The 56012-nt window shown below is 62.4% G+C and carries 52 protein-coding genes and 1 tRNA gene (1 of these 53 running past the window's edge); 25 read left to right on the forward strand and 28 right to left on the reverse strand.

Going from position 1 to position 56012, the window contains the following annotated elements:
- Positions 1-100: 100 nt before the first annotated feature.
- Positions 101-177, reverse strand: a tRNA-Pro gene (locus NKJ04_RS28275).
- Between the two features lie 201 nt (positions 178-378).
- On the opposite strand from NKJ04_RS28275, the gene NKJ04_RS28280 reads away from it, so the two are divergent.
- Both NKJ04_RS28280 and NKJ04_RS28285 read left to right on the forward strand, forming a co-directional pair.
- Positions 379-1899, forward strand: coding sequence for a phosphomannomutase/phosphoglucomutase (locus NKJ04_RS28280; RefSeq protein ID WP_352550711.1), 1521 nt, complete (start codon positions 379-381; stop codon positions 1897-1899).
- An 11-nt stretch (positions 1900-1910) separates the two neighbouring features.
- A complete protein-coding gene (locus NKJ04_RS28285; RefSeq protein WP_352550709.1) occupies positions 1911-4148 on the forward strand; it encodes a mannose-1-phosphate guanylyltransferase/mannose-6-phosphate isomerase in 2238 nt (745 codons plus the stop codon).
- Between the two features lie 23 nt (positions 4149-4171).
- Here NKJ04_RS28285 and betB read toward each other — a convergent pair whose 3' ends face one another.
- The 5 genes from betB to betI are packed head-to-tail and all read right to left on the reverse strand — an operon-like array spanning position 4172 to position 10439.
- Complete coding sequence (betB, locus tag NKJ04_RS28290) at positions 4172-5635, reverse strand: betaine-aldehyde dehydrogenase (protein WP_352550707.1); 1464 nt, start codon at positions 5633-5635, stop codon at positions 4172-4174.
- A 45-nt stretch (positions 5636-5680) separates the two neighbouring features.
- Entirely contained in the window at positions 5681-7333 is a 1653-nt protein-coding gene (betA, locus tag NKJ04_RS28295) for a choline dehydrogenase (protein ID WP_352678608.1), read from the reverse strand.
- On the reverse strand, positions 7326-8327 hold the full coding sequence (locus NKJ04_RS28300) for a threonine/serine dehydratase family protein (protein WP_352441319.1): 1002 nt from the start codon (positions 8325-8327) through the stop codon (positions 7326-7328). The genes betA and NKJ04_RS28300 overlap by 8 nt, the downstream gene beginning before the upstream one ends.
- Positions 8327-9853: a choline-sulfatase gene (betC, locus tag NKJ04_RS28305; protein WP_352678611.1), complete on the reverse strand. Its 1527-nt coding sequence runs from the start codon at positions 9851-9853 to the stop codon at positions 8327-8329. The genes NKJ04_RS28300 and betC overlap by 1 nt, the downstream gene beginning before the upstream one ends.
- Entirely contained in the window at positions 9843-10439 is a 597-nt protein-coding gene (gene betI, locus NKJ04_RS28310) for a choline-binding transcriptional repressor BetI (protein WP_352441317.1), read from the reverse strand. Before betI ends, betC begins: the two co-directional genes overlap by 11 nt.
- A gap of 200 nt (positions 10440-10639) precedes the next feature.
- Here betI and NKJ04_RS28315 point away from each other — a divergent pair, with 200 nt between their 5' ends.
- Positions 10640-11806 (forward strand): acetyl-CoA acetyltransferase, encoded by a 1167-nt coding sequence (locus NKJ04_RS28315; protein WP_127397353.1) that lies wholly within the window; start codon positions 10640-10642, stop codon positions 11804-11806.
- A 25-nt stretch (positions 11807-11831) separates the two neighbouring features.
- A complete protein-coding gene (locus tag NKJ04_RS28320; RefSeq protein WP_352678615.1) occupies positions 11832-12836 on the forward strand; it encodes an asparaginase in 1005 nt (334 codons plus the stop codon).
- Here the strand turns inward: NKJ04_RS28320 and NKJ04_RS28325 are convergent.
- The gene (locus tag NKJ04_RS28325; protein ID WP_352678618.1) at positions 12829-14205 is read right to left on the reverse strand and encodes a TIGR03808 family TAT-translocated repetitive protein; all 1377 of its coding nucleotides are present in this window, start codon (positions 14203-14205) and stop codon (positions 12829-12831) included. The genes NKJ04_RS28320 and NKJ04_RS28325 overlap by 8 nt on opposite strands.
- Positions 14206-14326: 121 nt before the next feature.
- Here NKJ04_RS28325 and greA point away from each other — a divergent pair, with 121 nt between their 5' ends.
- A complete protein-coding gene (gene greA, locus NKJ04_RS28330; protein ID WP_023812770.1) occupies positions 14327-14800 on the forward strand; it encodes a transcription elongation factor GreA in 474 nt (157 codons plus the stop codon).
- Here greA and NKJ04_RS28335 read toward each other — a convergent pair.
- The 4 genes from NKJ04_RS28335 to NKJ04_RS28350 all read right to left on the reverse strand — a co-directional run bounded on the left by NKJ04_RS28335 (position 14797) and on the right by NKJ04_RS28350 (position 19095).
- Positions 14797-15183: a type II toxin-antitoxin system death-on-curing family toxin gene (locus NKJ04_RS28335; RefSeq protein ID WP_352678621.1), complete on the reverse strand. Its 387-nt coding sequence runs from the start codon at positions 15181-15183 to the stop codon at positions 14797-14799. The genes greA and NKJ04_RS28335 overlap by 4 nt on opposite strands.
- Positions 15180-15410, reverse strand: coding sequence for an AbrB/MazE/SpoVT family DNA-binding domain-containing protein (locus NKJ04_RS28340; protein WP_081734931.1), 231 nt, complete (start codon positions 15408-15410; stop codon positions 15180-15182). Before NKJ04_RS28340 ends, NKJ04_RS28335 begins: the two co-directional genes overlap by 4 nt.
- A 128-nt stretch (positions 15411-15538) precedes the next feature.
- Complete coding sequence (scpA, locus tag NKJ04_RS28345; protein WP_023812773.1) at positions 15539-17656, reverse strand: methylmalonyl-CoA mutase; 2118 nt, start codon at positions 17654-17656, stop codon at positions 15539-15541.
- Positions 17653-19095 (reverse strand): methylmalonyl-CoA mutase subunit beta, encoded by a 1443-nt coding sequence (locus NKJ04_RS28350; RefSeq protein ID WP_352678625.1) that lies wholly within the window; start codon positions 19093-19095, stop codon positions 17653-17655. Before NKJ04_RS28350 ends, scpA begins: the two co-directional genes overlap by 4 nt.
- A 329-nt stretch (positions 19096-19424) precedes the next feature.
- Here NKJ04_RS28350 and NKJ04_RS28355 point away from each other — a divergent pair, with 329 nt between their 5' ends.
- Positions 19425-20972 (forward strand): helicase HerA-like C-terminal domain-containing protein, encoded by a 1548-nt coding sequence (locus NKJ04_RS28355; RefSeq protein ID WP_023812775.1) that lies wholly within the window; start codon positions 19425-19427, stop codon positions 20970-20972.
- A 142-nt stretch (positions 20973-21114) separates the two neighbouring features.
- Here the strand turns inward: NKJ04_RS28355 and NKJ04_RS28360 are convergent, their stop codons facing one another.
- The 4 genes from NKJ04_RS28360 to NKJ04_RS28375 all read right to left on the reverse strand — a co-directional run bounded on the left by NKJ04_RS28360 (position 21115) and on the right by NKJ04_RS28375 (position 25185).
- Complete coding sequence (locus tag NKJ04_RS28360) at positions 21115-22164, reverse strand: class I SAM-dependent methyltransferase (protein ID WP_352678628.1); 1050 nt, start codon at positions 22162-22164, stop codon at positions 21115-21117.
- A 158-nt stretch (positions 22165-22322) separates the two neighbouring features.
- Positions 22323-23405 (reverse strand): alpha/beta fold hydrolase, encoded by a 1083-nt coding sequence (locus NKJ04_RS28365; protein ID WP_352441365.1) that lies wholly within the window; start codon positions 23403-23405, stop codon positions 22323-22325.
- Between the two features lie 121 nt (positions 23406-23526).
- Positions 23527-24351, reverse strand: coding sequence for a L,D-transpeptidase (locus NKJ04_RS28370; RefSeq protein WP_023812778.1), 825 nt, complete (start codon positions 24349-24351; stop codon positions 23527-23529).
- Positions 24352-24522: 171 nt separating this feature from the next.
- Complete coding sequence (locus tag NKJ04_RS28375) at positions 24523-25185, reverse strand: haloacid dehalogenase type II (RefSeq protein ID WP_352678631.1); 663 nt, start codon at positions 25183-25185, stop codon at positions 24523-24525.
- Between the two features lie 157 nt (positions 25186-25342).
- Here NKJ04_RS28375 and NKJ04_RS28380 point away from each other — a divergent pair, with 157 nt between their 5' ends.
- The 4 genes from NKJ04_RS28380 (at position 25343) to NKJ04_RS28395 (ending at position 28648) form a co-directional block, all read left to right on the forward strand.
- Positions 25343-26221 carry a branched-chain amino acid aminotransferase gene (locus NKJ04_RS28380; protein ID WP_127292503.1) on the forward strand — a complete coding sequence of 293 codons (879 nt, stop codon included), beginning with the start codon at positions 25343-25345 and terminating at the stop codon, positions 26219-26221.
- Between the two features lie 106 nt (positions 26222-26327).
- Positions 26328-26924 (forward strand): superoxide dismutase, encoded by a 597-nt coding sequence (locus tag NKJ04_RS28385; RefSeq protein ID WP_023812781.1) that lies wholly within the window; start codon positions 26328-26330, stop codon positions 26922-26924.
- A gap of 326 nt (positions 26925-27250) precedes the next feature.
- Positions 27251-27688 carry a c-type cytochrome gene (locus tag NKJ04_RS28390; RefSeq protein ID WP_352678635.1) on the forward strand — a complete coding sequence of 146 codons (438 nt, stop codon included), beginning with the start codon at positions 27251-27253 and terminating at the stop codon, positions 27686-27688.
- A gap of 9 nt (positions 27689-27697) precedes the next feature.
- Positions 27698-28648 (forward strand): cytochrome c, encoded by a 951-nt coding sequence (locus tag NKJ04_RS28395; protein ID WP_352678638.1) that lies wholly within the window; start codon positions 27698-27700, stop codon positions 28646-28648.
- Here the strand turns inward: NKJ04_RS28395 and NKJ04_RS28400 are convergent.
- The 3 genes from NKJ04_RS28400 to NKJ04_RS28410 form a co-directional block, all read right to left on the reverse strand.
- On the reverse strand, positions 28645-29052 hold the full coding sequence (locus NKJ04_RS28400) for an SET domain-containing protein (protein ID WP_023812784.1): 408 nt from the start codon (positions 29050-29052) through the stop codon (positions 28645-28647). The genes NKJ04_RS28395 and NKJ04_RS28400 overlap by 4 nt on opposite strands.
- A gap of 159 nt (positions 29053-29211) precedes the next feature.
- Positions 29212-29838 carry a LysE family translocator gene (locus NKJ04_RS28405; protein ID WP_023812785.1) on the reverse strand — a complete coding sequence of 209 codons (627 nt, stop codon included), beginning with the start codon at positions 29836-29838 and terminating at the stop codon, positions 29212-29214.
- Entirely contained in the window at positions 29835-31958 is a 2124-nt protein-coding gene (locus NKJ04_RS28410; RefSeq protein WP_352678641.1) for a S9 family peptidase, read from the reverse strand. Before NKJ04_RS28410 ends, NKJ04_RS28405 begins: the two co-directional genes overlap by 4 nt.
- Before the next feature lie 180 nt (positions 31959-32138).
- Between NKJ04_RS28410 and NKJ04_RS28415 the strand changes: the two genes are divergently transcribed.
- Positions 32139-32507: an SH3 domain-containing protein gene (locus tag NKJ04_RS28415; protein ID WP_128302982.1), complete on the forward strand. Its 369-nt coding sequence runs from the start codon at positions 32139-32141 to the stop codon at positions 32505-32507.
- Positions 32508-32947: 440 nt separating this feature from the next.
- On the forward strand, positions 32948-33373 hold the full coding sequence (locus NKJ04_RS28420; protein ID WP_013532660.1) for a Ros/MucR family transcriptional regulator: 426 nt from the start codon (positions 32948-32950) through the stop codon (positions 33371-33373).
- A gap of 171 nt (positions 33374-33544) precedes the next feature.
- Here NKJ04_RS28420 and NKJ04_RS28425 read toward each other — a convergent pair whose 3' ends face one another.
- Positions 33545-33973 carry a SufE family protein gene (locus NKJ04_RS28425; RefSeq protein ID WP_352550684.1) on the reverse strand — a complete coding sequence of 143 codons (429 nt, stop codon included), beginning with the start codon at positions 33971-33973 and terminating at the stop codon, positions 33545-33547.
- Positions 33974-34072: 99 nt separating this feature from the next.
- Positions 34073-34426, reverse strand: a complete 354-nt coding sequence (locus NKJ04_RS28430; protein ID WP_023812789.1) for a DUF5330 domain-containing protein — start codon at positions 34424-34426, stop codon at positions 34073-34075.
- A gap of 536 nt (positions 34427-34962) precedes the next feature.
- Here NKJ04_RS28430 and NKJ04_RS28435 point away from each other — a divergent pair.
- The 3 genes from NKJ04_RS28435 (at position 34963) to NKJ04_RS28445 (ending at position 38042) form a co-directional block, all read left to right on the forward strand.
- Positions 34963-36693, forward strand: coding sequence for a sensor histidine kinase (locus NKJ04_RS28435; RefSeq protein WP_352678645.1), 1731 nt, complete (start codon positions 34963-34965; stop codon positions 36691-36693).
- Positions 36668-37465 (forward strand): peptidoglycan-binding domain-containing protein, encoded by a 798-nt coding sequence (locus tag NKJ04_RS28440; protein ID WP_023812791.1) that lies wholly within the window; start codon positions 36668-36670, stop codon positions 37463-37465. The genes NKJ04_RS28435 and NKJ04_RS28440 overlap by 26 nt, the downstream gene beginning before the upstream one ends.
- Positions 37466-37694: 229 nt before the next feature.
- Positions 37695-38042, forward strand: a complete 348-nt coding sequence (locus NKJ04_RS28445) for a DUF1491 family protein (protein ID WP_128302985.1) — start codon at positions 37695-37697, stop codon at positions 38040-38042.
- On the opposite strand, the gene NKJ04_RS28450 is transcribed toward NKJ04_RS28445, so the two are convergent.
- Positions 38020-39057, reverse strand: coding sequence for a hypothetical protein (locus tag NKJ04_RS28450; protein ID WP_352678648.1), 1038 nt, complete (start codon positions 39055-39057; stop codon positions 38020-38022). The two genes, NKJ04_RS28445 and NKJ04_RS28450, sit on opposite strands and share 23 nt — an antisense overlap.
- A 275-nt stretch (positions 39058-39332) precedes the next feature.
- Here NKJ04_RS28450 and NKJ04_RS28455 point away from each other — a divergent pair, with 275 nt between their 5' ends.
- Complete coding sequence (locus tag NKJ04_RS28455; RefSeq protein WP_352678651.1) at positions 39333-39455, forward strand: hypothetical protein; 123 nt, start codon at positions 39333-39335, stop codon at positions 39453-39455.
- Positions 39456-39593: 138 nt separating this feature from the next.
- On the opposite strand, the gene NKJ04_RS28460 is transcribed toward NKJ04_RS28455, so the two are convergent.
- From NKJ04_RS28460 to NKJ04_RS28485, 6 genes are all read right to left on the reverse strand, one after another.
- Positions 39594-40163 (reverse strand): DUF1254 domain-containing protein, encoded by a 570-nt coding sequence (locus NKJ04_RS28460; RefSeq protein ID WP_128302988.1) that lies wholly within the window; start codon positions 40161-40163, stop codon positions 39594-39596.
- On the reverse strand, positions 40156-40740 hold the full coding sequence (locus tag NKJ04_RS28465; RefSeq protein WP_352678654.1) for a DUF1214 domain-containing protein: 585 nt from the start codon (positions 40738-40740) through the stop codon (positions 40156-40158). The genes NKJ04_RS28460 and NKJ04_RS28465 overlap by 8 nt, the downstream gene beginning before the upstream one ends.
- 119 nt (positions 40741-40859) lie before the next feature.
- Positions 40860-43013, reverse strand: coding sequence for a transglycosylase domain-containing protein (locus tag NKJ04_RS28470; protein WP_023812797.1), 2154 nt, complete (start codon positions 43011-43013; stop codon positions 40860-40862).
- Between the two features lie 242 nt (positions 43014-43255).
- The gene (locus NKJ04_RS28475; RefSeq protein ID WP_352678657.1) at positions 43256-44695 is read right to left on the reverse strand and encodes an FAD-binding oxidoreductase; all 1440 of its coding nucleotides are present in this window, start codon (positions 44693-44695) and stop codon (positions 43256-43258) included.
- 239 nt (positions 44696-44934) lie between these two features.
- Positions 44935-45867 (reverse strand): dimethylarginine dimethylaminohydrolase family protein, encoded by a 933-nt coding sequence (locus NKJ04_RS28480; protein WP_352609863.1) that lies wholly within the window; start codon positions 45865-45867, stop codon positions 44935-44937.
- Positions 45868-45895: 28 nt separating this feature from the next.
- Positions 45896-47491, reverse strand: a complete 1596-nt coding sequence (locus tag NKJ04_RS28485; RefSeq protein WP_352678660.1) for a zinc-binding metallopeptidase family protein — start codon at positions 47489-47491, stop codon at positions 45896-45898.
- Positions 47492-47575: 84 nt separating this feature from the next.
- On the opposite strand from NKJ04_RS28485, the gene NKJ04_RS28490 reads away from it, so the two are divergent.
- From NKJ04_RS28490 to NKJ04_RS28510, 5 genes are all read left to right on the forward strand, one after another.
- Positions 47576-48472: a LysR substrate-binding domain-containing protein gene (locus tag NKJ04_RS28490; protein ID WP_352678663.1), complete on the forward strand. Its 897-nt coding sequence runs from the start codon at positions 47576-47578 to the stop codon at positions 48470-48472.
- Positions 48473-48591: 119 nt separating this feature from the next.
- A complete protein-coding gene (locus NKJ04_RS28495; protein WP_352550669.1) occupies positions 48592-49686 on the forward strand; it encodes an ABC transporter ATP-binding protein in 1095 nt (364 codons plus the stop codon).
- A gap of 68 nt (positions 49687-49754) precedes the next feature.
- Positions 49755-50870 carry an ABC transporter substrate-binding protein gene (locus tag NKJ04_RS28500; RefSeq protein ID WP_023812803.1) on the forward strand — a complete coding sequence of 372 codons (1116 nt, stop codon included), beginning with the start codon at positions 49755-49757 and terminating at the stop codon, positions 50868-50870.
- Positions 50871-50895: 25 nt separating this feature from the next.
- Complete coding sequence (locus NKJ04_RS28505) at positions 50896-51729, forward strand: ABC transporter permease (RefSeq protein ID WP_128302996.1); 834 nt, start codon at positions 50896-50898, stop codon at positions 51727-51729.
- Complete coding sequence (locus NKJ04_RS28510; RefSeq protein ID WP_023812805.1) at positions 51729-52535, forward strand: ABC transporter permease; 807 nt, start codon at positions 51729-51731, stop codon at positions 52533-52535. Before NKJ04_RS28505 ends, NKJ04_RS28510 begins: the two co-directional genes overlap by 1 nt.
- On the opposite strand, the gene NKJ04_RS28515 is transcribed toward NKJ04_RS28510, so the two are convergent.
- Positions 52532-53317, reverse strand: a complete 786-nt coding sequence (locus tag NKJ04_RS28515) for a 2-keto-4-pentenoate hydratase (RefSeq protein WP_352678688.1) — start codon at positions 53315-53317, stop codon at positions 52532-52534. The two genes, NKJ04_RS28510 and NKJ04_RS28515, sit on opposite strands and share 4 nt — an antisense overlap.
- A gap of 290 nt (positions 53318-53607) precedes the next feature.
- Here NKJ04_RS28515 and NKJ04_RS28520 point away from each other — a divergent pair, with 290 nt between their 5' ends.
- The 4 genes from NKJ04_RS28520 to NKJ04_RS28535 form a co-directional block, all read left to right on the forward strand.
- Complete coding sequence (locus NKJ04_RS28520) at positions 53608-54015, forward strand: DUF3168 domain-containing protein (protein ID WP_128302999.1); 408 nt, start codon at positions 53608-53610, stop codon at positions 54013-54015.
- 175 nt (positions 54016-54190) lie between these two features.
- On the forward strand, positions 54191-54493 hold the full coding sequence (locus tag NKJ04_RS28525) for a hypothetical protein (protein WP_127257297.1): 303 nt from the start codon (positions 54191-54193) through the stop codon (positions 54491-54493).
- Between the two features lie 118 nt (positions 54494-54611).
- Entirely contained in the window at positions 54612-55277 is a 666-nt protein-coding gene (locus NKJ04_RS28530) for a response regulator transcription factor (RefSeq protein ID WP_023812809.1), read from the forward strand.
- Positions 55261-56012, forward strand: the 5' portion of a protein-coding gene (locus tag NKJ04_RS28535; protein ID WP_352678668.1) for an ATP-binding protein. It continues 682 nt past the right edge of the window; the window shows 752 of its 1434 coding nt (coding positions 1-752); the start codon lies at positions 55261-55263; its stop codon lies off the right edge, out of view. Before NKJ04_RS28530 ends, NKJ04_RS28535 begins: the two co-directional genes overlap by 17 nt.

Consider the following 56012-nt stretch of genomic DNA (forward strand, 5'->3'; position numbering starts at 1 on the left):
GGCCTCCACTCCAGCCAGCATCTTGAATCACAAAACAGACAAATCGGGAATCCCCTTCGATTCCATCAAGCCGTGAACCGCTCTAAGTGTCTGTTTTTTCTGGTCGGAGTGGCAGGATTTGAACCTGCGACCCCCTCGTCCCGAACGAGGTGCGCTACCAGGCTGCGCTACACTCCGTGACCAGACCGCGGGCTTATAGCCGCCACACTTCGTTCCTGCAAGCGGCATGGCGGCACTTCTGTCGCATTTCGTAGGCTTTCGTCGAGCATAGCCCTAAAGGCTCGGATTCCCTCCTGGGATAAACGTGGCTTAAAGCCTTCTGTGCTAAGCCGCAGTCCTCGACAACTCGTAATTTCCGTCACTCGGAGTTTTCCAGTCTTGTCCTTCAGCATCGTTGGCGACGCCCGGCCCAACAGTTTCGAATTCGAAACCGAAGCGCTGATCAAGGCGTCCGGCTTTCGCGAATATGATGCGCGCTGGTGGTTCGGCCATCCCGGTTCCGCGCAACTGCCGGAGCTCAATCTGATCGGCGTCCAGGCGCTCGGCATGGGGCTTGGCACGCTGATTCGCCGTGTCGGTGCCGGTCCCGATATCGTCACCGGGCATGATTTCCGCTCCTATTCGCTGTCGATCAAACTGGCGCTGGTGTCCGGTTTGATGGCAGCAGGCGCACGGGTGAGGGACATCGGACTGGCGTTATCGCCGATGGCCTATTTCGCCCAGTTCGCACTGGACGTGCCTTCGGTCGCCATGGTCACCGCCTCGCATAACGAGAATGGCTGGACCGGCGTCAAGATGGGCGCGGCGCGGCCGCTGACTTTCGGACCGGAAGAGATGAGCGCGCTGAAGGCGATCGTGCTGGCTGGTGATTTCGATCTCGTCGGCGGCGGCTCCTACGATTTCGTCCGCGATTTTCGCGCCACTTATCTCGACGATTTGACCCGCGACAAGCGCATCACGCGAAAGCTGAAAGTGGTCGCCGCCTGCGGCAACGGCACCGCCGGCGCCTTCGCGCCGCAAGCGCTGCAGCGCATCGGCTGCGAGGTCATCGCGCTCGACGTCGAGCTCGACCATACATTTCCGCGCTACAATCCCAATCCCGAGGACATGCGGATGCTGCATGCCATCCGGGACAAGGTGCTGGCATCAGGCGCCGACATGGGCCTTGGCTTCGACGGCGATGGCGACCGCTGCGGTGTCGTCGACAATGAAGGCAATGAAATTTTTGCCGACAAGGTCGGTGTGATGCTGGCAAGGGATATTTCCAGCCAGCATCCCAACTCGACCTTCGTCGTCGACGTCAAATCGACCGGCCTGTTCCATACCGACGCAATGCTGCGCGCCAATGGCGCCGTCACTGACTATTGGAAAACCGGCCATTCCTACATCAAGCGCCGCGTCGCCGAACTCGGTGCTGTCGCCGGTTTCGAAAAGTCGGGTCATTTCTTTTTCAATCCGCCGATCGGGCGCGGATATGACGACGGCCTGGTCACCGCCATCGCCATCTGCCAGATGCTGGATCGCAGCCCGGGCAGTTCGATGGCCGATCTTTATCGCGCGCTGCCGCTGACCTTTGGCACGCCGACCATGTCGCCGCACTGCGCGGACGAGGTGAAGTATGGTGTGGTCGAACGGGTGGTTGCCGATTTTCAGGCCATGAAGCGGGATGGAAGGGTTTTCGCTGGGCAGAAGATCGCAGACCTCATCACCGTCAACGGCGTGCGCGTCGTCGCCGACGACGGCACCTGGGGGCTGGTGCGCGCCTCGTCGAACAAACCGGAACTGGTCGTGGTGGTCGAAAGCCCGGTGTCGTCGCAGCGTCGACGGGAGATGTTCGAGGCTGTCGACGCCGTGCTGCGCCGCAGCTCCGAGGTGGGCGCCTACAACCAGACCTTTTGAATGGTAGTTGAATGACCGAGCGGATCGTCAGTTTTGTCATGAGCGGTGGCGTCGGCTCGCGGCTGTGGCCGCTGTCGCGCGAGGACAACCCCAAGCAGTTCCACGATCTGTCCGGCGACGGCTCGATGCTGGCCAAGACCTTGCGTCGGCTGACCGCCCGGCTGGAAGGCGGAACGCCGATCTTCCTGATCGCCGCGGAGCGCCATGCTGATCGCGTTCACGCCGATCTTGCTGGTCTCGACCTCGCCGGCGGCGGTCCGCTGTTCGAGCCGACCGGGCGCAACACAGCCGCCGCCGTCGCACTGGCGACGCTGCGCACACTGTCCGAATTCGGCGATAGCCTGGTGCTGGTGGTGCCATCGGATCACGAAATATCCACCGCAAGCCAATTCTGGCAGAGCGTAGAAGCCGGCACCGAGGCAGCACGCGAGGGCAGGCTGGTGGTGTTCGGCATCAAGCCGACGCAACCAGAGACCGGCTACGGCTATATCGAGGTCGCGGCCGAAAGCGGCGGCACCTTCGACGTGTCGCGCTTCGTCGAAAAGCCGGATATTGCGACTGCGCAGAGCTATCTCAAGGCCGGAAATTTCTACTGGAACACCGGCATCTTCCTGTTTCGCGCCCGCACCATGCGTGACGCCTTCATAGCGTTGCAGCCGGATATCTGGCAGGCCACCGAAGCAGCCTACAAGGCAGCGACATCGGATCTGTCCGGCCTTTACATGCCGCTGGAACTCTACGCCGCCATTCCGTCGAATTCGATCGACTACGCCATCATGGAGCGGGCAAAAGACATCGCCATGGTGCCGGCCGGCTTCCGCTGGAACGATCTCGGCTCGTGGCAGTCGCTGCTCGATGTCGGCCCCGCCGACGACCGGGGCAATGTCATCATCGGCGATGTCGTCGCTATCGATTGCGAGAATTCCTACATTCGCAGTGACGGCCGCCTGCTGTCGGCGATCGGCATGAAGGACATCGCCATCGTTTCGACATCGGATGCCACCTTCGTTGCCCCGGTCAGCCACAGTCAACACGTCAAGAAGATCGTCGAGCAGCTCGAAAAATCGGGTCGCCTGGAAACCAGGTTCACGCCGGCGCATGACCGCGTTATCGAAAGCGGCGCCTGGCGCCGGCGCGTGCATCACTGGCTGTTTCAGGAGACCTTGCCGCTGTGGTCGACATCGGGGGTCGACGAACGCCATGGCGGCTTTCACGAAGCGCTCGGCCTGGACGCCTCGCCGTTGATGAAGCCCAAGCGCATGCGCACCATGGCAAGACAGGTCTATGCTTTCGCCGTCGCCCGGGCGCGCGGCTGGGACGGCCCGGCCGATCGGTTGATCAGCCACGGCATCGCCTTCATGGCCGGCAAGGGCCGCACCGACAAAGGCGGCTGGGTTCGCACGCTGAATGTCGACGGTTCGGTCGCCGACGCCACCGAGGATGCCTACGATCATTCCTGCGTGCTCCTGGCACTGGCGCATGCGCATATGTCAGGCAATCCCGACGCCTTGCGCCTCGGCGAGGAAACCTTCGCCTTTCTCGATGCGCATCTCGAAGACAGCCGCATGACCGGCTTTCTTGAGACATCGGACGGCAAAGGCGAGCGCCGCTCCAACCCGCATATGCACCTGCTCGAGGCCTTTCTCGCCTGGCACCAGGCGACCGGCGAGCGCGCCCATCTGCGGCGCGCGGCACGTATCATCGACCTCTTCCGCAGTCATTTCTTCGATCCGGAAAGCTGGACGCTTGGCGAGTATTTCGATGCCGAATGGAAACCCTCCACCGGCGAGAAAGGGTCATGGACCGAGCCCGGCCACCATTTCGAATGGGCCTCTTTGCTGGTAGATTTCGCCGGGCGTAGCGGCCAGGCCGAGTTGAGCGGCTTTGCCCGAAAACTTTACGCGTCGGCCACTGCCAATGGCCTCAACCGCGCCACCGGGCTTGCCTATGGCGCCGTCTCCAGGCAAGGCCTGCCGCTCGACCTGATATCCCGCAGTTGGCCGCAGGCCGAAGCCGTGAAGGCGGCGATCGCGCTGGATGGCTCTGGCGGCCCCGATCTCAAGCCGGAAATCGAAGCGCGCGTCGGCCGGCTGTTCCGCTGGCACATCGACCCGGCGCCGCTCGGCCTGTGGATCGATCGCATCGACGAGCGCGGCCGCTCGCTGGCATCGGACGTTCCTGCCAGCATCTTCTATCATCTGGTCTGCGCGCTGACGCAGTATCTTGATGGGACGGTGGAGAAGGGATGAGCCCGTATTGAGAGGCCGGCCTCTCAATACGGGCTCGCTACATCCCCAGTCTCGACATACACCGACTTCAGCTGCGAATAGAGAGCCAGCGCTGCCAGCGAATTCTCACGTCCGATGCCTGACTGTTTGAAGCCGCCGAACGGGATTTCCACCGGCGTCAGATTGTAGGCGTTGATCCAGCAGGTGCCGGCCTGCAACTCGGCGATGACGCGGTGGGCGCGCGGCAGGTCGCGCGTGAAGACGCCGGCAGCGAGGCCGAACTCGGTGTCGTTGGCGCGGTCGATCACCTCGTCCTCGCCATCGAATTTCAGCACGCTCATCACTGGTCCGAAAATTTCTTCACGGGCGATGCGCATGCCATCGGTGACGCCGGTGAACACCGTCGGCTCGACGAAGAAACCGCCCTGAAAACCTTGCAACGAAGGCACGTTGCCGCCGCAGGCGAGAACAGCTCCGTCCTGCTTGCCGATTTCGATATAGCCGACCACCTTGTCGTGCTGCGCCCTGGAGACCAACGGGCCCATCTGGGTTTCGGGGTCGAGCGGGTCGCCGATGCGGATTTTTTTGGTTCGCTCGACAAGGCGCTCGACGAAGCGGTCGTGGATGCCGCTCTGCACGAAGACGCGCGTGCCGTTGGAGCAGATCTGTCCGGTCGAATAGAAATTGCCGAGCATGGCGCCGCCAATGGCGTTCTCGATGTCGGCATCGTCGAAGACGATCAGCGGCGACTTGCCGCCAAGCTCCATCGTCGCGTGCTTCATTTTCGAGCCGGCCAGCGACAGCACCTTGCGGCCGGTCGGCACCGAACCGGTCACCGAGACCTTGGCGACGACATCGTGGCCGACAAGCCCGGCGCCGACATCGCCATAGCCCTGCACCACATTGAACAGCCCGTCAGGCAGCCCGGCCTCGCTGTAGATTTCGGCCAGCGCCAGCGCCGACAGCGGTGTGTTTTCCGAAGGCTTGAACACCATGGCGTTGCCCATGGCGAGCGCCGGCGCCGATTTCCAGCCGGCGATCTGGATCGGGTAGTTCCAGGCGCCGATGCCAACGCAGACACCGAGCGCCTCGCGTCTTGTGTAGGCGAAGGGTCCGCCGAGATCGACCGACTCGCCATTGTAGGCGGCAACCGCACCGCCGAAATATTCAAGGCAGTCCGCCGCCGAAGGCGCGTCCGCCACCAGCGTTTCCTGGATCGCCTTGCCGGTATCGAGCGTCTCGATGCGGGCAAGGTCGGCATTTCGCGCGCGCAATATGTCGGCGGCGCGGCGCAGGATGCGCCCGCGCTCGACCGGTTTCAGCCGCGCCCAAGCGGGCTGCGCCGCCCGCGCTGCCTCGACGGCGAGCTCCAGCACGTTCGGCGTCGCCGAACGTAGCATGGCGATGGTCTCACCGGTTGCCGGATAGATGACCGGCAGCGGCGCGCCGCCTTCGTCCTCGATGTAGCGTCCATTGACATAGTGCGATGCCGTGGGCTGGGCGCGCATGGTTTTCTCCAGATGTATTCGCTACCAAGTCCGTTCGACAATGCCCTATCGATCCGCGACCTGCCAGCGCGGATTGATCCATGGTTCCTGGTTGGACGGCGCCAGCGGCGTGCGGCCAAGGATGTGGTCGGAAGCCTTTTCGCCGGTCATGATCGAGGGTGCATTGAGATTGCCGTTGGTGACGCGCGGGAAGATCGAGGAATCGGCGACCCGCAATCCTTCGACGCCGATGACCCGGCACTCCGGATCGACGACACTCATCATGTCGTCGGCGCGGCCCATCTTGCAGGTGCCGCAAGGATGGTAGGCGCTCTCTGCGTGATCCCTGATGAAGATGTCGAGATCGTCGTCCGACTGCACGTGGCTGCCAGGCGATATTTCCTTGCCCCGATAGGGGTCGAACGCCGACTGGCCGAAGATCTCGCGCGTCAGCCGGATGCAGTGGCGGAACTCCGCCCAGTCGTCGGCATGCGACATGTAGTTGAAGTGGATCACCGGCTTCGATTTCGGGTCCGGCGAGCGCAGCGTCACAGAGCCGCGCGACTTCGAGCGCATCGGCCCGACATGCGCCTGGAAGCCGTGCGACTTGGCCGCCGCCTTGCCGTCATAACGGACAGCCGCAGGGATGAAATGGTACTGGATATCGGGGTAGTCGACGCCGGCGCGCGAGCGCACGAAGGCCGCCGCTTCGAAATGGTTGGTGGCGCCAAGCCCGGTCTTGAGGAACAGCCACTGCGCGCCGATGAGCGCTTTCGAGAACGGATTCAGCACCGAATTGAGCGTGATCGGCAGCAATGATTCCTGCTGGATGTAGAGCTCCATATGGTCCTGCAGGTTGCGGCCGACGCCGGGTCTGTCGGCCACCACGGCAATGCCGTTTTCGCGCAAATGCTCGGCCGGGCCGATGCCGGACAGCATCAGGATCTTGGGCGAATTGATCGACGAGGCGGCGACGATCACCTCACGTCGCGCCTTAACGACCTGAATCTTTTTGTGAGCTTCGATCTCGACGCCGATGGCGCGTTGATTCTCGATGATCACCCGCCGCGCAAAGCCCTTGACCAGACTCACATTTTTGCGCTTCAGCGCCGGCTTCAGATAGGCTGATGCCGCCGACCAGCGGCGGCCGCCGCTGATGGTCTGCTCCATCGGCCCAAACCCTTCCTGCTTGGAACCATTGTAGTCGTCGGTCAGCTCGAACCCGGCCTGGCGTCCGGCCTCGACGAAGGCGCCGTAGAGCGGATTGCGGCGCGAGCCGCGCTGCACATGCAGCGGACCGCCGTGACCCCGCCAGCCATCCTCGCCGCCATCCGAGTCCTCCATGCGCTTGAAATAGGGGAGCACGTCGGCGAAGCTCCAGCCGGCCGCACCCTCTTCGGCCCAATGGTCGAAGTCGCGGGCATGGCCGCGCACATAGACCATGCCGTTGATCGAAGACGAGCCGCCGATGACCTTGCCGCGCGGCGTCGCCAGCACGCGGCCGCCGAGATGCGGCTCCGGCTCGCTGGCAAAGCCCCAGTCGTAGAGGCTCATGTTGAGCGGGATCGACAGTGCCGACGGCATCTGGATCAGCGGCCCGATATCGGTCCCGCCGAATTCGATGACGATGACCGAATGCTTGCCGTCCTCCGACAGGCGGTAGGCCATGGCCGAGCCGGCCGAGCCGGAGCCGATGATGACGAAATCCGCTTCAAGCATGGTTCATATGCGCCATAAAATCGGCGAGCGAGACATTGCCGCCGGTAGCCACAACCAGGACGGTTTTGCCCGCCACATCCACCTCGCCGCCGAGCAGTGCCGCCAGCGAGGCGGCGCCGGACGGTTCGAGCACCAGCTTCATGCGCTCGAACGCGATCCGCATCGCCCGGCGGACAGACGCGTCGTCGACGGTGATGCCGCGAACACCCGCGGTCTTGACCGCGGCAAACGGCGCGTCGCCTGGCCGTCGCGACATCAGTCCGTCGCAGATCGATTTCGGCCCGATTGGCATCGTCTCGATGGCGCCATGCGCCAGCGACGAGCCCATGCCGTTGAAACCTTCCGGTTCGACGCCGATGATCTCAGTGGCGGGCGACAGATAGTGGAAGGCAAGCGAAACGCCGCCGATCAGTCCGCCGCCGCCGACCGAGCAGAACAAAAGATCAGCGCTGGCACCTTTGGCTTCGAGTTGGTCGAGCGCTTCGAGGCCGGCGCCCGCCTGGCCGGCGACGATCTCCGGATCGTCGAATGGATGCAGCAGCGCCAGCCCCTCGGTCTCGGCGATCTCGCGTGCCTTGGCGGCCGCGACTTCCTCACGTGCGCGCTCGCCGTGGTCGGTCAGCACGACACGAGCGCCATAGCCTGCCGTGGCGTCGCGCTTGGCGGCCGGTGCGTCGATCGGCATGACGATGGTGACCGGAATGGCAAGCGCTTGGCCGGCGGCCGCCAGCCCTTGCGCGAAATTGCCGGAGGAGTAGGCGACGACGCCCTTCTTCGCTTCGTCAGCTGAAAGCTGCTTCAGCCGCCAATAGGCACCGCGCACCTTGAACGAGCCGGCCCATTGCAGCGATTCCGGCTTGATGAAGACGCGGGCCGCACCCGTCTCGCGGGCCAGTGCCGTCGATTCCAGCAGCGGCGTGATCTGCGTCGCCCTGGATGTGACGGCATAGGCCTGCTTGAGATGGTCGAGGGAGGGGACGAGAAGGTCTGACATCATTCGCCTCGCGGATACCTTTTGCTCTCTTCGAGATTGTCTAGGTTCATGTGATTGCGCATGTAACGCTCGGACGCTTTTTGCAGCGGCTGGAAATCCCAGGGGTAATAGGCGCCGTTGCGCAGCGCCGGATAGACGACCCAGCGGCGCGCCTGGCTTTCGCGGACAGCGGCGTCGAAGCCGGCCATGTCCCAGCGCGCCTGGACCTTGTCCATGAATACCGCCACTAGGTCCGCATTGGCCGCGTCGTCGGCCAGATTGTCCCGTTCGAGCGGATCGGCTTCGAGATCGAACAGTTGCGGCGGATCGAGTTCGCAATGGACGAATTTGTATCTGCCGTCGCGGATCGCCACCAAGGGCGCGTTGGAGCCTTCGGCGGCATATTCCATCAGCACAGGCGCGGTGCGTTTGATGCCCTCTGTGAGCGGCAGCAGCGACTGGCCGTCGGTCCACGGCGCGATCGCGGCGATGTCGATGCCGGCGAGGTCGCAAAGCGTCGGTGCCACGTCGAGATTGGAAACCGGCGTTTCGATCAGCCCGGCCGGCACACCCTTGCCCGCAATCATCAGCGGCACCCGCGCCGAGCCCTCGAAGAAGGTCATCTTGAACCACAGGCCGCGCTCGCCGAGCATGTCGCCGTGGTCCGAGCAGAACAGGATGATTGTGTCGTCGGCCATGCGGGTGCGCTCGAGAACATCCAGGATCTCGCCCAGCTTGTCGTCGACATAGGAGATGTTGGCGAAATAGCCCTGCCGCGAACGACGCACCTGTTCCGGCGTGATCTCGAAAGAAGGATAGTCGCTGGCGTGGTACAGCCGCTGCGAATGCGCATCCTGCTCGTCATGCGCGATGAACCCGGTTTCCGGATCCAGCGCCTGGCAATACTCATAGAGATCCCAATATTGCTTGCGCGCGACATAGGGATCGTGCGGGTGCGACAGCGAGACGGTGAGGCACCAGGGCCGATGGCTCGCATCGTCCTGTTCGCGCGAAAGCTGATAGAGCTTCTGTGTGGCCAGGAACACGACCTCGTCGTCATACTCCATCTGGTTGGTGATCTCGGCAACGCCGGCGCCGGTCACCGAGCCCAGATTGTGATACCACCAGTCGATACGCTCGCCGGGCTTGCGGTAGTCCGGCGTCCAGCCGAAATCGGCCGGGTAGATGTCGGTCGTCAGCCGCTCCTCGAAACCGTGCAACTGGTCCGGCCCGACGAAATGCATTTTGCCCGACAGGCAGGTGTAGTAGCCGGCGGCGCGCAGATGATGGGCAAAGGTGGGGATCGATGAGGCGAATTCGGCCGCATTGTCATAGACGCCGGTGCGCGACGGCAACTGTCCGCTCATGAACGAAGCACGCCCTGGCGCGCAGAGCGGCGAGGCCGTGTAGTTGTTGGCAAAGCGCGCCGAACGCGCGGCCAACGCTTTCAGATGCGGTGTGTGCAGAAACTCCGCCGGTCCGTCCGGAAACAGGGTTCCGTTGAGCTGGTCGACCATGACGATCAGAAAATTTCGCTTAATTGTCACTTTTGCGCCGCTCGCCGAGTTTTGTTTCGAGATAGTCCTCGACCAGCGCGATCGCGGTCGCGGCATCGGGCACGCCGTCTTTCAGCGCCCGCCTGATGTAGAGCCCGTCGATCATCGCCGCTGTCGCTTCGGCGGCGCGGTCGGCTTCGGCTCTGGGCAAGATGCCGACAAGCCCGCTCATCAGGTTCGAATGCAGTCGCCGCGCATAGACCCGGAGCAGTCGGCGCAACGCCGATGATTTCTGCGCCTCGACATAGAAGGCGAGCCAGGCGGCGATGGTTTCCGGCTGGAACTGGATGTCGGAGAAGTTGACAGCGACCACCGCCGAGACGCGCTCGCGCGCGGTGTTGGCCGAACCAAGGGCGCGCAACGTGTCGGCGGTCAGTTCGGCCAGGATGTGGCGCATCGTTGCCAGCAGCAGCTCGTCCTTGGCGCCGAAATAGTGATGGGCAAGGGCCGACGAAACCCCTGCGCGCCCGGCGATTTCGGACATGGTCACGTCGAGCGAGCCGCGCTCGCCGATCGCCGAGATCGTCGCGTCGATAAGCGCCTTGCGGCGCAGCGGTTCCATTCCGATTTTCGGCATCTTGCAATGATCCCTTTCGAGTAGGATTATTTTTTATTGACGGGTCAATCAACAAAAAAATCAGCACTGGCGTCGCCTGTACCAAGCGATTGTCTGCTCCCAGCCCTTCACGAGGCGAGCAGGATTGTTTATATTTGAACAATAGAGGCGAAATGCGCCGTGGCCCACATGCTAGGCTGGCGCCAAGGATGGAGACCGCCATGACCGCATGCATCGTTGGCTGGGCGCATTCGCGCTTCGGCAAGCTCGAGGGCGAAACGCTCGAGAACCTCATCGTCAAGGTCGCTACGGACGCGCTCGACCATGCCGGCATCGGTCCCGACGAGGTCGACGAGATCGTGCTCGGCCACTTCAATGCCGGCTTTTCGGCACAGGATTTTACCGCCAGCCTGGTGCTGCAGGCCGACGACCGGCTGCGCTTCAAGCCGGCGACGCGCGTCGAGAACGCTTGCGCCACCGGATCGGCGGCGGTCCGCCAGGGCATCCGTGCCATCGACGCCAATGCCGCTCGCATCGTGCTGGTGGTCGGCGCGGAGCAGATGACGACAACGCCGGGGCCGGAGATCGGCAAAAACCTGCTCAAGGCGTCCTATCTGCCCGAGGACGGCGAGACACCGGCGGGTTTCGCTGGCGTCTTCGGCAAGATCGCGCAGGCCTATTTTCAGCGCTACGGCGACCAGTCGGATGCGCTGGCCATGATTGCCGCCAAGAACCACAAGAACGGCGTCGATAATCCCTATGCGCAGATGCGCAAGGATTTCGGCTATGAGTTCTGCCGCCAGGAGAGCGAGAAGAACCCCTTCGTCGCCGGTCCTCTGAAGCGCACCGACTGCTCGCTGGTCTCCGACGGCGCCGCCGCCCTCATTCTAGCCGACACCGCGACTGCACTGAAGATGCGTCGTGCCGTTGCCTTCCGCGCCAACGAGCATGTGCAGGATTTCCTGCCGATGTCGAAGCGCGACATCCTGACCTTCGAAGGCTGCGAACAGGCCTGGACCCGGGCGTTGAAATCGGCCGGCGTGACGCTCGACGATCTGTCCTTCGTCGAAACGCATGACTGCTTCACCATTGCCGAACTGATCGAGTACGAGGCGATGGGCCTTGCCAAGCCGGGAGAGGGGGCCAAGCTGGCGCTGGACGGCACAACGGCTAGGGATGGTCGCCTGCCGGTCAATCCCTCCGGCGGGTTGAAGGCCAAGGGCCATCCGATTGGCGCCACGGGCGTGTCGATGCATGTCTTGACCGCCATGCAGCTTGTCGGTGAAGCCGGCGGCATCCAGGTGCCGGGCGCAAAACTTGGCGGCATCTTCAACATGGGCGGTGCGGCGGTGGCCAACTACGTTTCCATTCTCGACCGGATCAGATAAACCGCCCGCATTTACGGGAGGGTTCATGACAAATCCGGTTCTGATCGAAGTGTTGCGCGGCGCGATCGTCGAGAGCGCGCATCGCGGCTCAGTCGCGGTCTTCGATGGCGACGGCAAGCCCGTCTGGGAGATCGGCGACACGGCCAAGCCGGTGTTTCCGCGCTCCGCCGTCAAAGCGATCCAGGCACTGCCATTGGTCGAAAGCGGGGCGGCGGATGCCTATGGCTTCGGCAACCGCGAACTGGCGCTCGCCTGCGCCTCCCACTCGGGCGAGCCGGCCCATGTCGACCTTGCGCGATCCATGCTGGCCAAGGCCGGGCTGGACGGATCGGCGCTCGAATGCGGCACGCATTGGCCGTCCAATCATGACGCCGAGATTGCGCTCGCCCGCGCCGGCGGCTCGCCGAACGCATTGCACAACAATTGTTCCGGCAAGCATTCCGGCTTCCTCTGCACCTGCGTCCACGCCGGCATTGCACATCGCGGCTATGTCAAGCCGGGACATGGCCTGCAGGAGATGGTGCGCGACGCCATGCAATCGGTGACGGGCGCTGTCCATGGTGAGGACCAGCGAGCCATTGATGGCTGTTCGATCCCAACCTATGCGGTGCCGCTCAGGAGCTTCGCGCTCGGCTTTGCCCGCATGGCCACGACATCAGGTTTTGGCCCAGAGCGAGCCAAGGCTGCAAAGCGGCTGCTTTTCGCCTGCATGGCCGAGCCCTTCTTCGTTGCCGGTAGCGGCCGCGAAGACGTCGCGCTGATGCAGGCCGCACCAGGGCGGATTTTCACCAAAGGCGGCGCCGAGGGCGTCCATTGTGCCGCAATTCCGGAGCTCGGTCTCGGCATCGCGCTCAAATGCGACGATGGCGTCGGCCGCGCCGGCGAAGCCATGGTTGCCGCCGTCCTTGCCAAACTGTTGCGCGCCGACGAGGCCTTGGCGTTCAAGCTGAGCGAATTGGCAAACACGCCCATCGAAAACCGCAACGGTGCCAAGGTCGGGGCGCTGAGGCCGACAGCGGCCCTCAACTGACGTGATTGCGCTCGACGGTCAGATGCGCATAGCCGCTATCGTTTGACGAGGCGAGATCGCCTGTCGCCGGCTCGGCCCAGCGCTGCCCGACAACCGCTCCGTTCAGGGCGCCGTCGATGACATTGTCTGAAATGATGGCCGTACCGGCGCCCTCGACCACGGATACGACGATGCCGGTTCCGGCCTTGCGGATGATGTTGCCGGTGGCGACGACATTGCGCAGGTACGGGCCCCAGCCGATCTGCATGCCATAGAGCGGCGTGTTCTCGATGACGTTGTTGGAAACGGTTGTGTCGGCTTCGACGCCGATGCCAACGCCAAACCCTGGCGCGTCGGCAGGGTAGGGGCCGCTGGTCGACAGATTGCGCACAATGTTGCCCGAGCAGACGCCCATGCGGCCGCCTTCGTTGAAATTGACGATCGAGATGCCGTTGGCGGCACCGTCGACGATGTTGTTGCTGATGATGGCGCCTTCGAACGAGAATTCGGAATAGACCGCCGTTTCGCCCGAGCGCGAGCAGGTGTTGCCCGATATCTGCAGGTTGCTGGCGCTGTTGGCGCGGATCGCCGAGAAGGCGCAGTCCGAGACGATGTTGCCCGAGATGACGACATTGCCGGCGCGAAAGGCATTGATGCCGTTGCCGTTCTGCCCGGTTCCGCCGCCGCGTGCCTGGATCCGTTGGACGCGGTTGCCGGTGACCATGGTGCCGTCTTCCGCCGCCTGCCAGCGGTGCACGAGGATGCCGCCATTGGCGCAATCGGAGACGGTGTTGCCCGTGATAGACAGCCCGCCAGCCTCGACCGAGTAAATGCCGGCATCGGCGGCACCCGATATCTCGCTGCGCTCGACCCCGCCCGCCGCATGTTCCAGCGCCAGTCCGTTCTTGCCGCTGCCGGTGATCTGGCAATTGTCGATGGCGAGGTGCGCGATACGGCGCAGATCGAGCAGCCCTTGCGTGTAATCGCCCATCGTGCGGTTCGAACCATCGAAGACCAGACCGCTAAGTTCGATATGGTCGGCCTGTTCGGCCATGAACAGGTGGCCGTCACCGCCGTAAACGATGCGCGTCGCGCCCGGCACGCCGGAAAGACGCACGCGGCCGGGCAGCGAAAGATTGGAGACGACATAGGTGCCGGGCGGCAGGAATATCGGCATGTCGCAGCTGTTTGCGTCACGCAGGAGTTTGGCGAAGGCCTTGCTCTGATCGTCTGATGTGCCGGGCTGCACGCCGAGGTCGGTGGCATTGATCGAGCCGCGGATCGAGGCTTTCTCGATGCCAGTCAGGTTTGCGGCCACCGCCTTGCCAAGCGCAAGCCCCATGACGGCAAAGCCGGCGGTCCCGGTCAGCAGCGTTCGTCTGTTCAACATCGGCACAGAATCCCAGCGTTCAAGCCTGCTTATCGCAGGAATCGTGCCAGCCGTTCTGTCTCTCCTGCCGAGCGCGCGACAATGGCTTGTCGAGCAGCTTCTGCGGGCCTAAGTTCAGGAAATGAGCAGAGCTTTCACGCGCGAGGAAGACAGCGAAAATGCCATCGCCGGCGTCGGTGAACGGCCAGTCAGCCACCATCGCAATCTGGTGACAGAACGCGGCCTGACGCAGATTGAGGACAATCTCGCCGATCTGCGCGATATCTTGGCGAAGGCCGAACGCAAAGCCGACCGCGAGCGCATCGCGGTCGTGTCGCGCGACCTGCGCTATTGGACCGCCCGGCGTGAAAGCGCCGAACTCTCCGTACCGGAGCCGGGCAGTAACCTTGTGCGCTTCGGCATGGGCGTCACGATCGAGAGCAATGACGGCAGGAAGGTGCACTGGAAGATCGTCGGCGAGGACGAGGCCGATCCGGCCAAGGGCACGATTTCCCATGTGTCACCGATGGCTGTCGCCCTGTTCGGCAAGAAGGTCGGCGACTTGGCCAGCGTCAACGGCAAGGAATGGGAAATCGTCAAGCTTTCCGATGGCTAGTCTTCAAGCTTGACGACATGGTCGCGGAAGAAAGCGGCTGCACCGGCTTCATCGATCTCGCTGGCGGCAACCATCATAACCAACTGGATGATATCCGCAGGATCGGCTTCAATGCTCAACCCGTTGAAGTAGAGAAACAAGTCTGCTGCGGCAAAAGCAGTGCGTTTGTTGCCGTCAACGAAGGGATGGTTCTTGGCGATACCGAAGAGATACGCCGATGCTAATTCGCAGAGATCGGGCTCTCCATAGCTCTCTCTCTGTTGCGACCGGTGGAGCGCCGATTCCAGCATACCCTCATCGCGGATGCCCGGCGCGCCACCGTGAAGGCGCAATTGCTCAGTGTGAAGCGCCTCGACAAATTCTCGCGAATGATGCTGACTCACTTCGCTAGTGCGCGATAAGCAACTTCATATTTTTTCATCCGTTCGCGAGCTACCTTCATTTTGTTCTCAAATTCTTCAGGATCGCTCGCAAGCCGACGAAGCCGAAGCTCGCCTGCGTTCTCGGCGGCAACAAGCGTATCCCCTGCTCGAACATTTAGCCGGTCAAGCATTTCCCGGGGCAAAATCACGCCTTCGGAATTGCCGATTTTGCGTACGGTAATGTTCATTTGTGACCTCCTTCAGTCTCCTCCTGCACGGCTAGTGGACTTGAGTTAACGCTCAAGTCCACTAGCCGTGCAGGAGGAGACACTCTATATGCTGTTGCAACAGTGATTATAACGACAAACGTTGAATGTCAAGCCAGCAGCCGGTCCAACAAACGATCCGCTGCTTCCGGTATGACCGTGCCCGGCGGGAAGATCTCGGCAGCTCCCGCCTGCCGCACCGCGTCATAGTCTTGCGGCGGGATGACGCCGCCGGCGACGATCAGCATGTCGCCGCGGCCGAGCTTTTTCAGCGCGTCACGTAGTTCGGGGATCAGCGTCAGATGTCCCGCCGCCAGCGACGAGGCGCCGACGATGTGGACGTCCTGTGCGACCGCCAGCCTGGCGATCTCATCCGGTGTCTGGAACATCGCGCCGACGGTGACGTCGAAGCCGAGATCGGCGAAGGCCGTGGCGATGACCTTCTGGCCACGGTCGTGGCCGTCCTGACCCATCTTGGCGACCAGGATGCGCGGCTTGCCGCCGGTCTTCTTCTCGAAGGCGTCAAGCTTGTCCTGCAGACCCTCGACCACGGGATGATCGCCAAGCGCCTTGCGATAGACCCCGGAAATGGTCTGCACCGTGGCGACGTGGCGCCCAAACGCCCTTTCCAACGCGAATGAAATCTCGCCGACCGTGGCATTGGCGCGCGCGGCTCGGATGGCGAATTCCAGCAGGTTTTCATTGCCTTGCGCGGCACGGGTCAGCGCATCGAGCGCGCTTTCGACGGCGGCGACGTCGCGCGTGCCCTTCAGCCGTTGCAGCTTCGACAATTGCCGCGCCCTGACTTCGGCATTGTCGATCTTCAGCACGTCGACCTCGATGTCGGACTCGGGCCGATGGGCATTGACGCCGACCAGCATCTGCTCACCGGAATCGATGCGCGCCTGCGTGCGTGCGGCGGCTTCCTCGATGCGCAGCTTGGGTATGCCCTGTTCGGTCGCAGCGGCCATGCCGCCGAGCGCCTCGACCTCCTCGATATGGGCAAGGGCGCGCGCCGCCAGATCATGCGTCAGCCGTTCGAGATAGGCCGAACCGCCCCACGGGTCGATGATGCGCGTGGTGCCGGATTCCTTTTGCAGGATGAGCTGCGTGTTGCGGGCGATCCGCGCCGAATGGTCGGTCGGCAGCGCCATCGCCTCGTCGAAGGAATTGGTGTGCAGCGACTGGGTATGGCCCTGCGTTGCAGCCATCGCCTCGATCATGGTGCGGATGATGTTGTTGTAGGGATCCTGCGCCGTCAGCGACCAGCCAGAAGTCTGGCAATGGGTGCGCAGCGACAGCGAGCGCTCGTCCTTGGGCGAAAAATTCTTCTGCATCAGGGTCGCCCACAACAGGCGCGCAGCCCGCAGCTTGGCGACTTCCATGAAGAAATTCATGCCGATGGCCCAGAAGAAGGACAGGCGAGGCGCAAAGCGGTCGATGTCGAGGCCCGCCGCGACGCCGGCGCGGGCATACTCGATGCCATCGGCGATCGTGTAGGCGAGCTCAAGGTCGGCCGTCGCGCCGGCCTCCTGCATGTGATAGCCGGAGATCGATATCGAATTGAACTTCGGCATGTTCTTCGATGTGTATGAGAAGATGTCCGACACGATCCGCATCGAAGGTTTCGGCGGATAGATGTAGGTGTTGCGGACCATGAATTCCTTCAAAATGTCGTTCTGAATGGTCCCGGCGAGATCCTTCTGCGCAACGCCTTGTTCTTCCGCAGCGACGATGTAAAGCGCCATGATCGGCAGCACCGCGCCGTTCATCGTCATCGATACCGTCATCTCGTCGAGCGGAATGCCGTCGAAGAGCTGCCGCATGTCGAGGATGGAATCGATGGCGACGCCCGCCATGCCGACATCGCCGGCAACGCGCGGATGATCGCTGTCATAGCCGCGATGCGTGGCGAGATCGAAGGCGACCGACAACCCTTTCTGGCCGGCGGCAAGGTTGCGTCGGTAAAAAGCGTTGGAATCTTCGGCCGTCGAGAAACCGGCATATTGCCGGATCGTCCAGGGCTGCTGGACATACATGGTCGGGTAGGGGCCGCGCACGAAGGGCGGCAGGCCGGGATAGGTGTCGAGATGCGGCAGCCCCTTGAGATCGCTTTGATTGTACAGATGCTTGGCAATGAGCCCTTCCGGCGTGGTCCGCTGGCCTTTGACCTCGACAGGCGTGCGGCGTGGCGGGATCCAGCCGATCTGGCCGAAGTCCGGGATCAAGAGCCGGCTCCGATCGATTGGTCGATGCGGACTGGAAACAGCGGCTCGCAGACGGCAACGCCTTCGGTGAAGGCCGGTCGCCGTTCCGCCGCCAGCGTCTCGACCGGGCGTTCGTCTTTTGATGGATAGAGCGTGGTGCCGATGATGGCCCGTTCACCTGTGCGGTAGGCTGCATTGCGCTGCTCCGCCGCTGCGTGGACGCGCTTCTGGATGTGTCCGTCCTGAAGGCTGGACAGGACACCGCCCTCGGCTTCGATCGTCTGCAATTCCGCCCAGGCCAGCTCGCACAATTCCATGGTCAGCGCCTCGACAGCGCCGGAACCATAGGCGGGATCGGCGACATGATCGATATGGCTTTCATTGGCCATGATCAGCTGCGTGTTGCGGGCAACACGACGGGCAAAACCCGCCGGCAGACCATGCGCGATCGTGTGCGGCAGGATGGAGATCGAATCGGCGCCGCCGCACGCCGCAGCAAAGCATGCAATGGTGGTACGCAGGATGTTGGTCTCCGGGTCCATCGCCGTCATCATGCGAAACGACGTCTCGGCATGGATACTGGCCGTGGATGTCGGGATCGAACAAGCCTCCTGCACCCGCGCCCAGAGCCTGCGCAGCGCCCGCATCTTGGCTATCGACAGCAACTGGTCCTGGTCGACGCTGAGTGCAAAACCGATATGAGGTGCGGCATAGACAAGCGGCTGCCGCGCCGTCTCGAACATTCTGAGGTAGGAGACAGCCGAAGCCAGCATGATGCCAAGCTCCTGTGCTTCCGTGGCGCCGGCATTGTGGAACACGCGCCCGTCAGCTTCCAGCAGCACGCCCGGAACGCCCATCGCGAAGAAATGCGCCAGCGACTGCGGCATGGAGGCCTGCAGCGCCTCGATCGACATGCGCAGCCGACCGGTTCCCGCGAAGATCGCCGCTGGATCGATGCCGAAGGAGAGGTTGAGTTTTGCCGGGTCCGACCGCCGCTTGCTCAGGAAAGCGACCAGCCAGTCGGCCACGGCGCGGCTCCAGGGATGGGCGTCGATGCGAACCTGGATGCGGTTGAGCGGTATGCCGTCCAGCACCACCTCCAGCGCCTCCGCCGTTCTCGGCAAGCCGTATCCGAACGCGTTCGGCGCCCCCTCGAAGACCAGCGACAATCCCGTGGCACCCTGTGCCACATCCTCCAGCGCTTGGCTTCTGGCGCGGTTGGTGTCGGGATCGTCGACTCGCTGGCTGACGATCCATGGCGATTTCGGGTTTGCGCGCACAATCGGTTCCGCCGCAGTGCTGCGGTCGTAGAGCGGTTCGATACGGATGTTGTCGTCGCTGTGCGAGACCAGCCTTTCCTCGAAGGTAGCGCCTGCCAAAGCCTTTTCCGCCAAGGCGAGCCATCGCTGGCGCTCGATGTTTTCGGGTTCCACGTCCTGGATCAAGGCTCCGGCGCCCATCCGTCCTCCTCATTTCATGCGGCCGCACCGGCCGGGAGCGGTCCAGTCTACGGTCCCCGGTCCGATATCGCAATGCAATGCGCTTCCAGAGACCGGATTCGATCCATCAGATATAGGTCAGTCCGCGAGGACGACGATTGCCAAACAGCGGCAAAATCCGCAAGCTCCAAAAACCCGATTTGAGCGAATGGGGCCGATTTGGACGAATGGCCCGGATTTGGACGAATGGCCCGGATTTGGACGAATGGCATTGTCGCTGTGCAATGGCCTCACTATACCTGCGGCAAGGCCACTGGCTTTAGACACATCAGTTTGCGGAGACCGTGCATATGGCTGACGACAGCAGTATTTTCATCGGCGCCAGCCGCAAGCCCGACGACAGCTATCAGCGTGCCGAGCAGCTGTTGCTGCAATATGGGAATCGTCATGGCCTGGTGACGGGCGCCACCGGTACCGGCAAGACAGTCACCTTGCAGATCCTGGCCGAAGGATTTTCCAACGCCGGCGTGCCGGTGTTCTGCGCTGACATCAAGGGGGATCTGTCGGGCATCGCGATGATGGGCACGGCACAGGATTTCCTCGTCAAGCGGGCCGAACAGGTCAAGCTCGATCCTTATGACTTCCAGGAATTCCCCGTTATCTTCTGGGACTTGTTCGGCGAGCAGGGTCATCCGATCCGCGCCACGGTCTCGGAAATGGGGCCGTTGTTGCTATCGCGCCTGATGAACCTGACCGAGGCGCAGGAAGGCATCATGAACATCGCCTTCCGCCTGGCTGACGAGGAAGGCCTGCTGCTGCTCGACATGAAGGACCTGCAGGCGCTCTTGGCCAACATCGCCGAGCGTGCCGACGAGATCGGCTCACGCTACGGCAATGTGACGAAGCCATCGGTCGGGGCGATCCAGCGCACGCTGCTCGTCCTGGAGCAGCAGGGCGCGGCGAACTTCTTCGGCGAACCGGCACTGCGTATCGCCGATATCATGCGCACCACCCGCGACGGACGCGGGGCCATCAGCGTGCTTGCCGCCGACAAGCTGATGATGAATCCGCGGCTCTACGCGACCTTCCTGCTATGGCTGATGTCGGAACTGTTCGAGGTGCTGCCGGAAGTCGGCGACCCCGACAAGCCGAAGCTGGTGTTCTTTTTCGACGAGGCGCATCTTCTGTTCGACGAAGCACCCAAGGTGCTGATCGATCGCGTCGAACAAGTGGTCCGACTGATCCGCTCGAAAGGCGTCGGCGTCTATTTCGTCACGCAGAATCCTTTGGATATCCCTGAAAAAGTCCTGGCCCAGCTCGGCAATCGCGTCCAGCACGCGCTGCGCGCCTATACGCCGCGTGAGCAGCAGGCAGTCCGGACGGCAGCCGAGACGTTTCGGCCAAATCCCGATTTTGACTGCATGACCGCCATTACCCAGCTTGCCACAGGCGAAGCGCTGGTCTCGACGCTGGAGGCCAAGGGTGTTCCGTCCATGGTGCAGCGGACGCTTATCCGCCCGCCATCCTCGCGGCTTGGACCCATAACTGCCGCTGAGCGGCAAAAGCTGATCCAGGAAAGCCCGGTCGCCGGCCAGTACGATCAGGCCGTCGACCGCGAATCGGCTTTCGAAATGCTGCAAAAAAAGGCCAAGGACGCGCAGGATGCCGAAGAGCAGGCCCAGCAGGCCGGCAGCGGCGGCTCGCGCTGGACCATTCCGGGCTTCGGCAATGACGATCCCGCGCCGCAATCGGGTGGCAGGCGCACATCTGCACCGCGCCCGTCCAACCGCCAGACGGTGGCCGAGGCGGCGATCAAGTCGGTGGTGCGCTCGGTCGGCTCGTCGGTCGGCCGGGCAATCGTGCGCGGGATATTGGGCAGTCTTTCCAGGGGGCGGTGAGCTTCGGATCTGAGGCAGAGGCATCCGCTTTGGCGAAATGCCCGTGGCTTGAAGCCGCATCGGATAGGCGGCATTGAGCCGGTTTTGGCGGACAGACGTTGGTTGGCCGGTTCGAGGAGGGCCCGAACCGACCTTTTCTGCGTCAGGTCGCTTCGAGCACCATGTTGAGTGGGGTCTGGGCAGCCCGCCGGACACGAGAGAACCCACCCGACCGGATCACTTCCGTCAGCCGGTTCTCTCCTGCTTGAGCTCCGAGCGCGAGGCCCGTCTCCTGTGCCAGTGATGTGGGAACGCAGATCATCGTCGAGGCCGAGTAGTACAGCCGTCCGACCGGATTGATATTTTCCTCCAGAGTATCTCCCGCCATGGGTTCGACGATCATCCAGGTGCCGCCCTCTTTTAGCGATTTGCGAATATGCACCGCCGCGGCCTTTGGGTCGCCCATATCGTGCAGGCAGTCGAAGCAGGTGATCAGATCGAAGCCACGCCCGCCAAAATCTTGCGCCCGGCCGACCTCGAAATTCAGGTTCGTCAGTCCGTACGACCGGGCATGCGCGGTCGCGGCGGCAATCGAGGCCGGATGGAAGTCGTAACCTATGAAGCGGGAGGCGGGGAAGGCCTGCGCCATCAGGATCGTCGACAGACCGTGCCCACACCCAACGTCGGCCACCGATGCCCCTGCCTTCAACGTGGCGACGACACCGTCAAGCGCCGGCAGCCAGTCCTTCACCAGGGCATTGACATAACCCGGCCGAAACAGACGTGACACGGCGCAAAACAGACACCCTGCCTGATCGCCCCAGGCAACGCCTCGCCCGGTCCTGAAAGCCGATTCCACTTTTGGCTGGTTCTCGACCATAGCAGCCGCGGTGTCGAAACCGCCAATCAGATGGACCGGGCTGTCGGGTTCGGCAAATACGAATGACTGCTCGGGCGTCAGCGAAAACCGTCCATGTTCATAGTGCACGTAGCCGGACGCCGCCTGCGCCGACAGCCATTCGCGAACGTAGCGACGCGCGCATCCTGCAGCATCGGCAAGTTCGTCGGCCTTCGCAGGGCCGATTTCCTTGAGCGTTTTGTAGAGACCCAGCGCATCTCCGATCCGAACCAACGGCACGCTGACCGCACCACCAAGGTCGCCCAGAACGCGGCCTACCAATTCATTGAGCCTGGTTTCATTGAGTTGCGTCATGTCGGGTTCCTCCTGATCTTCGGACGACGGCTTGTCGCTCCGCCGATTCCGAGGATGAGACCCCCTCTGATGATGGGCATGATGCAGCAGTCCCGTGGGGGAAGTGAAAGCGAATGCAAATAGGGACAGAAGTCCCTTATTTGTGGTCTGCGAGGAACTCAATCGGGCTGGGGCGCTCGCTCTCTGTCGGACAGCGTCATCACGATTGCCTGCGATCGGCTGTGGACGCCGAGCTTGCTGAAAATCATCGACAGTTGATTGCGCACGGTCTTCACGCTCTTGCTCAAGCGCTGCGCGATCGCGCGGTTGTCCAGCCCCTGTTTGACCAGATCCAGAAGCGCCGCCTCGGCAGGTGTCAGGCCGGCCTCTCGGATTGCGCGCGGCTGCCTGGGCCGCTCATGTCCGAGGAAGGCATCGAGTTCATCCTGGAACACCTTCCAGGCTGGCTCGGTCGGCAGGAGAACATGATTCTTGCTTTCAAGCGGCAGGAAGCGCGCTCCAGGGATCGCTGCGGCAAGCTTGCAGCCTTCATCGAACGGCACGCGCATGTCCCCGCGGCTGTGCGCGATCAACGTCGGGACGCGGAGTTTCACCGCGAGGTCGAGGACGTCGATCCCCTGCATCTGCCAGAGCAGGCGGGCGGCTACGTCGGCGCTTGCCGTCACGCGCTCAAGATCGCCCCACCAGCGGTGCTGTTCTTGTGTCCCGTTGGGAATGAAAAGGTTGGTGAAGAACTGGCAGAACGCAGGATTTTCGCGTCCCCAGCCAATGCGCACGAAATTGACGAGTGTTTCGGCTTCCAACCGCTCGGCCTCGGTCTGCGCTCGAACTCTCGCACCCTGGCCGTAGGCATTCAGCAGCACCAGATGCGACACCCGCTCAGGATGCCGCAGCGCATAGGCGATGCTGAGAGCGCCGCCTTGCGAAAGACCGAGCAGAACGAAACTTGGCTGCTCGATGGTCGCCGTCACGGCGTCCAGGTCTGCGTGCCACGCTTCGATCGAGAGGTCGGCGACATGGCGATCCGACAGACCGCAACCGCGTGGATCGTAGCGCACAAACTGGTTGTGGGCCGAAAGGGCCTGGAGCCATGGCCGCCAAACCGGGCTTTCGAGATCATAATCGACATGGCTCAGCCAGTGCGCCGCCCGAACGATCACCTTGCCTTCCCCGCATGATGCGACAGCGATGCGGGTACCGTCCTCGGACGTGCAGAACCGTATGCTCTGGCTGAGTTTCATCACCACAGAATATCGCAGTGGGCCGCCACGCGACAGACCGGTCTCCGCCGATGCAGAATCGGTTCCGTTTCAGAGAGACAATCCGGTGAAGGAGCGTCGTAACCGCCGCCCCTTCGCCTGCTCAGAAGATCGAATTGGTAATCGCCTTGACCGGTCCAAGTAGCACCGAACCGTCCGGCACGCCGGCGTCGATCGGGATCGCCTGTCGGTTGGCCGTCGCCACCATGGGTTGGCTGGCGTCGCTGGTCACGACGACCGGCGTCTTCGAGGGCACGCGATCATAGAGGTCGATAATGTCCTGGTTCATCAGACGCACGCAGCCTGACGATACCGACTTGCCGATCGACCGCCATTCAGGCGAGCCGTGCAGACGATAGAGCGTGTCGACATTGCCCTGGAACAGATAGAGCGCGCGTGCGCCGAGCGGGTTCTTCAGGCCGCCGGGCATGCCGCCATTGTCGGCGCTGTAGGGCTTCAATTCCGGCTGGCGGGCTATCATTTCGTCCGGCGGCGTCCACTTTGGCCATTTCTGCTTCCACTGAACGACGGCGTCGCCGGACCATTCGAAGCCGGCGCGGCCAAGGCCGACGCCGTAGCGTATCGCCTGACCGCCTGGACGAACCAGATAAAGGAAGTGGCCGGTGGTATCGACGACTATGGTTCCCGGCTTCTGTCCCGTCGGGTCGGGAACGATCTGACGCAGGAACTGCGGATCGATCTTGTCGACGGGGATGGCCGGCAAATCGAAGCCGCCGTCGCTGACTGCCGCGTACATCGTCACATAATCGGTCAGGGGCGGTTCGACATAGGCTGGCGGCGGCGGCTCGACCGGGCCCGGCCCGGTAGTGGCGCATGCGGAAACCGCGATCGAAGCGGCGCCCAGGGCTGCGGCGTTGAGAAAGCCGCGACGGCTCAGGCGAAAAGATTCGATTTCGGTTATGGACATGGTTGCCTTCTTTAAGTCTCAAATCGCAACAAAGCGTGAATTCGCCGACAGTTCCGCGGGGTGCCTGACAACACCTGGGGCGATAGGCGGTTCCGATTCTGGCCCGAACGTGGGCAAACAAAGGCGAAGCTGTGACCGAGCCGCTACTGTGGCGCCAGAGACACAGGTCTCCTAGCTGCCGGGCACAAGGGCTTCGAGCGATGGCAGGATAAGGGCCGGTGGGAAGTCCGGATATTCTTCGGGCTGGTTGGAGCGGTTGATCCACACCGTGCGAAAACCGAATCTGGTGGCGCCTGCAATGTCCCAGCGGTTGGAGGACTGGAAGGAAACCGCGCCGGGGTAGAGGCGCCAGCCGGTGGCGACCATATCGTAGACAGCCGGATCGGTCTTGAAGCGCCGCACCCTGTCGACGGAATAGATGTCATCCAGAACCTGGTCGAGCGCGGCGGATTTGACCGCTGCCTGCAGCATTTCGGGCGAACCGTTTGACAGAATCGCCAGCCTCGCTCCCGAAGCCTTGAGCGCCTTGAGCACGGCCGGCACTTCCGGATAGCAATCCAGCCGCCAGTAGGCATCCAGCAATATCGCCTTGAGACCGGGGTCGGCCGAGGGAACCTTGCGCAAGGCGAAATCGAGCGCCTGTTCGGTCAGTTGCCAGAAATCGGCATAGGCGCCCATCAGCGTGCGCACCCAGGAATATTCGAGCTGCTTGGCGCGCCAGATCTCCGACAACAATTGGCCGTCCGGCCCGATCCGGTCGGCATGACGGCGCACGGCGGCATGCACGTCGAACAGTGTGCCATAGGCGTCGAAGACATAGGCGGCGTATTGCATGACAACAGTTTTGAGGGCAGGTGCGACAAGGTGCAAGCTTTGATTGCATTGCGCCCCGGCACTGGCCTCAACAAAACTCCATGATGCCGGTTGACGGCGCCCGCCAAAGCATCTTCCAATGGCCCTCACACGAGACCGATTGAGGCGGGACGACAAGATGACACTGGCGGCTGCGGCGCAATCCGCGACATGGACTTTCGTCGATGGTGATTGGCACGAGGGCAACGTCGCCATTCTGGGGCCGCGCAGCCATGCCATGTGGCTCGGCACCAGCGTGTTCGACGGCGGCCGCTGGTTCGAAGGCGTGGCGCCGGATCTCGACCTCCATGCCGCCAGGGTGAATTCCTCGGCGATCGCGCTCGGCCTGAAGCCGAACATGAGCGCCGACAAGATCGTCGGGCTGACATGGGATGGGTTGAAGAAGTTCGACGGCAAGACGGCGGTCTATATCAGGCCGATGTACTGGGCCGAGCATGGCGGCTATATGGGCGTGCCGGCCGATCCCGCCTCGACCCGCTTCTGCCTTTGCCTCTATGAATCACCGATGATTCCGGCGACTGGCTTTTCGGTGACCGTGTCGCCGTTCCGGCGTCCGACCATCGAAACCATGCCGACCAACGCCAAGGCCGGCTGCCTTTACCCCAACAACGGTCGGGCCATTCTCGAAGCCAAGATGCGCGGCTTCGACAACGCAATGGTGCTCGACATGCTGGGCAACGTCGCCGAGACCGGAACCTCGAACATCTTCCTGGTCAAGGACGGTCACGTCTTTACGCCTGCGCCGAACGGCACCTTCCTGTCCGGCATCACCCGCTCGCGCACGATAACGCTGCTCGGCGAATATGGCTTCAGGACCACGGAAAAGACGCTGTCGGTGCGAGATTTCCTCGAAGCGGACGAAATTTTCTCGACCGGGAACCATTCCAAGGTGGTGCCGGTCACGCGTATCGAGGATCGCAATCTGCAACCCGGGCCGGTGGCCAAAAAGGCGCGCGAACTCTATTGGGCTTGGGCGCATTCGACTTCCGCTGCTTGAGCGGATAAAAAGGCGACCGACGCTTCATCCGGAGTTGTCCCAATCCATTCCAGACCTATCTTACTCCGGTATCGACACCGGATTTTTCCACGAGGGAGTACTATCCATGGCCTTTGAATTGCCCGCTCTGCCTTACGACTATGAGGCCTTGCAGCCTTACATGTCGAAAGAGACGCTGGAATATCACCACGACAAGCACCACAAGGCGTATGTCGATAACGGAAACAAGCTCGCCGCCGAGGCCGGCTTGGGTGATCTGTCGGTCGAAGAGGTGGTCAAGCAGTCGTTCGGCAAGAATGCCGGCCTCTTCAACAATGCTGCCCAGCACTACAACCATATCCATTTCTGGAAGTGGATGAAGAAAGGCGGCGGCGGCAACAAGCTGCCGGGCGCCTTGCAGAAGGCAGTCGATAGCGATCTTGGTGGCTATGACAAGTTCAAGGCCGACTTCATTGCCGCCGGCACGACTCAGTTCGGTTCCGGCTGGGCCTGGGTCTCGGTCAAGGATGGCAAGCTGGCGATCTCGAAGACGCCGAACGGCGAAAACCCGCTCGTCCATGGCGCGTCGCCGATCCTCGGCGTCGATGTCTGGGAGCATTCCTATTACATCGACTATCGTAACGCCCGGCCGAAATATCTCGAGGCGTTCGTCGACAGCCTGATCAACTGGGACCATGTCCTCGAATTGTACGAAAAGGCCTGATGCATGTCGCCCAAAAGTGCGCAGCGGTTTTGGGATAACGACATGCACGAAAACAAAGACTCAAACCGCGTCGTTCGAGTCCGCTTGAACACAGCGCGTTTGATGTCCTGATCGATCGTAGAGAAGCCCCGCGCGATGAACTGCTCCCCCCGAAGGTTGATGCCCAACTTTCGGGGTCAGTTCATCGCGCGGGGCTTTTCTTTTTCTGCGTCGAGATTCCCGTAACAACAAAGGTCTGGCAAAAATCATCCGGGGGAAGGGAATTTTTCCCCTGTAGCATCCGTTAACGTCCTGTCCCGAAATGCCTTCATCATGGAGCCAATTGAATGAGAAAGCTTGTTATCGCCATCTCTATGCTCGCACTCGCGGCTTCGGCGGCCTTTGCCGACCCGATCCTCGATCGGCAGGCACTGATGAAGGAACGCGGAAAGATCGTCGGGGGCCTGTCGAAAGTGGTTAAGGGCGAGGAACCCTTTGATGCGGCGGCTGTGTTGACGCAACTTCAGGCGCTGCAGGCGAATGCCGACAAATTCGATGCCGATGCGCTGTTCCCGGCCGGCAGCGACACCGGCGACACCACGGCCTCGCCGAAAATCTGGGAAGACATGGCTGGCTTCAACGCAGCCGATGACAAATATCTCGCCGACGTTAAGGCCGCGGTCGCTGCGGCTCCCGCCGATGCCGACGCGCTGAAGGCGCAAGTCGGCGCTATCGGCTCGGATTGCGGCACCTGCCATCAAGGCTACAGAATCAAGAAGGGCTGATCACCAGCCATGGCATGGCTGAAGAAACTTGTCGGCGCCGTCGTCATTCTGGGCGGCGTCGGTGCAGTTGCCGGCTGGGTCCTGTCGGCGCCGGTGAGGCTCGACAGGGAAACCTTGGCCAAGCTCGGTCCTGGCGACGCAGCCAGGGGCAAGCGCATCTTTTATGCCGGCGGTTGCACATCCTGCCATGCAAAGCCGGGCTCACAGGGCGACGCCCGGCTTCAACTCGTGGGTGGCCTCGAACTCAAGACGCCCTTCGGAACCTTCGTGCCGCCCAACATTTCGCAAGATCCCAAGGACGGTATCGGCGCATGGTCTGTCGAGGACCTCGCCAATGCCATGCTGAAGGGCGTGTCGCCTTCTGGTGAGCATTTTTATCCGGCGTTTCCCTATGCATCCTACGCGCGCATGAATCCGGCCGACATTGGCGATCTCTATGCCTTCTTGAAGACGTTGCCGGCCGTCGCCGGCAAGGCAGCGGGCAATTCGCTCGATTTCCCCTTCGATATCCGCCGCGGCATCGGCCTGTGGAAATTGCTCTACCTCAGCGACCAGCCGGTTGTTGCCTTCCCCGAAGGCACGCCTGATCCGGTGATATCAGGCCGCTACCTGGTCGAAGGGCCAGGCCATTGCGGCGAATGCCACACGCCGCGCGATCTTGCGGGCGGCACGAAGAAGAACGAATGGCTGGCGGGCGCCGTGGCCGCGGAAGGCAGTGGCGTCGTGCCGAACATCACATCAGGCGAGGGCGGTCTCGCCGAATGGTCGGAGGCAGATATCGCCAACTATCTCGAAACCGGCTTCACGCCCGATTTCGATTCGGTCGGCGGCGCCATGGTCGACGTCCAGCGGAACATGGCCGAACTGACGCCGCAGGACCGTGCGGCCATCGCCGCCTATCTGAAGGCGATCCCGGCGCATCCAAACGGCTATCCGGCCCGCAAGAAGACGGCGAACTAGACCGGGTCTGCGGATAACAGGTGGCGGTCGCCGAGAAAATCGAAGCCCGTTTCGAAGAAATGGTTGTAGTTGCAGGTCAGCTCTTCGCCAGGCGCGATGTCGCGCAGCGCAAAGCTCTCCTCGGGTGAGGAGACGTCGCAGTTCGGCTCGTCGGCATGGTTCATATAGCGCGCGTCGTCGGCTTCGAAGACAATGTAGTTCGGATCGCGGCGGTCGGGATAGGAGTAGCGATCGAGATAGCTCTTCACCGGGCCGGCCACGCGCTCATAAGTCTCGACCTCGATGAGCCGATCGAACCTTGGGTCCAGCTTCCAGATCAGAGTGCCGCGAGGAATGTGGTTCTTGGCAAAGACGCCGATTCCCTGGATAGGCGATTTGTCGAGATAGACGTCGACGAGCAGCATAATGGACCTTTACGCGATTGGAGGCTGTCAGGCCGGGAAAAGCCGCGCACTGGGTAGCGCGCGGTCACCGCAATTGCGAGTGAAAATGAGCAACGGGAACTTCAAAAAGTCCCTGATCACCCAGCCCTCCGGAAAGGGCGCGTCGATCATCGTCTGGAGTCAGCGTTGCTGCAGCGCCAGACGGACGCCCAAAGCGCAGTAGATGCCGCCGACAACTTTGCCCTGCCATCGTAACACTGACGGATTTCGGCGCAGGAGCGTGCCGAGCCGGCCAGCGCTCACGGCAAAGACGACCGTGCTGAAAAGGCCCAGTACGACGAAGATGACCCCCAACGCGGCCATCTGAAGCATCACCGTTCCGTTTTCAGGCCGCACGAACTGAGGCAGGAAGGCGAGGAAGAACAGAGCGGTTTTGGGGTTGAGCACTTCGGTCAGGACAGCCTGTCGAAACGCCTTGCCGGCAGAGATCGCAAGCGCGCCGGCAGCCGGATTGGCCGGTGTTTTCTCCATGATCGCGCGAATGCCGAGATAGATCAGGTAGGCCGCGCCGATGTACTTTATGACGATGAACAGCGTCGCCGACGCGGCGATGACCGCCGATATGCCGATCATCGCCATGACGGTGTGAAAGACATCGCCGGCAGCGATCCCGGCGCCCGTCGCGATGCCGACCTTGGTTCCGGAACTCGTTGCCCGGGCGATCGTCAGCAGGGTGGCGGGGCCTGGAATGAAGACGAAGCCGAAAACGACCGCGATGTAAGCGATCAGGGTGGTGAGGTCGATCATTTGTTGGTTGCTCCCGTAAGCTGCGCCTTGCCCATCACTTTCAGCGCGAAGGAATAGGTGTAGGCGATCTCTTCCAGCCGCGAAAACCGGCCGGAAGCACCGGCATGGCCGGAATCCATGTTGATCTTGAACAGAACCGGATTGTCCCCGCTCTTGCGGTCGCGCAGCCGGGCCACCCATTTGGCCGGTTCCCAATAGGTGACGCGCGGATCGGTGAGACCGGCCAGCGCCAGGATCGGCGGATAGTCGTGATCAGCGACATTGTCATAGGGCGAGTAGGCGGCAATGGTCCGGTAGTCGTCGGCGGACGCGATCGGATTGCCCCATTCGGGCCATTCCGGCGGCGTCAGCGGCAGGGTCGCATCGAGCATGGTGGTGAGAACATCGACGAAGGGAACCTCGGCGACGATGCCGCCAAAACAATCCGGCGCCATGTTGGCGACGGCACCCATCAGCATGCCGCCGGCCGAACCGCCCTGCGCGACGATGCGGTCATGCGCCGTGTAACGCTCCGTGACCAGATGGCGCGCGACGGCGATGAAATCGGTGAACGTGTTCATCTTGTTCTCCCGCTTGCCGTCATCGTACCAGCCATAGCCCTTGTCCTTGCCGCCGCGAACGTGAGCGATGGCGAAGACAAAGCCACGGTCGACCAGCGAGAACCAGTTGGTGTTGAAGGCTGCCGGCACGGTGATGCCATAGGAGCCGTAGCCGTAAAGCAGGCAAGGCGCGGATCCGTCCAGCGGCGTGTCGCGATGATGCAAAAGCGAGATCGGCACCAGTTCGCCGTCGCTGGCCGGCGCCATCAGGCGCCGCGTGACATAGTGGTCCGCATCATGGCCGGACGGCACTTCCTGGGTCTTCAGCAGCACCCGCTCGCGGGTGCGCATATTGTAGTCGAACACCTGGGCCGGCGTCGTCATCGACGAGTAGGAAAAGCGCATGATCTCGGTGTCGTATTCATAGGAACCCGACAGGCCGAGCGAGAAGGCCTCCTCGTCGAGGGACAGAAGATGCTCCTCGCCGTTGATCCGGTCGCGCACGACGATGCGCGGCAGGCCTTCCTTGCGTTCGAGCCGGACCATGTGATCCCTGAAGCCGATCACCGACAGGATCAGCCGGCCGGGCTCGTGCGGCACCAGTTCCTGCCAGTTGGCGCGCACGGGATCGCCCGCTGGTGCCGTCATGATCTTGAAGTCCTTGGCGCCGTCGGCATTGGTCAGGATGAAGAAGATATCGCCGCCTTCTTCCAGCTCGTACTGAAGGCCAATCTCGCGCGGCGACACCAGTTTCGGCTCGGCAAACGGATCGTCGGCGCGCATCAGGCGGTATTCCGAGGTCTCGTGATCGTTGATGCCGATCATGATCCACTCGTTGTTGCGGGTGCCGTCGACATTCATGAAGAAGCCGGGATCGGTTTCCTCATAGATCAGCCGGTCGCTTTGCGGGCTGTCGCCAAGCGCATGGAACAGCACCTTCGACGGGCGGTGGTTGGGATCGAGACGTGTATAGAAGAAGCCGTCATTGCCAGCGTTCCAGACACCCGAACCGCCGGTGTCGGGGATCTGGTCCGCAAGCTCCCTGCCGTCGGCAAGGTCACGCACGCGAAGCGTGTAGAATTCGGAGCCCTTGTCGTCGAATGCCCAAAGCAGCCTTGCGTGGTCGGCCGAATGGTCGACACCACCAAGACGGAAATAGGCCTTGCCCGCGGCCTCTGCGTCGCCATCGAGCAGGATATGCTCGGCACCGCCGTCGCGTGGCATACGGAAATAGCGCGGCTGCTCGCCACCAAGCTTGAAGGACGAGCCATAGGCATAGGGTCCGTCCTTCATCGGCACGGAAGAATCGTCTTCCTTGATACGGCCCTTCATCTCCTTGAAAAGCTGCTTCTGCAGTTCGGCCGTGTCGGCCATCAGCTTCGACTGGTACGCGTTCTCCGCCTCGAGTTCTGCGCGGATTCCCGCATCGAGCAATGACGGGTCGCGGAACATCTCCTGCCAGTTGCCGGCCCGCAGCCAGGCATAGTCGTCGGTTCGCGTGATGCCGTGATGCGTGTCGGAAACCGGCCGCTTCTCGGGCGCTGGCGGGCTGACGATCGGAAATATGGATGTCTTGGTCATTGCGTCTCGCTTTGCCAGTATCTTGAATGGGCCAGTATCTTGAATAGGCCAGTATCTTGAATGGACCATCTCAAATGGAGAATATCTTGAACGGCGAATGAACACGCCGCTCAGGGCAGGTTCAAGAGCCACAGCGTATGGGTTGTGTCGGCTCCAGGAGATGAGCCGGGAGGAGAGATGATGACTATTTGGTCTCGGACTGCTGCGGCTTTCGCCGTTGCTTCACTAACTCTGGCCTTTGCCGGCCAGTCTCATGCGACCGTATTCGCGGCTTGGCAAGTGGCCAATGTGCCGTTCGGCGATACGCTCAACGTACGCAAATACCCTTCGGGCACATCCCAGAAGCAGGCGGGATATCCGAACGGGACCGTTCTGCAGATGACCGGGCGATGCACCGGCGGAATAAACCTGCTCGACATCGCCAACCAGCCGGTATGGAAGCAGGAACAGAAGATTCGCTATCGCTGGTGCGAAGTCTGGCATGATCCGGCCCAGAACGGCAATTTCATCACCGGCTGGGCCTATGGCAAATACATCACCCCGCATTGATTGACGCGGCAGCAATCAGCCGATCGGTTGGATGACAGGCATGCATGATTGCTTGCGTATGACCACGGCAACCTGTGGTTTTGTAGGCAAATATGAACAACCAATATTGCCCGAGCGATACCAAGCAAGATCAAACATTAAAACCCGTTTCGTGAGTTGCCATGAATGTAACGGCGATCTGACGTTACGTCAGCCGCCGCCGGTGGGAGCGCGAAATATCGATAAATTACACAATGCACGAAAGATTGAAGCTGATCGCGGAATAATTGATCAATAGCGTTCAATATAGCGTAAGGGCCGAATTGACTTACTTGGTCTGCGCGCTCATTGATGTGCCCGCGACACGAATCGTAGAAACTCTACCTGCACAAAATTCGTGCGATGCCCTGCTTGTAAAAAAGGGCGCAGATCGATGTAACTCTTGTTGGGGCCCGAAGACCATGGATATTGTCGAAACACCTTCCAGAAACAGCGATGCGCTGATCGAATTGACCGCCGATGTGGTGGCCGCCTATGTCAGCAACAATCCCGTGCCGGTCGGCGAATTGCCGAACCTGATATCCGATGTCCATGCTGCGCTCGGGCGTGTGGGCGGAACCGCCGAACAGCCGCCTGCCGACAAGCAGAAGCCGGCGGTCAACCCGAAGCGGTCGGTTCATGACGACTACATCGTCTGCCTTGAAGACGGCAAGAAGTTCAAGTCGCTGAAGCGTCATTTGATGACCCACTATGACCTGACACCGGATCAGTATCGCGAAAAGTGGAACCTTGACCCGACCTATCCGATGGTTGCACCCAACTATGCGGCTGCCCGGTCACAGCTTGCCAAGAAGATGGGCCTCGGCCGCAAGCGCAAAGCGCGGTAATCGCTGCCAGAGCAATTCCAGGAAAAATGTGAAACGGTTTTCCCGGGAAAGCGCATAGAGCTTTCCCTTGGGAATTGCGTTAAAATAAGCCAGATCGGATCGACATCAACGGCGCCTTCGGGCGCCGTTTGATTTTTGCGCGCCGCGACGCGCGGATCGGGTATGGAGGTGTCAGGCGGTCTGCTTGAGCGCTGCCTCGGCGTCGCGCTTGATGCGCTTGACCATCGAGCGAAGGCCGTTGGCGCGCTGCGGCGACAGATGTTCGTCGAGGCCGAGTTCTTTCAATGTCGCTTCCGCATCGGTCTGCTGGATTTCGCTGGCGGTCCTGCCGGAAAACAGCGCCAGCATGATCGCAACCAGTCCACGCACGATGTGAGCGTCCGAATCGCCGGTGAAGGTGACGATCGGGTCGGTCCCGGCTCCGCGTTCGGTGGTCAGCCAGACCTGGCTCACGCATCCCGGCACCTTGTTGGCGGCGCTGCGCTGCTCGTCGGGAAATGGCGGCAGCGCCTCGCCGAGTTCGATGACATAGCGATAGCGGTCTTCCCATTCCTCGAGGAACGAAAAATCGTCGCGGATCGTCTGGATCGTGGTGGTCATGGCCCGGATATAGTCACGCGGCGGCGCCGCGTCACGGAAAAACAAGGACACCGCGGGCGTCGAGAGGGCAGACAGCCCGCGGTGCGCCGTCGAAACGGCTTAATTCTGAGGCGGCAGGTTGACGGTCTCGGGCAAGACGATTTCTTCGGGCAGGCTGCCGGTCATCGTGGATGTGTCGGGGCTGGCGGCGGACTTGTCGTCCATTATCGCTGCCGCGATCTTGGCGGTCTCCTTGGCGCGGGCGGTGATGGTGTGCATTGCCGACTTGCCGGTCTCGCAGACATCGGGCTTGCGTTCGCAAATGCCGGCGATATCGCCAACCGCTTCGCGTGCCGCAAACAAGGCCTGAATCGGCCCGACGCTTTCGCGGCCCGATTCATCGGGGCCGACAGTCAGCGGCAGCGCCAGCAGCACCAGCGAAAACCAGAAAGCCATTCTTATGAGGAAGACCATGCCCTTGCCCTCTCGTCGTGATCGGATCATGCATCCATATGGCATGACCTCTTTTGTAGGCAGGATCTTGGCACACAGGCGCAAAGGACGGCTTGCGGGCAAAGAGAGAATTTTCCTCAAATTTTAGGCAAATTCGAAACGAAGCGTTTTGCAATCGATTTGTCTCAATTGCCAGTGATTTTCCTTAACAACAAATAACCATATATCCCCATGATTTTCCTGTATTTTTCTTGGAATGTGGAAGTCCGGGTGCCGTGTGCGTCTGTCCGATAGGTGCCGTCGCCGGATAACTCTCCGTTTACTATGGCTGCATTTGCCCGTGCTTTCGGCGGCCGGCATCCCGATATTTGCCGCAGGCCAGGGCCTTGGTCGGCCCTGCCTTATCCATTCCTTAAACGCTGGATGCGAGTTTCAAAGCCAACCAGAACCATCTGCAAAGCAGAGCTGTCCACGACAAGTGCGAGTGCGTTGAGTTGAGTTCAATCAAGGCCAGATACGTTGAATTGCCTGCCGCGATTTCGGCCGGTTGCGAACGTATGGTCCATCCGTCCACCCTTGGGCGGAGCGACCGCGAGCGCCAGCGCCGTTTCATCGGCGTCATGCTCGCCGCTCCTTTCCTTGCCGCCGGCGCCGCGGTCACGCTGGTCACTTCAGGCATGGGCGTCGCCGTCACCATGGCCGCCATCTTCGCCGCCTTTGGCCTGTGCTGGTTCGTCGCCTTGCTGGTGGCGGCGACCGGCAAGATGGCGATGGCGAGTCGGGTCGCCCTGGTGCTGGCCGGCATTTCGCTCGGCAGTCTCATTGCCGTCGCGGGCGGGTTGGGTTCGCCTGTCGCCATGCTTGTCCTGGCGCTGCCTTTCGAAGCCTGGTGGATCGGCGGCTCGCGACGTGCAGCACTGTGGGGAGCCGTGTCGGCCGCTGTCGCCATCCTGGCTCAGCCTTTGGCTGGAACCGTATTCCCGTTCGCAGGAGCGCAGATCGCGGCGTGGCACTGGCTGGTGCCGTTGGCGTGGGCGCTGACACTGATGCCGCGTGCATCGGCGTTTCAAAACACGGCCGACGCGGCTGTGGTCGACACTGCCGACCAGCTCGAAGACATCATCGATGCGGTGGTCTTGCGGGTCGCCCGCCATGGCGAGGTCCTGGACGCGTCGCCGAAAGCGCGCACGCTTTTGAAACTGCCGCCCGAATTGCTGTCCGGAAACGGCCTCTTCGATCGCGTCCATCTGTCGGATCGCGTTTCCTATCTCAGCGCAATGGCCGACATGCGCGACGGTGCGCTGTCGCGCCGGCTCGAATTGCGCATCCGGCTGCCTCAGAACGGCAATAGCCTGACGGCCGACAATTACCGGCCGTTCTCGCTTGATCTGGTGCGTGGTGAGGAACAGGGTGACGTCTTTACGCTCGTCCTGCGCGAGAATGACGAGATCAGCCGGTTGCGCGAGGATCTCGCGGCGGCCAATGAGGCGGCCGCATCCGCCGAAGTGGCGAAGGGGCGCTTCCTGGCGGTGGTCAGCCACGAACTGCGCACGCCGTTGAATGCCATCATCGGCTTCTCGGATATGCTGCTGCACGAGATGTTCGGCGCCTTCAAGGATCCGCGCCAGAAGGAATATGTCGGCCTGGTGAGGGATTCGGGCCAGCATCTGCTCGCCGTCGTGACCTCGATACTCGACGTGTCCAGGATTGAATCGGGCGTTTATGCGACCGAGCCGGAGCCGTTCCGGTTCGCGGAAGCGGTCGACATGTGCCAGTCGATGATGCAGCTGCAGGCGCAGGCCAAGAACATCGATCTGCGGGCGCAGATCGCGCCGGACGCCGGCGACATCAATGCCGATCAGCGCGCCGTGCAGCAGATGCTCATCAACCTGGTCTCCAACGCGATCAAGTTCACCCCCGACGGCGGCGACGTCGTCGTCGGTGCCAAGCGGATCGGTTCGCGCCTGCATTTCTGGGTCAGGGACACCGGCATCGGCATCGCCGAGGAGGATTTCGCCAATCTCGGCAAGCCCTTCATGCAGATCCAGAACGACTATACCCGCCGTTTCGAGGGGACTGGTCTTGGCCTTTCACTGGTCAAGGGCCTGGTGGCGCTGCACGAAGGCACGATGTCCATCGAAAGCATGCCGGGCGAGGGCACCACGGTGACCATCAGCCTGCCGGTGAACGGACCGAAGGGACATCAGGCGGAGAAGGCCGGCGTGCTGACCATGCCTGTGGCGATGGCGAAAGGGGACAGAAATGGCTCGCTCCGCAAAACAGGCTAAGGCGGTCAAGCGCCGCAGCAACGCCTTTCAGGACGGCGCTGTCGCCGTCGGCGGCATGATCTCGCGCAACCCTGTCCTGGTGGGCGGCTCGACGGCATTCCTGGTGACGCTGTTCTACGTCTCCGCAAATGCCTTGTGGTACCAGCCTTTCCCGCATGCCGGCGCATTCTTCGCGACCCGCAGCATTGCGGGTTTTCCGCACGCGGCGCCCGACGAGCCGGAAACGACGTTCAACATCGTGCGGCCATCCGGCGCGCCGGCACCGATCAAGGGCGATCCGGTTGTCGAGCAGGTGCAAGGCATATTGAAGGATCTCGATTTCTATTCGGGAACGGTCGACGGCATTTCCGGACCCAACACCCGCAAGGCTATCCAGGACTATCAGCAGAAGGTTGGGCTCAACACGTCCGGCGAGATCGACGCGCTTCTGCTCGATCAACTGGGCGCGACGCCGAAAACCGCTTCCGTGGTACCCAGGCCGCAGCCGCGTCCGGATACGCCGGCCGCCGTTCCGGTGTCTTTGCAGACAGGTTCGGGACAGACAAATTCCGGACAGGCGAATGCCGCGACGCAAGCGCCCGATGCCCGCATCGTCAAGATCCAGGCCGGGCTCAAGGCGTTCGGCAATGACGACATGCAGCTGGATGGTGTCGTCGGCGCGCGCACCAAGGCAGCGATCAAGGAATTCCAGTCGCTGTTCGGGCTGCCGCAGACCGGCGAGCCCGATGAGATCGTCTACGTCAAGATGCGCGAGATCGGCCTGACCAACTGACGGCTGAAACGACGGCTCGCCCAGCGGGGGAAATATCGACAAAGCAATTCCAGGAAAAGTGTGAAACGGTTTTCCGTCCGGAATCGCGTCAAACAAGGGCTAAAGTAGTTTGCCGTTTCCTTGAAACGGCAAACTACTTTAGAGAACCCGCCTGCCTTGTTCTCATGCATGCCGTTGTTCCAAAACCGGAACCCACCTTTTGGGCGACATGCATTCGCGGAGTTTTCTCATGCGTGTCACATCGGATCTGTGGGTCTCGGCCCTGTTGCGCCGGGTTTTCAGCGCCGGTGGATTTGCCGCCGTGGTCAAGCGCGGCGCGACCGAGGCCGGCGCTGTGTTCGTCCTGGCGCGGGGCAGGCTGGGTGAGGTTGCGCTGTTCGGGCCGGCGCCGCAGACAAGCTATGATTCGGCCAAGCCCGACGACCGGTTTTTCACTCTGCTCGGAGCCGGCGAGGATGCCGCGGTGCTCGACGCCAGGCTGGAAAGGGAGAAAAAGTTCGATCCCGACATTTGGGTGGTCGAGATCGAGGCCGGCACCGTGCCTGTCGAGGAGCTTATTTCCGTGAAGACGCCCTGAGACCGGAGGTATCAGCCGCATCGTCGCTGTTTGAGGCGGTGCGTGTATCGCTGTTGGCAGGTGCTGCGCCGCGAACCGCCCTTGAAAGGGTTTCCGCCCGCCACGACCGCATCTTGTCCTGGGCCGCCTCGCGATGCAGCAGCCGGTAGCGGTCGAGGAAAGTCCGGATAGCCTGCGGATGCGGGAACTGGCTGGGATAGACGGCAACCGTGATCAGGAAGGCCCTGTCTTCGCTGAGGTCGAGCGAGCGTAAGGCGGCAAGCAGCGAGGCATAATTCTGGTTGGCGGTGAGCGATCGCGCGATCTCGAAATCGATATCGAGTGCATCGGCGAGCGCGGTCTGGAAGAACGCGGCGTTTCCCGTCAGAGCTGTCTCGCGCAATTTCACATAGGTGTCGGCGCCCTTGAAAGGATCTGCGTTCGTCGCTGCCGCCTCGTCGCCGGTGCGCATCATCGAGCGCAGCCTGCGCCGTGCATTCTCGGCCGCGATGCCGAGTGCCTGTTCTCGGGCGGGCTCGCCGGAGGCGCTTTCCGCGCTCGCTGGCGCGATCTTGTCTGCTGCAGCGGCGTTCGCATCCGGGTCCGGCGCACGCACCAGGGTTGGCCTCTCGAGGGCCCTGATCAGATCAGCAATGGTCGGGTTCAAGCTCTTGCGGCGCGCGATGGCACGCGCATGCGGCAGGCCATGTCGCCCGATCAGGGCGATGAGATCGATGTCGCTGACGGCGCGTGAGCGGATGAGCAGCGGCGCGGCAATGTCGACCGGTTCCTCGCAAAGGCGGCGCACCAGGGCGGCGGGGGCGTATTCGCATTCGGAAAGGGCGGCTGCCACGTAACGGCGAGATTCGACGGACACATTGTCGAACAGCGGCAGCGTCAGGTCTTCGAGTTGGCCAATCTCACGGCGTGAAGGGCGGGTGAGCGAGCAGAATGCCGACACCGCGGCGCGGAACAGCCTTTCGGCCTTTCCTGAGTCTTTTCGTACCGCGATTTGCCTGAAGTCCGAAGATGACACGAAGGATACGCCCGTACTCGACACAAACTTGGCCGCGCTCGACCGGGACTGTGCCGGTTTCGCGAGCGCCCCGGTCAGGACTTCCTGACCTCAAGACAAAGATCAAGTTAGCGACGATCCGTTAGCGTTCCGTTAACCCTCTGCCGGCCTTAATGACATTTGGAGGCGTTGCGTTGTGCTCCGGGGAAACCGAGAGGAATGCGCGAACCATGGGCATGGTACTGTCTTTCGTGCCGCGTACGGCACCAAACACCAGAGTAAAGCAAACCGTCGAAATGCCGGCGGCTGTAATCATCTTTCCCGGCATCCGCTACGAGCGGCCATGTGCCGGCGAAGTGCGGCCGGTCGATCCCGACAAGCCGGGCTCGCCAGGAACAAAACCGGTCCCGCACCACTGAGTTTCGGCGGCCACGGACCTTTCGTCCGGGATCATGTCTAGTGCATGTCTCGCAAAAATGACCTCGGTTTTGGGATAACGACATGCATAAACAAAGATCTAAAGCGGGTCGTCTGAATCCGTTCAGACGCGACACGCTTTAGAAGTCCTGCAACTCGCAGGAACTCTGTTCGAAGAAGTGCGACACGATCGGCTTCCAGCTGCTGTCGGGCACGAAGGCGCGGATGACGAAGATGCCTTCCTCGATCGGCGCTTCGACGAAGATCGCCCCCTGAAGATCCTCTGGAAGATCCTTGCGCACGTCGATCATCTGCGCCGGCGTCAGCACGACGGCATCCAGAACGCCGCCGGTCGCTGTGTGGTCGTTGAAGGAATAGATGTTGTGGCCGCTGCGGTCATAGACCGAGACCGACCAGAACGGGACATGTCCAGGTGCCTTGACGCGGACCATGCCTTCGCCCAGATCGAACCGGCAGGCCGTCGCGTAAAACAGCGGGTCGACGGATTTCACCACGGGCGCCCCACCGGCCTCGGCATCGAGCCGCGTCATCTTGTATAGATCCGACGCCATGGACAACCGCGACCAGGCGTCGCGTTCGGAAAACTCGGGCACCAGCAGCAGCACGGCGATGTGAACGATGCCGGCGCCGAGCAGACCGAGCAGGACGGCATGCAGAAGTCCGCGCATCGCAGCGTAAAAACTACGCATTGCAGCCGACCTTGACGATATGCGGCAGCGAGACGTCCGACAGGCCGGTGCTGCTGGCGATCGGCGTGTCGTAGAAGGTCAGCACGAAATACATCCTGCCGGAGCCGTCTGTCAGCAGCCAGTTGCCCGGCATCGGGTCATGGCCGGCGGAAATGATCACCGAATTGTCGGGCTGGCGCACCACCCCATAGGATTGCAGCGCCGCCAGCCGGGGTTTGCCGGTTTCGACCACGCCAAGCGACTGGTCGGCGGCATAGAGCGTCCAGAACCGCGCCGTCGGAAATCCGCCCTCGATTGTGTAGGTGCATTCGCGCTTGAGCTCGGCGCCGGCCGCGTCTCGCTCGGCGACGAAGGACAGCCCCTCGGCGCGGCCGAGCGCAAGCACACCCTCGCGCGCCACGCGGGCTTTGGAATAGGGATCGGCGGACGGGGTGCCGATATCGGGAAAGGCCGTCCATTGGCCGATCCTGATGGCGCCGACGCCATCCTGGACTTTCAGCGCATACCAGACGCTGCCGCCACCGCCGACGATGGCTATGGCAAGCGAAAGCAGCGTCAGGAAGGCAGTTTTGAGCATGAGGGGCCGGGAACACGAAGAGTTGCCGCTCGGGGATATCGCGGCGCGGGGCCTTGTGGCAAGCGGGCCGATGGATTTGCCGCCCCGGACCAGTCGAAAGACCTGCCCAGTCGGAAAGATCACAGCGCCGACAGCGTCTCCGGCGGTTGAGGCGTACTGAGGACGGGGGCCGACTGGAACAGCGTGGTCATGTCTCGCAGCGTCTGGGTCGTGCGGCTGGACAGCACCGGCGGCCGCTCGGCCGCCGCATTGGCCGCCGCCTGTTCGTCGCTCTTCTTCAGCGCTTCCTCGGCCTTGGCCGCGATCTCCTCGTCGACGAAAGGTTTGTCGATGCCGGGGATCGGCTTGAGGTCGATATTCTGGTGCGCGTAGACCATCAGTCGCTGCCACACCATCGCCGGCAGCGAGCCGCCGGTCATGTTCTTGGTCGGCGTGAAGTCGTCATTGCCCATCCACACCGCCGCCGTGTAGTTGCCGGTGAAGCCGACAAACCAGGCGTCGCGGTAGGATTGCGTCGTGCCCGTCTTGCCGGCGACGACGATGTTGGGAAGTTGAGCCCGCCGCGCGGTGCCCATCACCGGCACTGCCGCCAGCATGGTGTTCATCGATTTCAGTGCCTGCTCCGACAGCACCCGGTGCGGCGGCGGCGCATCCTTGGCGAAATCATAGACCACCTCGCCGGTGCGGGTGACGAGCTGGCTGACGCCGTGCCGGGAGCCGACGAAGCCATTGTCGGCGAACACGCTGTAGCCCGTCGCCTGGTCCATCACGGTCATGCCCGAGGTGCCGAGAACCATCGTCTTGTGTGCTTCGATCGGCGATTCCACACCCATCGCCTCGGCCATGGCCTTGATCGGGCCAATGCCGAGATGATCCTTGGCCAGCCGCACCGGCACGGTGTTGATCGATTTCGCCATTGCCATGATCAGGGTGACGTTGCCCGCCGATCCGCCGTTGTAATTGTGCGGTGACCAGCTGCCCCAACTGATCGGGCCGCCGGAAATAATGGAGTTGGGAGTGAAGCCGTGTTCCATCGCCGTTGCGTAGACATAGGGCTTGAATGACGAGCCGGTCTGGCGCAGCGCCTTGGTGGCGCGGTTGAACTGGCTGGCGCCGTAGTCGCGGCCGCCGACGATGGCGCGCACGGCGCCGTTGGTCTCGATGACCACGACCGCGCCCTCGGTGACGTTATACTCCTTGCCGAACTGGCGCAGATGGAACTCCACCGATTCTTCCGCCGCCTTTTGGATGTTGGCGTCGAAGGTCGTGTGGGCGACGAGCGAGTGCTGGCCCGGCTTGGCGATCTTCTTGACCTCGTCGAATGCCCAGTCGAGGTAATAGTCAGGGCTTTTCTGTTCGCCGCGGTCGACGACATCGGCCGGGTGCAGCCTTGCCTGCAGAACCTGACCCTCGGTCATGAAGCCGGCATCGACAAGGTTGGACAGCACCACATTGGCGCGCGCGCGCGCCGCCGGCAGGTTGATGTGCGGCGCATATTTGGTTGGAGCCTTGAACAGGCCGGCCAGCATCGCCGCCTCGGCCAGGTTCAGGTCCTTGACGCTCTTGCCGAAATAGAAGTCGGCGGCAGCCTCGATGCCGAACGTGCCGCCGCCCATATAGGCGCGGTCGAGATAGAGCTGCAGGATTTCTTTCTTCGACAGATTGGCCTCGAGCCACAGCGACAGGAAAGCTTCCTTGATCTTGCGCTCCAGCGTGCGCTCATTGGTGAGGAACAGGTTCTTAGCCAATTGCTGGGTGATGCTCGATCCACCCTGGACGACGGAGTTCGCCCGCACATTCTCGAAGATCGCCCGTGAAAGGCCCAGTACGTCGATGCCGTAGTGATCGAAGAAGCGACGGTCCTCGGTGGCAAGCACCGCCTTGATGACGTGATCGGGCATCTCATCGACCGGCACGGAATCGCGCTGGATGATGCCGCGCTGGCCGATCTCGTTGCCATAGCGGTCGAGGAACGTGACGGCGAAGTCGCCCTGGGCGCGCCAGTCGCCGGCAGTGTCCTGGAAAGCCGGAATGGCCAGCGCCAGCATCACCACGATGCCGACGGCGCCGAGCGTGAAACCTTCGCTCAGCAGTTCGATGATGCCACGGCGCCAGCCGTTGACGCGGAAGCGCCGCGAGAAGATCGTCGCCGATTCCCAGAACTGGCGCGCCTTGAAGCCGATCTCGTAGAGCGAGGAATCGATCCACGCGTCGAGCGCCAGCAGCCGGGCGGCGATCGGACCTCTTCTCTTGCGCGGTTCGGGACTGGCCATTCGATATCCGGCTAGCAATTGCACGACCTGAGAACCGCAAACCGGCAATTTCAGGGCGATGCATTCCGCAAGACTATTCCTCCATTTTTCCAGCACTCACAAGGGCGGCGAAGACACAGTATCGGGTTTGTTGCTGATGGCGCGGGCCGGGAATACAACTCGACGCCAACAGCATGTGACAGCAAAAGCCCGCGCCTCCAGCGGCGACGTGTGCTTTTTTATCACTGCAGCACGGGCGCGCCTCAAGCAGCTCGCAGGCTTTCTTTCGGGCGCAAATTCTGGTTCATGCGGAACAGGTTCAATGGGTCGTAGCGCTGCTTGATTTCCAGAAGCCGTCGATGGTTGCCACCATAGGCCGCTTCGACCCGGTCGACCTCGTCCTCCGGCATGAAGTTCACATAGGCGGTGCCGGCGGCATAAGGCTTGGCCGCCTCGTAGATTGAACGAGCCCAGTCGGTGCAAGCCTTGTCCATCGTCGGTTCGCGCCAGCGGGCGTGAACGTTCATGACGAAATGCGAACTGCGCTGTGGGAACGCCGTTGCGTCCGCCTTGACGCGACCTGCCGCGCCGCCGACATGGCCGATAAATATCTCGCATTCGGGTCCCGGCAGCTTGGCTATTGCCCCCCTGACGACCGCAGCCGCCTCCTCGGAAAACTCGGTGAAGTCATGGCTCTTCCAGTAGTTGCGGGCGCCGGGCGTGAGCAGTGGGTCGAATGCCTGCTGCCAGCCGGTGAACGGGCTGGGGCCCACGACATCGGCAATCGGCGTGCCGATGGCTCGAAGTTTTTGCGTCGCCTTTTCGCCTGCCTCGATGTCGCCGCAATAGCACATGGCCAGCACCAGAACCTCCTTGCCATGCCACTCCGCGGGCAGGAAGGGCAGCAGCGGCGCCTGCCGCATGACCACCCAGCAGGTCAACTCGTCAGGTGCGGTCTCGAGCGCCTTGCGATACTCCCGCAGCACCTTTTCGGCATCGGCGAAGGGATGGACGACAAGCCCCGCCAGCACTTGCGGTCCAAACTCATGGAGTTCGAACTCGAATGCCGTGACGACGCCGAAATTGCCGCCGCCGCCGCGCAGCGCCCAGAACAAATCCGGATTTTCAGTCTGGCTGGCCCGGAGCAGTTTGCCATCGGCGGTGACCACATCGACGGAGGCAAGATTGTCGATGGTCAGGCCGAATTTGCGGGTGATCCAGCCGAAGCCGCCACCCAGCGTCAGGCCGGATATGCCGGTGGTCGAGTTGATGCCGGTCGGTACCACCAGCCCGAAGGCCTGCGTTTCCTTGTCGACATCGGCAAGCGTCGCGCCAGGCCCGACCCATGCCCGCCGCGCGGCGACATCGACCCGCACCGATCTCATCAATGACAGATCGATCATCAGGCCACCGTCGCAGACCGCACTTCCGGCAATGTTGTGGCCGCCGCCGCGCACCGAGACGAGAAGCCTGTTCTCCCTGGCGAAATTCACGGCACTGACGACATCGGAAGCGCCGACGCAGCACACGATCAGCCCGGGCCGTCGGTCGACCGTGGCATTCCAGACGGTTCGTGCTTCGTCGTAGGCGGCATCGCCTTCGCTCAGCATTTTGCCGCGCAATTGTGCCGAAAACGCTTCCAGGGCTGCGGCGTCGACTGTCGTTTTGCCGCGTTCAAGCGTGGTGAGGCTCATGGTGTTCATGGTTTCCTCCCGATTTGCAGATGAGCTGTCCTATCCCAAAAGACGGTTTTACTGTGCGCTTATATTAGCTATCGCGCAAGTTTCGCATCGGGCAGCGTTCCGACTCGCAAGCGGGGCACACGGTGCCGCCAGCCGGCGATCTCAGCCGTTTTGCCCGCGCGACCTTGCACCCTCGGCCGCCAGGATGCCGATCATGCTGATGCGAATGTGAGCGAAGCAGCGTAGCGCTATCCCACTCCTCAGGCCGGTTCGCGCTTCAGCGCCTGCGCCATGCAGTGGATGCCGCCGCCGGTCTTGGAAATCTCGTTCATGTCGACGGCCGCGACCTCGAAGCCGCGCGCCTTGAGCTGGCCGATCAGCGTCTGGCTGGAGGTCGGCGCGATCACCCGGTCCTTGCCGAGCGACATGAAGTTGCAGCCGAGGGCCATCGTGTCCCGGAACGGCACGTCGATGATCTCGTGGCCCTTGCCCTTCAGCCAGTCGACGATGCCGGGTTCGGTGCAGGCGAGGCAGACGGCGGTCAGCTTTTCGGCGATCGGCACCACCATCAGGTCGATATGGACGTAGTATTCGTCGATGAAGGCGATGCGGGTTTCCCAGCCCTCCTTGTCGAACCAGGCTTGTACTTGGCGCGCGCCTTCCTCCTGCGTGCGGGCGCCGCCGCAGCCGATCAGCACGACGCCGTCCTCGATGACGTTGAAGTCGCCGCCCTCGAACGTACCAGCCGTGACCATGTCGTAGATCGGGATGCCGAGCTTTTCGTAGGTGCGGATCGCGGCATAATTCTCGCCGCGCCGCCACCAGTTGGCCATGGCGGTGATGAAGGCGCCGTAGGGCGTCATGACGCTGGAATCGCGGGAATAGACCTGCATCGGCAGTTCCGGCGTCGGCTCGTGCCAGTGGATGTTGACGCCAAAATGCTCGTAGGCGGCGACAAGGTCCTTGTGCTGCGCCTGGGCAATCTGCACGTTGCAGGGTGCCTCGCGCAGATGCTTTCGCGACAGCGAGCTAGTCGAGAGATGACGCAGGAAATTGGGTGAGCCGAGCAGCACGTCGGTCAGCACGTCGGTCTCGTTGGCGAAGCCCCAGGCGGTCAGCGGCTTGGTGCCGCCGGCGGGGTTGCGGCGCTGCAGCGAAAACGGCTCGGCGACAATGCGGTCATGAACGGTCATGGGGTGCTCCTTGTGATCAGATCAGCGGTCATTTGGCTTGGGGAATGCTCGGTATCCACCAGTCCCGTCCGCGCGGGGTGGTGACATATTCCGGCCAACGGAAATGGATCGGCGGTTCGTAATCGCAGAGCGGCGCGATCCAGTTCGAGCCGCCGATTCCGCCACCGGTGCGAGCGACGAATTCATTCATCGCCGCGTCGCGGGCGGTTTTGTCCTCGAGCAGGCGAAGGGCGGCGAGCGCGATCGTGCGGGAGGCGCAGGCCACCATCGGGTCGATGGTGGCGGGAATACCGCCCAATGCATTCATTGCCCATGACGGATAGGGATAGCCGGTTTCCGAACGCAGCGCCGGGCGGGCGACATAGAAGCGCGCCGTCGGCGTATGCCAGCTCATGTCGGTGTAATCGTCGGAGGTCGAGTTGACCTGCGAGGGCGGCAGGTCGCGGCGCAGGATCGCTTCCGCTGCCTGCGGCTCGATCAGGCGCTCCAGCTCTTCGATGAACGGCTCGTCGCTCGCCATGCGCCCGGCATTGACCTGTATTTCGCGCGCGACTGCCTTGGCGTCCTCGTCCCAGCGCGGCGGCCCCACGGTCGACAGTGCTTCATAGGCGATCTCGGCCATTGCATGATTGGCAAGTCCCGGTCGTGACTTCGACACCCAATGCCGCTCGATGCGGCAACCACTCATCGCTGCCGCCGCCTCGGCATTGCGGTCGAGCACCGCGGTGACCTGCTCGGCCATGGCAAGCGTCGGCACGCGGATCATGTACTGGATCTCGGCCAGCCCCGCCGGCAAATTGTCGGCGGTCGCTTGCCCCGCCGTCAGGATCGCCTCGCTGATCGACCAGCCGCCCTGGTGAGGCAGCATGGAATCGCGCAGAGCCTTGGAGGCCATGTACATCATCATCAATGCGTCGTTGGCGCCGGGCGCGCGCGCCGCCGAATGTGCTTGCGGAATGGGTGCGGCACCCGCAGCCAGGGCCCAGCGCTCCGGTTGGTCGCAGATGAAGCGGTAGATCATCGCGTAGGCCGCGCCGCAATGCGTGTCCCAGCGCGCCGTGTTGCAGAGCGGCAGCATGTAGAACGGATGAAAGGAGATCATGCCGGCAAGGCCGTCATAATAGCCCTTGGCGGCATGGATCGGCTTTGACCCACGCACCTTTTCCGCCGGCTCGCCGGTGAAGCGCAGCGTGCCTGATATGCCGTGGCGCTGCATCGCTGCCTTGGTCGCCAGCAGCCCGCCGAGGCTCGAAATCCCGAGGCCGGAATGCGGGTCGGTATGGCCGCCGGCCTGGTTGCCAAGTCCCCGGCGCGGACGCTCGACCGTAGCGGCATCCTGGCAATTGCCCGGCACCGCGTCGTATTCGGCGTACATGCCGATGGTCGGGCCGGGGCCGTTGGTCCAATGCGCGCAGAAGGCGGTCGGCATGCCGCCGGAGCCTTCTTCGACGGAAAAGCCTTCGAGTTTCAGTCGCTCCACATACCAGGCGGCGGATTGATACTCGCGCCACGCGGTTTCGCCGAAATCGAAGATGGTGCGTGTCCACGCGGACAACAACGGCTGGATGCCGTCGAGACAGGCAAGGGCGGTTGCTTGCGCCGGGGTGGCCACCGGTTTCTCCATGACATGAGAAGAAAGCAGTGAAGCGGGTCGCTAAAAAGTGATATGTTTTCCCGGTTCGTGCAAATTCGGTTCACCTGAGGCTCCTTGCGTATACCATCGACACAAGCGCTGCGTGCGCTCGACAGCTTCGCCCGCCACGGCAGCGTCTGGCGCGCCGCCGACGAGTTGCACCTGACCCGCAGCGCTGTTAGCCATCAGCTTCGTCTGCTGGAGCGCGACCTCGGCTTCGACCTGCTCGAACGCATCGGCAAGGGCGTGGCGCTGACGCCGCGCGGCCAGCGCTACGCCAGCGACGTGCGCAAGGCGCTGACCGTTCTGGGCGATGCGGTGACGCGCGATGCCGGCACCGGCGTCGGCGGCTCGTTCGCCGTCAGTTGCACGCCCGGCTTCGCCTCGCTGTTCTTGTGCACCCATATCGGCGAGTTCCGGCAGATGTATCCCGACGTGGCGCTGCGCATCCTGACGCCGCGCCGGCTCGACGATGTCAGCAACGCCGACGCCGATGCCTTCATTGCGTTCGGTGTCGGCAATTGGCCGAACCGGGCGGTCGAACCGCTCTGCGAAATCTCGTTCACGCCGCTCTGCAGCCCGACGCTGCTCAACAAGATCGGCGGCTTTTCCCGGCCGTCGGACGTGCTGCGCGCCAACCTGCTGCATCTCGATGACACCGAGGATTGGGCGCGCTGGCTGGCGCTGTCCAAGGTGGAAAACCCCGACATTGAGGGCGGCATCTTCTTTTCGGACATGAACCTCGTCTTCTCGGCGGCGATTGCCGGCCAGGGCATCGCCATGGGCGACGAACTGACCAGCCGGCGGGCGCTGAGCGAGGGCCGGTTGGTCAGGCCGTTCGATATAGCGATCAAGTCGCCGCGCTCCTATTTCCTGGTCTCCGAACATGCCAAGGCTTCGCATCCGGTTCTGGAAGCGTTCGTGGGATGGCTGCGTTCGAAGCTCTCGGAGAACCGCATTCTGCCATATTGAGGGCAGTTGGCGACATCTCGCCATAGATGAATGGAATTTGCCGATCAGGCGAAAACTATTCGGTTGCGGTGAGCCGGCACCCTGCCTACGATTTCGACAAGCGTTAGGGAAAGGGCAGTATGCAGCAACCCGGCCGTGCCGCAGAGATCAAGGCAATCGGGATCGGCAAGAGCTTCGGCTCGTTCCGTGCGCTGGACAATCTGTCGCTCGATATCGGCCGTGGCGAGTTCCTGACCCTGCTCGGGCCGTCCGGTTCGGGCAAGACCACCTTCCTGATGATCCTTGCCGGCTTCGTTCAGCCGACCGAGGGCAAGCTGTTCAGCGACGGCGTCGACATCACCGACCGGCCGGCAGAGCAACGCGCCGCCGGCATGGTGTTCCAGGGCTACGCGCTGTTCCCGCATATGAGCGTAGAAGCCAACATCGCCTTCCCACTCAAGGTGCGCAAGAAATCGGCCGCCGACATCAAGCGCCGTGTCGGCGAGATGATCGAGCGCGTCGGCCTCAAGGGCCACGAGAAGAAACTGCCGGCGCAGCTGTCGGGCGGCCAGCAGCAGCGCGTGGCGCTGGCGCGAGCGCTGGTGTTCGAGCCGGGCGTGCTGTTGCTCGATGAGCCGTTTTCCGCACTCGACAAGGGCCTGCGCGGCCAGATGCAAGCCGAGATGAAGCGGCTGCATCAGGAGACCGGAACCACCTTCGTCTTCGTTACCCACGACCAGAGCGAGGCGCTGGCGCTGTCGTCGCGCGTTGCCATCTTCAACCACGGCAAACTGCTGCAGGTCGGAGCGCCCGACGAGGTCTACGACCGGCCGGACAACCGCTTCGTCGCCGAATTCCTCGGCGAGATCAACATGCTGCCGCTAAAGGGCGTCAAGCCCGCCGGCAATGGCTCGACTGGCCTGTGCGAAGACCGCGCGGTCAGCATGGGCTGCAAGGCCGAACTCGTGCGCGGCGATGCCATCCTGGCGATCCGGCCCGAATACATGTCGATATCGGGCGAGGCGGCAGATGGTGAGAATGGGATCGCCGCTACCGCCACCAACTCCACCTACCTAGGTGCTGCAACGCGGCTCGACCTGACAACGCGGCAAGGCGCCAAGGTCACGGTCTCGGTGCCGAACGAGGTGGCTGCCGCGGCCTTGAGCAAGGGCAACTCCGTCTGGCTCACCTGGCCGGCGGAAAAGGGTTTCCTCCTTCCGCATGGAGGGCAATGACGAACGGTGTGGCGAGATATCGCAGCACCGTTTTCCGGCACTATCAACAACAAAAAAGGGGAACTGACATGACACATGACACCAAGAAACAAGCCATCGAGAGCCTGTCCGCCAGGGCAGGTCGCGGCGAGATCTCGCGCCGGCAATTCACACAGTTGGCGGCACTCGTGCTGGCCGGCACGCCGATGCTGCTGCGCTCGACAGGTGCCTTTGCGCAGGCCAAGGAACTTGTGCTGGTCAACTGGGGTGGCGATGCCATCACCGCCTACGATGCCGCCTATGGCCAGGCTTTCACCAAGGACACCGGCATCACCGTCAAGATGGACGGTTCGGGTCCGACCGAAGGCGCCATCGCCGCGCAGTTCAAGAGCGGCGCGCCGACCTGGGATCTCGTCGACGTAGACCCGTTCTCGGCCATCACGCTCGGCGCCCAAGGGGCTCTCGAGCCGATCGATTACAACATCGTCGACAAGAAGAAGATGCGGCCCGGCTTTGGTTGGGAATACGCCGCCTCGACCTATTTCTTCTCCTATGTCATCGCCTATGATTCCGAGAAGTACGGCAAGGACGCGCCGACCGGCATGGCCGATTTCTTCGATGTGAAGAAATTCCCCGGCAAGCGCTCGCTCTACAAATGGGGCGTGTCGAGCTGGGAAGCGGCGCTGCTCGCCGACGGTATCGCGCCTGCGTCGCTCTACCCGCTCGACCTCAAGCGCGCCCATGACAAGATCGCCGCCTTCAAGGAAAACGTCGTTGCCTATTGGGGCGGCGGCGCCGAAAGCCAGAGCGTGCTACTCAATGGCGAGGCCTCGATGGCGATCGTCTGGTCGACCCGTGCCTCGCTGATCGAGCAGGATTCGGGCGGCAAGATCAAGTTCATCTGGGACCAGGGCCTGATCTCGCCCGGCGCGCTGGCCGTGCTCAAGGGCAACCCCGGCGGCAAGGACGCTGCGATGAAGTTCATCGCCAGTGCCCAGGACCCTGAAAAGCAGCTGGTCATGTTCGACAAGCTCGGCCAAGGTCCTGCAAACCCGGCGGCAGACGCGCTGATCCCCGCCGACAAGAAGCGCATCAATCCGGTCGATCCCGAGAACATGAAGAAGCAGATCGCGCTCGACATGGACTGGTACGCCAAGAATTATGGGCCGGCGCTCGACGAATACACCAAGATCATCTCGGCCTGATCAGGGGCGGGGTAATCGGGTCGAAATGAGATCCTATCTCTCCGACAGGATGGGCGCGGCGCTGTTGATGGCGCCGCTGCTCCTGTTTCTTGTCCTGACCTATGCCTGGCCGTTTCTCGGCGTCGTCAAATGGAGCTTTACACTGCCGACGCCCGGCCTCGGCCAGTATGAGGCGCTGCTCACCGACGATCTCGTGCAGTCGGTGTTCATCCGCACGCTGCGCATCGCGGCGGTCGTCACTGTCGTTTCGGTGGCAGCTGCCTACGCCATCACCGTCGTCTGGGTGCGTGGAACCCCGGCACAGCGCCTGATCGCCGAGTTCTGCATTCTCGTCCCCTTCTGGATTTCCGTGCTGACCCGTGCTTTCGGCTGGGTGGCGCTGCTCTCCAATCGCGGCCTGATCAACACCTGGTTGCAGGCGATCGGCTTCATTTCCGAACCGTTGGCGTTGGTGCGCAACGAATTCGGCGTCATCGTCGGCATGACGCACTTCCTCATTCCTTTCGCCGTTTTCCCGCTGGCATCTTCCATGCGCAGCCTCGACGACCGCGTGCTTTTAGCTGCGCGTGGCCTCGGTTCCAGCCGCATGCGCACCTTCTGGACGGTGTTCGTGCCGATGACGCGCTCCGGCATCATCGGCGCGGCGATGATCGTGTTCGTCTTCTCGCTCGGCTTCTTCGTCACGCCGGCGATCCTCGGCGGCGGCCGCAGCGTCATGATCGCCGAACTGATCTATCTCAGGATCTTCCAGAGCCCGGACTGGGGTCTGGGTGCAGCGATCAGCGTCGTGCTGGTGCTGTTCGTCGGCGCGCTGATGGCGCTTTTGTTCCGCTATGTCAGACCGAAGCAGTTGATCTGATGCCGACCTACCGCCCCGGTCCTGTCTCGCTGATCATCGCCGCCTTCGTGGCGCTGTTCCTGCTGATGCCGCTGCTCGCCGTCATCCCGGTGTCGCTGACGCCGAGCCGCATGCTGGCGATGCCGTCGGGCGAACTGTCGCTGCGCCACTACCGGGCGCTGGTCGAGGACCCGCGCTGGCTCCAATCGATCCTGCTCTCGATCCGCATCGGCGTCGTCAGCAGCGCCTTTTCCACCGTGCTCGCGCTGTGCTTCAGTCTTGGCGTCTGGATGTTCCAGCCGCGCTTCACCGCGGCCCTGGTCGGCTTCGTGCTGCTGCCGATGGTGGTGCCGCCGGTGGTCTCGGCGATCACGCTCTACTTCCTGCTGACCTCGATCTCGGGCTTCAGCGCGTTCTTCGGCTACGACACCTGGCTTGGCGTCGCCATGGCGCATTCGGTGATGACCGTGCCCTTCGCCACCGTGCTGATGCTGGTCTCGCTCAGCCAGCTCGACCGGCGCATCGACCTTGCCGCGCGGGGCTTAGGGGCCACTGTGTGGGAGCGCGCCACCCGCATCATCATGCCCAACATCAAGTTCGGCATCATTACCGCGGCGCTTCTCTCCTTCGTGCTGTCCTGGGAAGAAATCGGCGTCACCCTGTTCATCACCTCGGTCAACGCCATCACGCTGCCCAGGCTGATGTGGATGGGCCTGCGCGACAACATCGACCCAGCGATCGCCGCGCTCTCGGTGATCCTGATCATCATCACCGTTCTGGTGCTGGCGGTGCGCAGTTTCGTGGCCAGGCAGCGTGGGGGCTATTAGACAAACCGCACAGAGACACGGCCAAACCTGCCTAGATCGCCAGTGACTTCGTCACCTGCCTCGACGCCAATCGGCGTCACGCAGGTACCTGTAATCACCACCTGTCCCGGTTGGAGCGCTATGCCCAGGCCCGACAGCTCGTTGACGAGCCAGGTGAGCGCGATGCGAGGATCGCCCAACACGGCTGCTCCCGATCCGCTATGTTGCGGCCTTCCGGAAACGGAGGCGACCGCGGGGTGCTTTGCAAGGTCCACGTCCCGCCAGTCGTCCGCCGCCTCGCCGATGACAAACAGATTGGCGCAGGCATTGTCCGCAATGAGCTGCGGCGCCCCGACGGCGCAAAAATCGTCATAGCGTGAGTCCGGAATTTCGATCGCCGGGTGCAAGGTCGCCACGGCTTCCATCACCTCGGCGATTTCATAGGGTGCCGGACGAGGCGGCAGCTCGCGGCCGAAGCGGAAAGCGAACTCGATCTCGGCCACGCGCATCTTGCTCGTCGCCAGGGAAACGGTCCCGCCGACCTCCACCGCTTTTTCGGCCAGGAGACGTCCGGCCATCGGGCCGTCGACGTTGATGTGCCTTTGTCCGGCCAGACTGGTGGCGGCAATCTTCCAGCCGAAAAGAGGGGCCACCGAGCGATCCATGACGTGCGACTGGATAGCGTAACCTTCGATCCGTGTTTGTGGGCGCAACGCCTCAGGTATGGCGTCGAGACGGGTGCCCTTGTCCCAGTGGCCTACCAACAGCCGCGACGCAGCCCTGGTCTTTTCTGCATCGAGCATCATCAGCTTCCGAAATGGCTTCGTGGATCAAAAACGGCAAGGAACATTGCGTCATGCGACCTTGTATGGAGCGAGAATATGTGACCAGGAATCGAGAGTCCATGTTCACAGCTCGGTGCCCGCGGACGATGGTGTTGGCAAAGTCGCCCTTTCGAGATCATCGGCATCCATCATTCCGATGACGAATCGCCATCGCCTCCGCGCGTCGAATGGCTATATCTGTCAGAACACGCAGAACGCGGGCTTCCGAAAAGCAATAGTCGGCAGCGCAGGAACCGGAGGAAAAGACGATGACCGCGCCAGGCGATTTACAGCAGGCACTGTTTCTCAGGCTGAAAAGCGATGCATCGCTATCGGCCTTGCTGGGCGGCGCCGGACTGCTCGAACGGCCAACCGAGAATGCCGCTTTTCCGTACGTGACCTGCGGCCATACCTCCGCTTTTGACTGGGATACGGGCGCCGAGAACACCGACGATCAGTTGATTACGCTGCATGTCTGGTCGAAAGCCCATGGCGACGCCGAAACGCTAGCCATCATGGCCGCCATCCAGGCGCGCCTTGCCGACGCAGCATTGGTGATCGGCCCTCGCGGCCAGACACGACTGTCGCTGGAATTTGCCGAAGCCCGCCATGACGAGGATCTGCTCGTGCATCACGGGCTGCTGCGTTTTCGCGCGATAACCCAGGAAAATGCCTGATGCGCTTTCAATATGGTCAAAACGGAGTCTAGACTGGGCTTTCGCGGGATTTCACCTGTTCGAGGCGGTGAAATTCCAGATTGACTGTCTCGCGTTGCAGGGGTGTGGCGAGGATGTTTTCAGCGGCGTTCACCGTTCATTTCACGTTCAGCACCGATGCGTTACAACGCCGGTCATGAAAACGCTTCGCTCCCACTTCCGAACCGCGACACTGGCGCTTTGTGCTGCCGGGCTGTTCGCGTCGCAGGCGATGGCGATGCCGGTCATCGCGCCGCCCGAGTTGGCCAGTCCGATCGTACTGGCGGCGTCCGATTGCTACGCCATCGGCCAACAGGTGGCCGAACAGAATGGCGGAACGCTGGCCAAGGCCTCGCAGTCGACGCGCGGCGGCCAGCCGGTCTGTGTCATCGTCGTGCTCGTTCCGGGCAAGGACGGACAACGTCCGCGCCGTTCCGAAATCGTCGTTCCGCTGAACTGATCCAATCAACCTTAGGCTACGTTTCCCAGGCCGCCGGAATCGGCCTATATCTGCCCCAGTCTTCAATCTGACAAAGCTCTTCAACAGGTAAAGCTCTTCAACAGGTATCGAACTCCGCATGCGTGTACTCGTCGTCGAAGATGACAAGGATCTCAATCGGCAGATATCGGATGCGCTGGTCGATGCCGGCTATGTCGTCGACCGCGCCTTCGACGGCGAGGAAGGCCATTTCCTTGGCGACACCGAGCCCTACGACGCCGTCGTGCTCGATATCGGCCTGCCGCAGATGGACGGCATCAGCGTGGTCGAGCGTTGGCGACGCGGCGGCCGCAAGATGCCGGTGCTGATCCTGACGGCGCGCGACCGCTGGAGCGACAAGGTCTCCGGCATCGATGCCGGCGCCGATGACTACGTCACCAAGCCGTTCCACATCGAGGAGGTGCTGGCCAGGCTGCGGGCCCTGATCCGGCGGGCTGCCGGCCATGCGTCGTCCGAACTGACCTGCGGGCCGCTGCGTCTCGACACCAAGGCCTCCAAGGCCGATGTCGACGGCGTGCCGCTGAAACTGACGTCGCACGAGTTCCGCCTGCTTGCCTATCTGATGCACCATATGGGCGAGGTCGTCTCGCGGACCGAACTGGTCGAGCACCTCTACGATCAGGATTTCGACCGCGATTCCAACACCATCGAGGTGTTTGTCGGGCGGCTGCGCAAGAAGATGGGCATCGACATGATCGAAACCGTGCGCGGCATGGGCTACCGCATGCGTGAGCCGGAGGCGTAACTCGGAACCGCTCAAACCAACCGCAAGGGCGCCGCTTTCGCTGCGTTTGTGGCCGCGTTCCCTGACGTTCCGCGTCATCGCCTTTTCCACGGTCTGGGCGATCGTAACGCTTGTCGTCATCTTCACCCTGATCACCACGCTCTATCGCCAGGCCAGCGAGCGGGGCTTCGACAGCCTGCTTTCGGCGCATCTGTTCAACCTGATCGGTTCGATCGGCATCTCCGACAGCGGTGCGCTGACCGGCGCGCCAGACCTCGGCGACCTTCGGTTCTCGGAGCCGAATTCGGGCTGGTACTGGTCGGTGGAGCCCGCTTCGGAAGGTGTGCATGGTGATCTTCATTCGTCTTCGATGTTGAAAAACATCCCGTCGCCGAGCGTTGCCGATGTGCCGTTCAACGCCAGCTTCCAGCGCAGCTATCCGACCGAAGGCATCGATGGTGAGCAGCTCGAAGTGTTCGAGAGCGAATTCGTTCTCGATTCCAAGAACCGCGCCGCGCGCTTCCGCGTCATGGGCAACCAAAGCGAACTCGAACAGGAAATCGCTACCTTCCAGCGCCGCCTGCTGACTTACCTCTCCCTGTTCGGCGTCGGCATGATCGCCATCAACGCGATCGCCATCCTGCTTGGCCTGCAGCCGTTGCGCCGGGTCAGGAACGCGCTTGCCATGGTGCGCGAGGGCACCGCGCAGAGGCTCGACGGCCAGTTCCCAGCCGAGATCGAACCGCTTGCCAACGA

The sequence above is a fragment of the Mesorhizobium sp. M0618 genome, assembly GCF_040320765.1.
Taxonomy (GTDB): Bacteria; Pseudomonadota; Alphaproteobacteria; order Rhizobiales; family Rhizobiaceae; genus Mesorhizobium.

What these genes read in the sequence shown, in the direction of transcription:
- NKJ04_RS28285 (WP_352550709.1), top strand. Translation starts at nt 1,911, where the DNA reads ATGACCGAGCGGATCGTCAGTTTTGTCATGAGCGGTGGCGTCGGCTCG.
- betB (WP_352550707.1), bottom strand. Translation starts at nt 5,635, where the DNA reads ATGCGCGCCCAGCCCACGGCATCGCACTATGTCAATGGACGCTACATC.
- betA (WP_352678608.1), bottom strand. Translation starts at nt 7,333, where the DNA reads ATGCTTGAAGCGGATTTCGTCATCATCGGCTCCGGCTCGGCCGGCTCG.
- NKJ04_RS28300 (WP_352441319.1), bottom strand. Translation starts at nt 8,327, where the DNA reads ATGTCAGACCTTCTCGTCCCCTCCCTCGACCATCTCAAGCAGGCCTAT.
- betI (WP_352441317.1), bottom strand. Translation starts at nt 10,439, where the DNA reads ATGCCGAAAATCGGAATGGAACCGCTGCGCCGCAAGGCGCTTATCGAC.
- NKJ04_RS28315 (WP_127397353.1), top strand. Translation starts at nt 10,640, where the DNA reads ATGACCGCATGCATCGTTGGCTGGGCGCATTCGCGCTTCGGCAAGCTC.
- NKJ04_RS28320 (WP_352678615.1), top strand. Translation starts at nt 11,832, where the DNA reads ATGACAAATCCGGTTCTGATCGAAGTGTTGCGCGGCGCGATCGTCGAG.
- NKJ04_RS28325 (WP_352678618.1), bottom strand. Translation starts at nt 14,205, where the DNA reads ATGTTGAACAGACGAACGCTGCTGACCGGGACCGCCGGCTTTGCCGTC.
- greA (WP_023812770.1), top strand. Translation starts at nt 14,327, where the DNA reads ATGAGCAGAGCTTTCACGCGCGAGGAAGACAGCGAAAATGCCATCGCC.
- NKJ04_RS28340 (WP_081734931.1), bottom strand. Translation starts at nt 15,410, where the DNA reads ATGAACATTACCGTACGCAAAATCGGCAATTCCGAAGGCGTGATTTTG.
- NKJ04_RS28350 (WP_352678625.1), bottom strand. Translation starts at nt 19,095, where the DNA reads ATGGGCGCCGGAGCCTTGATCCAGGACGTGGAACCCGAAAACATCGAG.
- NKJ04_RS28355 (WP_023812775.1), top strand. Translation starts at nt 19,425, where the DNA reads ATGGCTGACGACAGCAGTATTTTCATCGGCGCCAGCCGCAAGCCCGAC.
- NKJ04_RS28360 (WP_352678628.1), bottom strand. Translation starts at nt 22,164, where the DNA reads ATGACGCAACTCAATGAAACCAGGCTCAATGAATTGGTAGGCCGCGTT.
- NKJ04_RS28365 (WP_352441365.1), bottom strand. Translation starts at nt 23,405, where the DNA reads ATGAAACTCAGCCAGAGCATACGGTTCTGCACGTCCGAGGACGGTACC.
- NKJ04_RS28370 (WP_023812778.1), bottom strand. Translation starts at nt 24,351, where the DNA reads ATGTCCATAACCGAAATCGAATCTTTTCGCCTGAGCCGTCGCGGCTTT.
- NKJ04_RS28375 (WP_352678631.1), bottom strand. Translation starts at nt 25,185, where the DNA reads ATGCAATACGCCGCCTATGTCTTCGACGCCTATGGCACACTGTTCGAC.
- NKJ04_RS28380 (WP_127292503.1), top strand. Translation starts at nt 25,343, where the DNA reads ATGACACTGGCGGCTGCGGCGCAATCCGCGACATGGACTTTCGTCGAT.
- NKJ04_RS28385 (WP_023812781.1), top strand. Translation starts at nt 26,328, where the DNA reads ATGGCCTTTGAATTGCCCGCTCTGCCTTACGACTATGAGGCCTTGCAG.
- NKJ04_RS28390 (WP_352678635.1), top strand. Translation starts at nt 27,251, where the DNA reads ATGAGAAAGCTTGTTATCGCCATCTCTATGCTCGCACTCGCGGCTTCG.
- NKJ04_RS28395 (WP_352678638.1), top strand. Translation starts at nt 27,698, where the DNA reads ATGGCATGGCTGAAGAAACTTGTCGGCGCCGTCGTCATTCTGGGCGGC.
- NKJ04_RS28400 (WP_023812784.1), bottom strand. Translation starts at nt 29,052, where the DNA reads ATGCTGCTCGTCGACGTCTATCTCGACAAATCGCCTATCCAGGGAATC.
- NKJ04_RS28405 (WP_023812785.1), bottom strand. Translation starts at nt 29,838, where the DNA reads ATGATCGACCTCACCACCCTGATCGCTTACATCGCGGTCGTTTTCGGC.
- NKJ04_RS28410 (WP_352678641.1), bottom strand. Translation starts at nt 31,958, where the DNA reads ATGACCAAGACATCCATATTTCCGATCGTCAGCCCGCCAGCGCCCGAG.
- NKJ04_RS28415 (WP_128302982.1), top strand. Translation starts at nt 32,139, where the DNA reads ATGACTATTTGGTCTCGGACTGCTGCGGCTTTCGCCGTTGCTTCACTA.
- NKJ04_RS28420 (WP_013532660.1), top strand. Translation starts at nt 32,948, where the DNA reads ATGGATATTGTCGAAACACCTTCCAGAAACAGCGATGCGCTGATCGAA.
- NKJ04_RS28425 (WP_352550684.1), bottom strand. Translation starts at nt 33,973, where the DNA reads ATGACCACCACGATCCAGACGATCCGCGACGATTTTTCGTTCCTCGAG.
- NKJ04_RS28430 (WP_023812789.1), bottom strand. Translation starts at nt 34,426, where the DNA reads ATGGTCTTCCTCATAAGAATGGCTTTCTGGTTTTCGCTGGTGCTGCTG.
- NKJ04_RS28435 (WP_352678645.1), top strand. Translation starts at nt 34,963, where the DNA reads ATGGTCCATCCGTCCACCCTTGGGCGGAGCGACCGCGAGCGCCAGCGC.
- NKJ04_RS28440 (WP_023812791.1), top strand. Translation starts at nt 36,668, where the DNA reads ATGGCTCGCTCCGCAAAACAGGCTAAGGCGGTCAAGCGCCGCAGCAAC.
- NKJ04_RS28445 (WP_128302985.1), top strand. Translation starts at nt 37,695, where the DNA reads ATGCGTGTCACATCGGATCTGTGGGTCTCGGCCCTGTTGCGCCGGGTT.
- NKJ04_RS28455 (WP_352678651.1), top strand. Translation starts at nt 39,333, where the DNA reads ATGCCGGCGGCTGTAATCATCTTTCCCGGCATCCGCTACGAGCGGCCA.
- NKJ04_RS28460 (WP_128302988.1), bottom strand. Translation starts at nt 40,163, where the DNA reads ATGCGTAGTTTTTACGCTGCGATGCGCGGACTTCTGCATGCCGTCCTG.
- NKJ04_RS28465 (WP_352678654.1), bottom strand. Translation starts at nt 40,740, where the DNA reads ATGCTCAAAACTGCCTTCCTGACGCTGCTTTCGCTTGCCATAGCCATC.
- NKJ04_RS28470 (WP_023812797.1), bottom strand. Translation starts at nt 43,013, where the DNA reads ATGGCCAGTCCCGAACCGCGCAAGAGAAGAGGTCCGATCGCCGCCCGG.
- NKJ04_RS28475 (WP_352678657.1), bottom strand. Translation starts at nt 44,695, where the DNA reads ATGAACACCATGAGCCTCACCACGCTTGAACGCGGCAAAACGACAGTC.
- NKJ04_RS28480 (WP_352609863.1), bottom strand. Translation starts at nt 45,867, where the DNA reads ATGACCGTTCATGACCGCATTGTCGCCGAGCCGTTTTCGCTGCAGCGC.
- NKJ04_RS28485 (WP_352678660.1), bottom strand. Translation starts at nt 47,491, where the DNA reads ATGGAGAAACCGGTGGCCACCCCGGCGCAAGCAACCGCCCTTGCCTGT.
- NKJ04_RS28495 (WP_352550669.1), top strand. Translation starts at nt 48,592, where the DNA reads ATGCAGCAACCCGGCCGTGCCGCAGAGATCAAGGCAATCGGGATCGGC.
- NKJ04_RS28500 (WP_023812803.1), top strand. Translation starts at nt 49,755, where the DNA reads ATGACACATGACACCAAGAAACAAGCCATCGAGAGCCTGTCCGCCAGG.
- NKJ04_RS28505 (WP_128302996.1), top strand. Translation starts at nt 50,896, where the DNA reads ATGAGATCCTATCTCTCCGACAGGATGGGCGCGGCGCTGTTGATGGCG.
- NKJ04_RS28510 (WP_023812805.1), top strand. Translation starts at nt 51,729, where the DNA reads ATGCCGACCTACCGCCCCGGTCCTGTCTCGCTGATCATCGCCGCCTTC.
- NKJ04_RS28515 (WP_352678688.1), bottom strand. Translation starts at nt 53,317, where the DNA reads ATGCTCGATGCAGAAAAGACCAGGGCTGCGTCGCGGCTGTTGGTAGGC.
- NKJ04_RS28520 (WP_128302999.1), top strand. Translation starts at nt 53,608, where the DNA reads ATGACCGCGCCAGGCGATTTACAGCAGGCACTGTTTCTCAGGCTGAAA.
- NKJ04_RS28525 (WP_127257297.1), top strand. Translation starts at nt 54,191, where the DNA reads ATGAAAACGCTTCGCTCCCACTTCCGAACCGCGACACTGGCGCTTTGT.
- NKJ04_RS28530 (WP_023812809.1), top strand. Translation starts at nt 54,612, where the DNA reads ATGCGTGTACTCGTCGTCGAAGATGACAAGGATCTCAATCGGCAGATA.